Source organism: Nocardia sp. NPDC003693 (assembly GCF_053981095.1).
In genome coordinates, this window is sequence record NZ_JBSFNO010000056.1 from 1 (window position 1) to 46,461 (window position 46,461).

Consider the following 46,461-nt stretch of genomic DNA (forward strand, 5'->3'; position numbering starts at 1 on the left):
GACCTTGGCCTGTTCGCACAGCCCGCGCACGGTCAGCGCCGAAAGCCCTTGCGTCCCCACGATTTCCAGCGCGGCGTCGAGTAGCCGCCGCCTGCCGACTACATCAAGAACATGATCACCGGTGCCGCCCAGATGGACGGCGCGATCCTGGTCGTGGCCGCCACCGACGGCCCGATGCCCCAGACCCGTGAGCACGTGCTGCTCGCCCGTCAGGTCGGCGTGCCCTACATCCTGGTCGCGCTGAACAAGGCCGACATGGTCGACGACGACGAGATCCTCGAGCTGGTCGAGATGGAGGTCCGCGAGCTGCTGGCCTCGCAGGAGTTCGACGAGGATGCCCCCGTCGTGCGCGTCTCCGGCCTGAAGGCCCTCGAGGGCGACCCGAAGTGGGCCGCTTCGGTTCTCGAGCTCATGAACGCCGTCGACGAGTCGATCCCGGACCCGGTCCGTGAGACCGACAAGCCCTTCCTGATGCCGATCGAGGACGTCTTCACGATCACCGGTCGTGGCACCGTCGTCACCGGTCGCATCGAGCGCGGTGTGATCAACGTGAACGAGGAAGTCGAGATCGTCGGCATCCGCGAGAAGTCGCAGAAGACCACCATCACCGGTGTCGAGATGTTCCGCAAGCTGCTGGACCAGGGCCAGGCGGGCGACAACGTCGGTCTGCTGGTTCGTGGTCTGAAGCGTGACGACGTCGAGCGTGGTCAGGTCGTCGTGAAGCCGGGCACCACCACCCCGCACACCGAGTTCGAGGGCCAGGCGTACATCCTGTCGAAGGACGAGGGCGGCCGCCACACCCCGTTCTTCAACAACTACCGCCCGCAGTTCTACTTCCGTACCACGGACGTGACCGGCGTCGTTACCCTCCCCGAGGGCACCGAGATGGTCATGCCCGGCGACAACACCGAGATGAGCGTCAAGCTGATCCAGCCGGTCGCCATGGACGAGGGCCTGCGTTTCGCGATCCGTGAGGGTGGCCGCACCGTCGGTGCCGGTCGCGTCACCAAGATCGTCAAGTGATTTGATTTCCTGAATCACTGATCAGGGCCGTTCCCTTCGGGGAGCGGCCCTTTTCGCTTGTCCGGGGCCGGTTTTCGCGCCGTTCGGCGGCTATTCGCGCGGGCGCCGCTCGTGTTCGCCCGCGGTGTGGCTGTCGAATTTCGGCCGCCCCCGCTCGTCGAGCCAATCGTGTACGGCGGTGCCCGCGATCATGCCGTCGCTGCCCGGCAGCACGGTGTGCGGGCGGGCGTCCTCGTAGGACTCGGCCATCCGCCGGGCCTGTTCGCGGTGCTCGGGGAGCACCTCGGGCTCGGGGATCGCGGCGGTGTCGGGTGGCTGCTGGGCCGCGGGTCGGCCGGTGGCCTCGCTCGTGGGGGCGGCCGGCGGTTCGGGTTCCGAATCTCGGTGCGCTGGTTCGTCGAATGCGGTCATGATGTCGGCCTGCCCGGATCGGCCCCGGGAAAACCGCTGGCGGGCGGGTGTTGCCCGACCGTGTCAATCGCGCAGAATTTGCTCGGGTGGTGGAAATCCGTCCGGCTTGTCGTCGGTGTGGGAGTAGTACTCCAGGCAGGACAGTCGTCCGTCCGTGGCGAACAGCAGCAGTCCACCCTGCGGGGCGCCCGCTTCGGCGATCGGATTCGGTCCGGGCGGAGCGCTCGGTGCGTCCGGATCCACCGCGAGATCGATTGTGGGACAACCGCATCGGCAGCTGCCGGTGACGCGGGCGGTGGCGGCCTGCGCGCGGAACTCCCGGACGCCGGGGACATCGTCGCCGAGCATCGCGTCCAGGGCGACGCGTTCGTTCTCGGTGAGTTCGCGGTCCACGCGCGGCGTCTCAGGGCGCGGGGACGACGCGGAACTCTCCGGTCCCGGTCGCGCCCAATAGTCGGCCGGAGTCGAAAGCGGCTGCGGCGGAGGGTAATTCGGCGGCGCGGCCGCTGGCCAGGACGCGGACCGTGCCGGCGCCCGCGGCGGGTCTGCCGAGCGCGTCGATGCGGCGCAGGGTCTGGGCCGCGACGGCCTCGGCGCTGTCGAAGACGCGGATGCCGGCCGGTAGCGCGGCCAGGATGTCGGCCAGGACCAGCGGGTAGTGCGTGCAGCCCAGGACGATGCCCTCGGTGTCGGGCGGGGTGCGCTCGGCGGCGCCGGCGATGGCCTCGGCGATGGCGGGCAGGTCGCCGCGGTCGATGGCGTCGGCGAGGCCGTGGCAGGCGACGCCGGTGACATCGGCGCCGCCGCCGAAGCGGGCGATCAGGTCGGCCTGGTAGGCGCTGGCGGTGGTGGCGGCGGTCGCCCAGACGGCGACCTTGCGGCAGGCGGCGGCGGCCGGTTTGATGGCCGGCACGGTGCCGATGACCGGGATGTCCGGGCCGACGGCCGCGCGCACCGGTTCCAGGGCCGTGACGCTCGCGGTATTGCACGGCAGCACAATGACTTCCGCGCCTTCCCGCAGCGAGGTGCGCGCGGTGTCCAGGACGCGGTCGATGACCCACCGCTCGGGCTTGGGTCCCCACGGCGCACCGTCGGGATCCATTTGCAGCAGCAGGTCGATATCGGGCCGCAGCTTCCGCAACCACGCCCCGGTGGGCAGCAGCCCCAGTCCGGAATCAATGAGCGCGACGATCACACCCGCAACGGTAGTGAACACCCCGCCCGATTCGCGAACCGTGGTCCCGGGACCCGCCGCCGCACCCGCGGTGACCTGGTCCGATCTCCGGCCGGGGCGGTCGCGCGGCCGGTGCGCCCGTGCCGGTCGGTTCAGGAGACGGGCTGCGCGGCCTCGGCGAGCTGTCCGCGCATCTTCATGACCTTGCCGGTCATGCCGGCGCCGACCACCGCGACGAGCGTGCCCGCCCGGAACAGGTGGGCCAGGAACTTGCGTCCCTTGTCCTCCACGATCTGGACGTCGTCGGCGAGCGCGGGCACGCCCAGCACCTGGATCTTGGTGTCGTACTGGTCGCTCCACACGTAGGGAACCCGCACGGCGGCAGGCGCTTCCGTGCCGAGCATGGCGGCGACGAGCAGTTGCGCCTGTTCCCCGGCGTTGGTCCAGTGCTCGACCCGCTTGGTGCGCCCGTCGTCCAGCAGCCAGGCCGCGACGTCGCCGGCGGCCCAGACGTCCGGGGTGGCGGTGCGCCCGGTGGCGTCGGTGCGGACGCCGCCGCCGTCGGCGGGATCCAGCAGGTCGATGCCGGAGTCGGCGAGCCATTCGGTGACCGGGGTCGAGCCCACGCCCACCACGACCAGGTCGGCGTCGATCTGGGTGCCGTCGGTCAGGCGCACGCCGCGCACGGCGTCGTCGGCGGTGAGCAGTTCGCTCACGCCCGCCCCGCAGCGCACGTCCACGCCCTCCTCGCGGTGCATCCGGGCCACGAGTTCCCCGATCTGTTCGCCGAGCGCGGCGTACAGGGGAGTGGGCTGCGGTTCGACGAGCACCGTCTCCACCCCTTGCGCCCGGAAGCTCGCCGCGAGTTCGCAGCCGATGAATCCGGCGCCGATGATGACGGCGCGCCGCGCGCTGCCCAGGTGCGCGCGGAGGCCGGCGGCGTCGTCGTGGCTGCGCAGCACGTGGACCCCGCGCGCGTCGGGGAAGCTCGGAATGCGCCGGGGCCGCAGGCCGGTGGCGATGACGAGCCGGTCGTAGCCGATGTCGGTGCCGTCGTCGAGCCGCACGCGCCGCGCCGCGGTGTCGACGCCGGTGGCGGTGACCCCGAGTCGCAGGTCGATGCGCTTTTCCGTGAAGAATTCGGCGGGTCGCAGTGCGGTGTCGTCGATCTCGCCGCGAATGAACTGTTTGGACAGCGGCGGCCGGTCGTACGGCGCGTGTTCCTCCGCCCCGATCAGGGTCAGTTGACCCTCGTAACCTGCGCGGCGCAGTTCTTCGGCGGTGCGGAGACCCGCCAGCCCGGCGCCGACAATTAGAACGTGTTCTACCGACAACGACATAGGGCAACCTTAGTCGTTCGGTGGGTCCCGCGCCGCTGTGTCACGCACCACATTCAACTAGCCGCTGAATCGTAGCCGAGACTTTATTGATCGGGCGGTCAGTCAGCGTAGAACGGAAATCAGAACATAATCTCAGCCCTAGGAGGCACCATGTTCACCGAGAGCCGCGTTCAGGACGTTGTGGCTGTCGTACTCGGCGTCATCGCCGCGTTGTCACCGCTCTGGGTCGCTCATAGCGACAATGCCCGGTGGTCCCTTATCGTTGGAGGCGTGCTCATCGCCCTGATCGGTCTGGGTCACGCCGCCAAGAGGATCGGCGCCGTCGCCGACTACGCCTTGGTTCTGGTCGGCGCCCTGCTGTTCGTTTCGCCGTGGGTGCTGGACTTCGATTCCTACAGCGGTGCCACCTGGACCGCGTGGGTCGCCGGCGGTGTGACCGCGGTGCTCGCGCTGGTCGCGCTGCCCGCGGTGTCGGATCGACTGGGTGCGGTGACGCGCCGCTGATGCAGATGCACCGGCCCCAGGGAGCGGGGCGTCGCCGGAGTAAGAAAATCGACGGCGACGCTCGTCAGCTCATCCTGGACGCCGCGGAATCCCTTTTCGCGGCACAGGGTTTCGATGCGACCCCCACGGCCGCCATCGCGGCTGGGGCCGGTGTTCCCAAGGGACTCGTCTTCTACTATTTCCCGACCAAGGATGCGATTCTGTCGGCCCTGATGGCCGAGCGCGTGCCGCCGCAGCCCATCGACGACATCGAATCCGTGGTCGCCCCCGGTGATCCGGCGAAGAGTCTGGTGAATCTCGATGCCGCGCTGAATCTGCGCGATCATCATTCCTCGGTGTTGCGCGTCATCATGTGGCGTGAGGCCGACACCCATCCCGATGTGCGAAAGCAGTTGCGCCATATGCGCGATCAGTTGCTGGAGATCACCGCGCGGGTGTTGCAGGCCAGTGCGCCGGCCCCGGTGCGGCCCGGTACGCTGCGCGCCTGCGCCTCGGCGTGGGTGTCGGCGATGCTCGCGATCGCCAGCACCGATCGGTTGCGGACGCTGGACGGTCTGCAGAACGGCGACGAGATGCTCGATGTGGCCCAGGTGGTGGCCGCGGGGATGACACAGATGGGTTGACGCAGGTCAGACCTGCATTTCGGATCTGGGCGGCGTGTCTTCCACATTTCCGTGCGATCGCTAGCAGACTCGTGGGGTTCGTAATAGCTGAGTGTTCGCTATACGCCCTGGAGGACCGATGAAGGCTGGCCGAATACTCGGCGTGCTCGGTATCGCGAGCACGCTGATCCTGGGCTGCACCATCACCACGGCCGCAGCCGAACCCGCTTATCCCGCACCGGATCCCGATCCGTTCTACGCCGCACCGGCGAACATCGCCGACTACGAGCCCGGCGACGTGCTCGCGGTCCGCGTCATGCCGCCGCTGCCGCTGTTCCCCGCGACGACCTTCACCCTGGTCAAGTTCCGTTCGACCAATTCGCAGGGCGGTCCGATCGCGGCGACCACCACGGTGCTGACCCCGCACGAGCACCGGGCCGGCGGTCCGCTGCTGTCCTATCAGCACATCATCAACGGGCTGGGCGCGGAGTGCGCGGTGTCCCGGGTGCTGTGGACCGCGGATCCGAATCTCGCGGTGCGTGAGGCGCCGGTGCTCAATGTCGCGCTGCGGCGTGGCTGGTCGGTGGCGCTGCCGGACCATCTGGGTCCGCAATTCGCCTATGGCGCGGCGCGTTTGGGCGGGCAGATCACCCTGGACGGGATTCGCGCGGCGCAGCGGGTGGACGAGCTGGGGCTGGCGCAGAGCCCGGTGGTGATGGCCGGATACTCCGGTGGCGGTATGGCCACCGCGTGGGCGGCCGCGCTGGCGCCGACCTACGCACCGGATCTGGAGCTGGCCGGGGCGGCGTACGGCGGTGTCCCGATGAACATGCTGACCATGGTGCGCGCGCTGGGCACGTCCGCGCATCCGGCGTTCGGTCTGGCCATGGCCGCGGCCATCGGGCTCGAGCGCGAGTATCCGGATCGGCTGCCGTTGAGTACGCAGTTGAACGCGCGGGGGCTGGCGCTGCGCGACGCGATGGCCAACGGCTGCACCAACGAGATCATGGCGCTCGGCGCGGGGAAGAGCGCGCCGGAGCTGGCGGCGAGCATGTCGCTGCTGGAGAGCCCGGATGCCTGGTCGGTGGTGGAGGCGAACAGCCTGCAACTGTACGGCGGGGTGCCGGAAATTCCGGTGTTCGAATGGCATTCGCCCACCGACCCGTTGATTCCGGTGGACGCCATAGTCGATACGAATCGCCGGTATTGCGCCGCGGGTGCGCGATTGCAGATGGATCAGAACATTTCGCCCGAGCATCTGTCGGCCGCCGTGCTGGGGTTGCCCGCCGCGCTGGCCTGGGTCGATGCGCGTTTCCGGGGTGAACCCGCGCCGTCGAATTGCCATTCGGTGTAAATGCCCCAATACCGTTGCTCGTGAGTCGCTTTCAGGTGGTCGCGCCCCGGCGTGCCGGGGCGCGCCGGGGCCGCGCGGACGGGTGTGCCGTGCCCGCCGAACTGTGCGACCCGAGTCGCACGGCAGGGTGCGGAGCGGTAAGAATGGCGGCCATGGATGCCGAATTCACCACCGGTTTGGGCTCGTCCCTGAACTCGCGTCAGGACAGCTACCGTTTGACCAATCCGGAGACCTCGGGTTCGGGCCCGTCCTCGAGCCGTGCGCTGACCGGTGACACCGGTTCGCACGCCGCCCTCGGCCGCACCAGCTTGGATCAGCCGGAGCAACCGGTGCAGTGGTCCGCGCCGCCGGTGCGCCGCAGCGTGCCGGAGGTATCGGAGGGCAAACCCGCCGGCATCAACGGCCTGCCCAATCGCACTCCGGGCGAGCCGGATTCCCGCTTCGAGGCGCCGCCCCGCATCACCTCGGAAACCGGTGGTTACGGCACCACCACCGGTTCCGCGTCGCTCCGCGCCGCCTCCGAGGCGCGGTTCGATCCCTATCGGACCACCGCCGATCCGGAGATGAACGGCTATCGCCCGGGCACCGATTCGGCGGTGAACGGGTACGGACCCGGCACCGATGCGGAGCCGAACGGCTATCGCCTCGGCGCTGATTCGGAGTCGAACGGCTATCGCCCCGGGGCCGATGCGGATCTGAGCGGCTATCGCCTCGGCGCCGATCCGGTAGCGAATTCCTATCGCACGACGTCGGATTCCGATGTCGATGCCTACCGTCCCGCCTCCGATCCCGCGCCCGCCCCGCTCGGAACGACCGCCGATGCCCCCGCGTCCCTCCGCTGGACAACCCCCGGCGCGGACGCGAATGCGTATGCCACAAGCCCCGATCCGTCCCCGGGTTCGTACCGCACGACGTCGGATCCCGGCGCGGGTTCGTATGGATCGACCTCTGGTTCGGGTGCCGGCTCGTACGGAACGACTTCCGGCCCCGGAATGAGCTCGTACGCGCCGACTTCCGAGCCGGGCGTGGGTTCGTACGGCACGTCCGGGGACTCGGGCGCGAACTCGTACGGAACGACTACCGGTCCCGGGATGAGTTCGTACGGGACAACTTCCGAGCCGGGCGTAAATTCGTTCGGAACTTCTTCGGAGCCGGTCGTGAGTTCTCCCGTGGCGAATTCCGATTCCCGGCAGGACTTGTACGGAGCGCCGTCGGAGTCGGATGTGAGTTCGTACGGAACAACTTCCGATTCTCGGGTGAACCCGTACGGCTCGGCCTCGGAACCGGGTGCCAGCTCGTACGGAACGACTTCCGAGCCGAGTTCGTACGGCGCAACCTCGAGTGATGGGGTGAACCCTTACGGCGCTACTTCCGATCCCGCCGTGAATTCATACGGGACGTCCTCGGAGCCGGGCGCCAATTCGCGCCGGTCGATGTCCGGGTCGGCCGCTGGTTCGTACGGCACGACGTCCGACGGGGGCGTGAATTCCTACCGTTCGACGTCCGACCCGGACGCCAACGCCTACCGGTCGCCTGGCGAGCCCGGCGTGAGTTCGTATCGCACGACGTCGGAGCCGGGCGCGAGTTCCTACCAGCCCACCCCCGACCCGGTGTCGAATCCCTACCGGCCGACGCCGGATCAGGAGGTCGACACCTACCGCATCAAGCCCGATCCGGTGGCCGGCGCGTTCCGTTCCCCCACGGGCTCGGATCTCGCGGCGCGTCGCCCAGCCGCGGAGCCCGCGGTCAATGGTCACCGCCTGCCCGCGGATCCAGGCGCGTCGGAGAGCCGCCCCGTGTCGGATTTCGCCGCCGTCACCGTCCAACCGGCGCCCACGGTGAGCACGGGCCGCCGTTCCGCCCCGGAGCCCCCGGCCCGCCTCCCCGAGCCCCCCGCCCCGGAGTCCGTCCCCGCCCGCCTGCCCGCGCCGTCAGCCCCGGACACCGCCTCCCTCTCGGCATCGCGCCTGTCCGCCCCCGAGCCCGAGGCCCCCCTCGCCCCGCAGTCCCGCCGCGCCGCCCCCGAGCCCGCCCCGTCCACGCTCTCCCGGACGACATCGGACCGCGAGCCCGCCCCCGCCGTTGCCCCCGCGAATGCCGTGGCGGCCCCCGAGCCGGCCCCGCTGTCGCGCCACACCGTCACGGGTTCCGATGTCCTACCCGCCGCGACGACGAGTCGCCCCGACCAGGATTCCGAGTCCGCACCGCCGCAGACCACCCGCCGGGCCGCTCAGGGTTCGGATGCAGCCCCGGTCGCCCCTTCTCGTCGCGCCACCCCGGATTACGATGCCGAACCCGCGTTGTCGCCCCTGTACTCGGAAGGGGGATCCGATTCGGCGTCTGCGGTGACCTCGCGCCGCGCTGCTGTGGATGCCGCTGATCCGGTGCCGTCTCGCCGTGCAGCTGTGGACGCCGCCGACGCCGTCCCTGCGGTGCCGTCGCGTCGCGCGGCCGAAGACGCCGACGCCGTAGCCGCCGTGACCTCGGGTCCCGAGGCCGCGAATGCCGATGCCGTGTCCGAGGTGCCGTCGCGCCGTGCAGCTGTGGACGCTGACGCCGTGCCCGCCGCGACCTCACGTCGCGCCGCAGCGGATGCCGATGTCGCACCCGGCCGCCGAGCGGCTCGTGTCCCGGATGCCGACCCCGAGGCGACATCCACCGAAGCGCCCCTGGATTCCGTCGCCCCTCCCGCCCCCCGTTCTCGCCGCGCGGCCCCGGAACCCGCAGCGGCCCAGCCAATCCGCCCCGCCACACGCGTGACCGACGTACGTGCCGAGGACGCCCCGAACCTGGACCTGCACAGCATCATGCGCCTCCTGCTGGCCAGCCACGACCTGGATGTCGCGGCCGCGCAGGCCGAAGCGGGCGAGATCTCGGTCGCCGACTTCGCCGAGGTGGCCCGCCGAACCCGCTCTGCCGCCGTGGATCTGGTGGCGTCCTGGTACGGCGGCCCCGACCACATGCGCCGCTTCGGCGAGGTGCTGTTACAGGCCGCGGCCGAAACCGCGCGCTAGTCGCCCAGCCCCGCAAGTGCACTACGACCGAACCGGTTCTGCCGAAATGGCTTTCCGCGCGCCGGTCCGAACGCGGCTTTGATGAACCACAGAAGGTTTGCACCATGATCAGCTACGAGCAGGCACGAGAGAACGTCCTGGACTATTACCGGAACGGTTGGCCCGATGGCTACGGCACCTTCTGTCTGGATGACCGCAAGATCGTAGAGAACGACGAGTTCTTCGTCTTCAACGTCGGTTGCCGGGAGTACCTGGTCGACGGCGACCACTCCTACGCCATCGCGGGCGGTGTGACGGTGGTCTACAAGCAGGACGGGCGGGTGGGTAGCCTCCCGTCCCCCGAGGTCGCGATGGACGATACCGTTCGCATACGGCCGAATCCGGAACCGATCCTGATTCTCTAGATCGGACGTGAGGCCGGGCAGGGTCGAAACACTGTGCGGCTCAATCCAACCCGATCACCTGCTGACCTTCCTCGAACTGGTCCTTACGAACCCCGTTCAGTAGCAACCCGATCGAGTCGTACCGCCGGCGCGACGGTTCCACGCCCACCTGGCAGACGAGGTCTATCGCGCGCACGGTCGTGTCGAAGGTGCCGTTCGGGCCGGTGACCCGGACGGACTGGCCGGGGCGGAAGTCGCCGGACTCGATCGTGCCGGCCAGGACCACGCCGCGGCCGGTGATGTCGAAGGCCGCGCCTACGGTGAAGCGGGCGGTCGCGGGGAGCGGCGGGGGTTCGGGTGGGGAATTGGCGGGCACTACCGGATTCTCGCGGGGGAATGTGCCGGGGGAAAGGGGATTTCGGCGTGGCCCCGGGATCGTGTCGGTGCGATCGTCGATTATGGGGCGGTGACCGAGCCCCAGTTGACGGCAGCGGCCGTGCAGGCCGAATTGGCGGGGGTCGCCGACGCCGGCGACGCCGTGCATTTGCAGCGCTTCTTCAAGACCGGCCCGGGGGAGTACGGCGCGGGTGACGTATTCATCGGCGTCCGGGTGCCGCAGACCCGCAAGGTGGCCAAACGTTTCGCGGAACTGCCGCTCGACCAGATCGCGATATTGCTGGACAGCTCCGTGCACGAGCATCGGCTGGCGGGTCTGGTGATTCTGAACTCCTGGATGGCGCGCGCGGTCTCGCTGCGGCGGCGCGATATCGCGACGCAGGAACGAATCGTGAAGTTCTATCTGGACGCGGTGCGGCGCGGGCGGGTGAACAACTGGGATCTGGTGGACGCCTCGGCGGAATACACCCTCGGCCCGTGGTTCGCCGAGCGCCCGCGCGATCCGCTCTTTCGGCTCGCCGAACAGGAATCGCTGTGGGAGCGCCGGGTGGCGTTGCTCACGACGTTCCATTTCATCAAGTCCGGGGATCCGAGCACGACACTCGAACTCTGCACGGTGCTGCTGTCCGACAAACGGGACCTCATCCAGAAGGCCGTGGGCTGGATGCTGCGCGAGATCGGCAAGCGCGTGGACGAGCGCGTGCTGCTCGATTTCCTGGCCGCGCACGCCGCGGAGATGGGCCGTACGGCCCTGAGTTACGCCACCGAGCATCTTTCTTCGGAGCAGCGCGCGCACTATCGATCCCTGCGCTGACCTTGCTATAAGACGTGTTCCAGGGGGTGCGGGCGCACGGCCCGCACCATCTGTTCATCTTCCGTTAAGTTTACGTTCACATGGCGCAATCATTCTGTGACTTGCCAAGAACAGACCGTGTGTCCGGTTATAGCCCGGATGACTCGACCTCCATGCGGAATTCTCCTCCGAGGCGAGGCGGTGTTCACCACACAAGTCAGCAGGTCATCCTTTGCGAAAACTGTTCCCCCTCGTCGTCCTGGCCGCGGTCGCCGCGGCCCCCGCCGTGACCGCGCACGCCGACGTCGCCGGCGTCCCGCAGGAACTGCAGCAGCCCGTCGAGCAGGCGCAGCAGTTCGCTCGCACGCTCCCGGAGCCGCAGCAGGACCAGGTGCAGCAGTTCGTCCGCACGCTGCCCGCCCCCTATAACGACCTGCTCCCGCCGGTTTTCGAGGACAACCTCGACGGCTGGATCAAGAACGCCCTGCACGTGATGGCCCAGCACGGCATCCCGGGCGACTACGACAGCATCCACCGCAACATCATTCGCGAGTCCGGCGGCAATCCGCGCGCGATCAACCTGTGGGATTCCAATGCCGCCATGGGCATTCCGTCCAAGGGCCTGCTGCAGGTGATCGATCCGACGTTCCAGGCGTACCACGTGGAGGGCACCTCCTGGGATATCTACGATCCGGTCGCCAATATCGCCGCCGCCTGCAACTACGCCGCGCACCGCTACGGCACCATCGCGAACGTCTTCGGCGCGTACTGATTTCACCCGCCGCCGGTAGCCGGCGTCCGGTGACCCGAACTCCCGCAACGGTATAGGTCACCCGCTCCAACGCCGATCGGCCGCCGCGACAATGTCACGACGGCCGATTACCGATGAACCGGTTCTAGAACTGGATCTTCAGACGGTCCGTGACCGGCCGCGCCTGGCAGCCGAGAATGTAGCCGTTGGCGATGTCCTCGGGGTCGAGGATTTCGGCGTTCTCCATTTCGACCGAGCCCTCCACGACGGTGCAGGCGCAGGAGCCGCATTCGCCCTCGAGGCAGGAGTACGGCACGTCCAATCCCTTGGACAGCATGATGTCCACCAGGGTTTGGCTACGCGGCCAGGTCATTTCGTGGGTCTGCCCGTCGAGTTCGACCTCGACGGTGGCCGCGTCGGCGGCTTCCTCGTCGCTGATCTCGGCGGGTGCGACATCGGCGAACGGGTCGCCCGAGAGCGAGTTGAAGACCTCGGCGTGGGTGCGGTTGCGCGGCACCTCGAGCTGGGCGAGCGCGTCGTGGACGCGATCCATGAACGGCTTGGGCCCGCACATGAACGCCTCGTAGCCGGCGTAGGGCGCGGTCAGGGTGGCCAGCGCCTCGACGGTCGGCAGCCCCTGTAGCGGTTCGAGCCAGTGCAGCACCACCAGGCGCTGGGGGTGCTTGTCGGCGAGTTCGCGCAGTTCTGCGGCGAAGATGACCGATTCCAGATCGCGGTTGGCGTACACCACCACGATGCGGCCGTTCCCGCGCGCGAGCGCCGATTTGGCGATGGACATGATCGGGGTGATGCCCGAGCCCGCCGCGAACAGCAGCAGATCGGTGTCGAGGTTCTTGGGGGTGAAGACGCCGGACGGCGGCAGCACCTCGATCTCGGACCCCGCGATGAGGTTGTCGCACACCCAGTTCGAGCCGTAGCCGTCGACGGTGCGCTTGACGGTCACCTTGAGCTTGTCGTCGACGTGCGGTGAACTGGCCAGCGAATAGCAGCGTGCCACGGACCCGGTGAGCTCGCTGGGGATGCGCAGGGTCAGGAATTGGCCCGGCTGGTAGGTGAAGCGCTCCCGGAGTTCCTCGGGAATGTCGAATACCAGCGAGCAGGCGTCGGCCGTCTCATTGATGACCGCGGAGACCCGCAGCACGGCTGACCGCGAGCTGTGCGGTACGTCGACGGTGGTCATAGTGTCCTCTCGAACCGACAAACTAGAACGTGTTCTAGTTTGACTATACGTGGCTGTCGCGCTGCCGGACAAGCTGAGCCTCGAGTCCGGCGATCAGCACGTCCATGGAGAAGTCGTAGGAGTATTTCCCACGCAGGTCGCCCATATGCTTCATGGCCCGTTCGACGGCCTCGGGCAGCACCCGATCCGCGAGTGCGCCGTGATCGCGCGGGTTCACCTTCCCGCGGCCGAACAGGTAGGTGTGGATGGTCGCATACGAGGACAGCACATTGCGCTCGTCGAATCCGGCGTCGAACAGGATTTCCATCACGGCCGCGATGAGGTCGAGCTGTTTGCCGAGCATCTGCTCGATGAGCACATCGCCGAGCCCCGGGTGCCTGCGCAATTTCTCGTCGATCTGGTCGATGAGGTCACGCAGGCGCATTTGCCAGGTGCCGAATTCCGGTGGGGGCTTGCGTACTCCGGTGAGCGCGGCGGTCGCGACGAGATCGAGTAGCTCGCGTTTGTCGGCGACGTAGTAATAGGGGGCCATCGGGGAGACACCGAGTTCGCGGGAGAGCCGCCGCATGGAGAGTTTCTCCACCCCGTCCTGTCGAACCACGCGCAACGCGGCTTCGACGATCTCCGATTCCGAGAGGGTGTTGCCGCCCCCGCCTGTCTGCATGCGCCCGACTCCCATACCACCTCGACCACCGTGGGCCCGGAATTTCCGACCCTGCCTGTTACCTGCCGCTTTTCCTGTTTTTCGCAGGCGCGTCAGCCATCCCGCAGTCTAGAGCGCCGTCCGGCGCGGTGGTCCGGCCCCGGGAGACGCGATGAGGAAAACGGACTATCCGGAGAGCGGCGGCGCGCCAATCATGATTGCCAACTGTGTGCTGGCCTAGCATTCTTGGAATGCGCCATGATCGTCTTCCCGATGGTTTCGGGGTGCGGATCGATCCCAGGGTGCGCACTTACTCCGGTGGACGGTTCCTGGTCGGTGGCTCACCGACCCGAATGCTCCGCCTCGCACCGGAGGCTGCGGCCATGATCGGTGACGGGTACCTCGAGGTGACAGACCCTACGTCCGCTCGAGTTGCCAGACGTCTGCTCGATTCCGGGGTGGCGAATCCGCGTCCGCGCCTGCTGCCTTCGCTCGAGGACGTCACCGTCATCGTGCCCGTGCACAACGATCCGGAGGGACTCGCGCGCCTGCTCACGGCGCTGCGCGGCTACACCGTGATCGTGGTGGACGACGGTTCCGACAAACCCGTGCGCATTCCGGTCAACCGGGCCCATCGCTGCCGGGTGACCGTGCTGCGCCGGGACCGACGACGCGGCCTCGCGGCCGCTCGCAACTTCGGATTACGCTCGGCCGCCACCGAATTCGTGGCCTTCCTGGATCCGGACGTGGTACCGCGCACCGGCTGGCTGGAGGTCATGCTCGGTCATTTCAGCGATCCCAAGGTGGCCCTGGTCGCCCCGCGGATCCTGGCCATGGATCCCGATTCCACGCTGCTGGCCCGCTACGAGCACACCCGCGGTTCGGTGCACCGGGGCCGTCGTGAGTCCGCGGTGCAGGCGCACGGCGCGGTGCCGTACGTGCCGAGCACCGCGTTGCTGGTGCGCAGGCTGGCGCTGTTGTCCGAGGGCGGATTCGACGAATCCATGGCGGCCGGCGGCGATATCGACCTGTGCTGGCGGCTGGACAGCGCGGGCTGGCGCCTGCGGTACGAACCCGCCGCCCGTGTCGCGCACAGCAATCCGGTGTCCCTGCGAAAGTGGTTCGCTCACAAAGTCACCCATGGCACCGGGGTGGCGCCGCTGGGCCGGCGGCACGCGGGAATGGCCGCGCCGCTGTCGATTCCCATCTGGACCGCGGTGGCCGCGCTGCTGTTCGGGACGATGACCCGCTGGGGTGTGCTGGGCGGGGCGCTGACCCTGGTCGCCACGCTGTTCCGACTACGCAGAGTATTCGCGGATCTCGACAATCCGACCCGGGTGGCGGCCATATATATGGCGCGCGGCTTCTCCGGCGGTCTCTGGCGTTTGGCTTCCTCCCTGTGCCGGCACTATTGGCCGGTCACCCTGCTCGGCATGCTCTGCTCGCGCCGTATCCGGCATCTCGCGATCACCATCGCGGTGGCCGACGGATTGGCCGACTGGTTCATTCACCGCGAGTCCGGCAGCCTCGATCCCGCCCGCTACGTGGCCTGCAAGACCCTGGACGACGTCGCCTACGGCACCGGTCTGTGGTGGGGTGCGGCGCGTTTGCGCAGCGCCGCGGTCCTGCGGCCCACCCTGCCGCCCAACTGAATTCCCACCCCGTACCCGCGCCCGGCCGGCCGTGCCGCCAGGCGCCGGACGCGGGTGCGGATCCCCGCCGCGCACCGCGCGGCGGTCCCGGACAGCGCGCGTGCGCGTCCCTTCCCGTACCGCCCGCAAACGGCCCGTTCCCGTAGTTCGAGCACCGCGCCGGCCTCTGCGCCCGCGCGCCGAAATCCTCGCAGAGCCTGCGCTTACACCGTGAGGTGTGCGCCCGACGGGCATACCCGACTTGGCGAGGGTCACATTTCGCGAGGCTCGGATTCGGGTGTGACCTGCGGGACAAACGAACGGCTTCGTACTTCGGTTCGGATCGCCGTCGGTACTCTTTGGTTCGGGAAAGAAAGGCAAATGGTTAGCAATCTCGCAGGTGGGAGCAGTCCGCAGCACGGCGCCGAGCCGGGCACTCAGTTGGGTGCGCTCGAGGCCTATGCCGCGCAAGCCCACGGATACCTCAGTGTGGGCGGCGACCAGCTCGGTCAGCTACCGGGTCTGTTGCGACCCATGGTGCTGGAGTCGTGGTTGCGCAGCCTGCGCGGCGGGGTCGATCCACTCGATGAAAACGACGGCCGCGGACTGCGCGGAGCCGATCTCGAACGCTATCGCGACGCGCATCCGATCGCGGCGGTCATGCCGCTGGTCGACAAGCTGCTGCTGCGCGATGCCACCAGCACGGGCCTGATCGTGGTGGTGGCCGACCAGTTCGGCCGGGTGCTGTCGGTGCACGGCAATCCCGACCGGGTGCAGGCGGCGTCCGAGGCGGGTGTGCGCGAGGGCAACGATCTGAGCGAGCGCCGGGTCGGCACCAACGCGGTGGGTCTGGTGGTGCGCACCGGGCGCGCGGCCTGGATTCACGGCCCGGAGCATTTCCTGCATCGCATGCATCAGATCACCGGAGCCGCTGCGCCCGTGCATGATCCGGACGGCCGGTTGGTCGGCGTGCTGATGATCGCGGGCGGCGTCCGGGTGGCGCGGCCGGAGATTCTGGCGCTGGTGAAGGCTGCGGCCACGGCCATGGAGATGGATCTGCTGCTGGCCGCGGTGCGATCGGGCCAGGATCGCCGTGCCGGGGAGGCGCCGGTGCCCGAGCGTCTCGGACTCGAGGTGCTGGGGCTGGGACAGCCGCAGTTGACCGTGGCCGGTGAGCGAGTTCCGCTGTCGCAGCGGCACGCCGAGATTTTGCTGCTGCTGGGCGAGCATCCCGAGGGCCTGTCCGCGGATCATCTGGCGCTGCTGCTCGACGACGCGGATCTGGACAACGCCACGATTCGCGCGGCCATGTCCCGGTTGCGCTCGGTGGTCGGTCCCAATGTCTTCGGCTCGCGCCCCTACCGGCTCCGGGTGCCGATCGCCACGGACGTGGAGGCGCTGCGCGCCGCACTCGATTCCGGGGACGTGGACTCGGCGGTGCGGCTGTATTCGGGCCCGGCGCTGCCGCGGTCGAACGCTCCTGGAGTTATAGACATTCGCGATGAATTGCGCGTGCGGTTGCGGACCGCCGTGCTGCGTTCGGGTGAAACCTCGGTGCTGAGCCGATGGACCGCGTGTGCCGAGGGACGCGACGATGCGGCCGCGTGGGCGGCCTATCGGGCCACCGTGGACCGCGATTCACCTCTGTATGCGCAGATCGAGGCGAAGATTCGCGTGCTCGATCGCCGCCTCGGTGCGGATGCAACGCAGATGCAACGTTTCGACTCATAGTCTTCGCATTCGAAAGTGCCCTCGGTCACACCTGGGCCTTGTCATGTGGTTGCACCCACATTTATCGCGGTCGCCGCGTAATCTCCGGAACCAACTAGACGCTCGTCCAACTTTTTTCGGGCAAAAAGTTCCGTTTTATTCACGTACCGCCTAGTCTTCGCAATGCATGGACGGCAAGTGTGATGCAGGCGACAACGCGAGGTTCGCGACAGGTCGCGGTACGCATCGCTCGGCGGTGAGTTGGAGGAGATCGGCAAGCAGTACACCCACGATGTGAACGGCCGTCTCGCCGTCACATCCCGAGCGCGGATCGCGGGGACCGCGATCGGTTCGAGCGCTAGTTGAAGCACGCGCGTACACGTCGGGAAAGACGTCGCGCATTCGTCGAATCACCCAGGAGCAGTGCGAATTTCGCGGCTTCGGGCATCGGATCCTCCGGTACCCCAGGCCTATTTCGTGCTGCCCGGAAACCCGTTCGGCCGCATGGCGGGCAAGTTTGAAGAAGGAGGCTCTGGTGCAGGGTACGGAGTTGGGGAGTATCGGTGGAGACAACGCGTCGCGAGGCGATGCGGTGACCACCGGCGGTGTTCCGAACACGGACGCCACGCACCTCCCGCCGGGCGCCTCGGAGCCCTTCCCGCTCGGTCCCGCCCAGGTCGGCCTCTGGTACGCCCAGCTGCTCGAACCCGACGTGCCGGTGAACATGGCCCAGTACGTGGATATCCAGGGCGATCTCGACGTCGACCTGCTGCTGCGCGTCGGTGACGAGGGTGTCGCGATCTGGCGCACCTCGCAGCTGCGTTTCGCCGAGATCGACGGTGAACCCCAGCAGTACCTGGACCTGACGGCGGTGGATTCCCCGCAGGTCTACATGGATCTGCGCGGCGAGGCCGACCCCATCGCCACGGCGCACGCGTGGATGCGCGCCGACCTGGTCCGCCCGCTGGATCTGCTGACCGATCAGCTGTTCGCGCCGACCCTGATCCACGTCGCCGACCAGCGGTATTTCTGGTACGTCCGCGCCCACCACATCGTCGGCGACGGCTACGCCGCCATGAGCGTCATGCAGTGGACCGCCAAGCGTTTCACCGCGCATCAGCTCGGGACCGAACCCGAGGTGGTCAAGGTCGGCACCCCGCAGGAGATCGTGGCCGGCGAGCTCGCCTACCGCGAGAGCACCCGCTTCGCGGTCGATCGCGCGCACTGGGCCGAGCGCACCCGCGGGCTGGAGGGCGCGACCACCCTGAACAGCCGGACCGCCCCGCGCAACGCGGGCAACCGGGTCTTCGGCGCGGCCCTGCCCGCGCAGCTGCAGGAGCGCATCGAAGAGGTTGGCGCGCAGAGTGATTCGGGTCTGCCCGTCGTGGTGCTCGCGGCGTTCGCGGCCTACCTGGGCCTGATGACCGGCAAGCCGGAAGTGGTGATCAGCCTGCCGGTGACTGCGCGCACCACCGCGGTCATGCGCCGCTCGGTCGGCATGCTGTCCAACATCGTGCCGCTGCGCATCGGTCTCGGCGACGAGGCCACCTGGGGTGATCTGCTGACCGCCACCCGGGTCGAGGTCTCGGGCGCGCTGCGGCATCAGCGCTACCGGCACGAGGACATTCGCCGCGACGCCGAGCACGAGGACCGCCCGGCCACCCGCGCGCTGTTCGGCCCGATGGTCAACATCATGCTGTTCCACAACCGCCTGGACTTCGGCGAGTTGAGCGGGCGGCTGCACATCATGTCGACCGGCCCCATCGAGGACATGAGCCTCAATGTCTTCTACGGCGACAACGACCGGGTCCACCTCGACTTCGAGGTGAATCCGAATCTATACTCCGACAGCGAGATCGCCCGCCACCACTCGCGGTTCCTGCGCCTGCTCGAGCGCCTGGTCGACACCGATCCGGCCACCCCGATCGCGGCGCTGGACGTGAGTACCGAGCTGGAACGCGAAGTGGTGCTGCGGCTGTGGAACAGCACCGAGCGCCCGGTCGAGGCCGGCGCGACCCTGGTGTCGATGTTCGCCGAGCAGGCCGTGCGTACCCCGGCCGCTCCGGCGCTGCGTTTCGCGAACGAGCCCGCGCGCGATCTCGACTACGCGGGTTTCGCCGACCGCGTCAACAAGCTCGCCCGGCACCTGATCGCGGCGGGAGTCGGTCCCGAGGACCGGGTCGCGCTGCACATGCGCCGCTCGCCCGAGCTGGTCATCGCGATGTACGCGGTGCAGGCTGCGGGCGCGGCGTACGTGCCGCTGGATCCGGACAACCCGGCCGACCGCATCGCGTACATTCTCGAAACAGCCGCTCCCGCACTGGTTTTGACCAAGGTCGCGGATCGTCCGGCGGAGTCGATCGCCGCCGTGTGCGTGGACGAGCTGGACCTGGACGCCGTGTCCGGCGCGCCGATCGCCGACGCCGAGCGCCGGTCCGCGCTGCGGCCCGCGAACACCGCCTACGTCATCTTCACCTCCGGTTCGACCGGCCGCCCCAAGGGCGTCGCGGTCACCCACGCGGCCATCGTGAATCGCCTGGTCTGGATGCAGAGCGCGTACGAGCTCGGCGCCGCCGACGTGGTGCTGCAGAAGACCCCCGCCACCTTCGACGTCTCGGTGTGGGAGTTCTTCTGGCCGTTGCAGACCGGCGCGACGCTGGTGCTCGCGCAGCCCGACGGCCACCGCGATCCGGCCTACCTGCGCGCGGTCATCGCCGACTACGGCGTGAGCGTGGCGCACTTCGTCCCGTCCATGCTGGACGCGTTCCTGGCCGGGCTCGTGGACGAGCAGGTCACGGGCCTGGCCGGCCTGCGGCACGTGTTCGCCTCCGGCGAGGCGCTGCCCGCGCGCACGGCCCAGCGGCTGCGCGCGGTGCTGCGCCGCGCGGGCGCGAGCGCCGCGCTGCACAATCTCTACGGTCCCACCGAAGCCGCGGTCGATGTCACCTTTCACGAGGTCACGGCCGCGGACACCGAGTCCGTGCCGATCGGCGCGCCGGTGTCCAATACCCGGCTGTACGTGCTCGACGCACGTCTGCGGCCGGTTCCCGTAGGAACTCCGGGTGAGCTGTATCTGTCGGGGGTTCAGCTCGCCCGGGGCTACGTGGGCAATGCCGCGCTGACGGCGGAGCGTTTCGTCGCCGATCCGTTCGCGGGCGGCGCGGGGCACGGCGGCGCCGGCGAATCGATGTACCGCACCGGCGATCTGGTGAGCTGGACCGAGGACGGCGAGCTGGAGTACCTGGGCCGCACCGACTTCCAGGTCAAGCTGCGCGGGTTGCGTATCGAGCTGGGCGAGATCGAAGCGGTGCTCGCGGCCGTGCCCGGCGTCGAGCGCGCGGTGGTGCTGGTGCGCGAGGAGCAGCTGGTCGCCTACGTGGTGTCCGAGCTCGCGATCGAGGAGACCCGGCTGCGCGCCGCGGTGGCCCGCGCGCTGCCCGCGTACATGGTGCCCGCCGCCTACATGGTCCTGAAGGCGTTGCCGGTCAACGCTTCCGGGAAGCTGGATCGGGCGGGTCTGCCCGCCCCGGTGCGCGTGGCCGCCAGTTACGAGGCGCCGATCTCGGTGGTGGAGCAGGCCGTGGCCCGCGTGTTCGCCGAGACCCTGGCGGCCGAGCGGGTCGGGCGCACCGACGACTTCTTCGCCCTGGGCGGCAACAGCCTCAATGCCACCCAGGTCGCCGCGCGGCTGAACGCCGAGCTGGGCTGCCGCCTGACGGTGCGCGAGATGTTCGCCGCCACCAACGTGGCCGAGCTGGGCGCGCTCATCGACGCGCAGTTCCTCGACGAGGACGCGAACAACGGTGCGGCCCTGCGGCTCACGGCGCGGCGCGGCGACGAGCGGCCGGAGAACGTGCCGCTGTCCCCGGCCCAGCAGCGCATCTGGTTCCTGAACCATTTCGACACCTCGGCCGCGAACTACAACATGCCGTTCGTGGTGCGGCTGCAGGGCACCGCGGATCTCGCGGCCCTGCGCGCCGCGGTCGCCGACGTGCTGGCCAGGCACGAGGCGCTGCGCACGCTCTTCCCGGTCGTCGCCGACGGTCAGGCCTGCCAGCGGGTGCTGCCGGTCGATCGGCTGCCCGAACTCGTCGCGCACGAGGTGGTGACCGACGGCGCCGAACTCGAGGCCGCGCTGTCCGCCATCGCCGCGCGCGGATTCGATCTCGAACACGAGATTCCTTTCCGTGCCCGCGTTTTTACAGTGCTTGACACCGTCGCGGCGGACGCCGCGGCCGGCGATCCGGTCGCGGAGATCGAGGCCGCCGCCGCGTCCGGGCGCTACGCGCTGGCGATGGTGCTGCATCACGTCGCCGCGGACGGGCTGTCGCTGCCGATCCTGGCCCGCGACCTCATGCTGGCCTACGCCGCGCGCTCGTCCGGTCAGCGGCCGGGCTGGGCGGAACTGCCGGTGCAGTACGCGGACTACACCCTCTGGCAGCGGGATCGCCTCGGCGCCGCGGACGACGAGAACTCGCTGCTGGCAACGCAATTGGCATTCTGGCGGCAGACCCTCGCGGGAGCTCCCGATCTGCTGGAGCTGCCGGGCGATCGCCCGCGCCCGGTGCAGGCGAGCGGTCGCGGCGGTAAGCGTTCGGTGGAGCTTCCCGGCGAGCTGCACGCGCGGATCGTGGAAACTGCGCGGGCCGAGAGCGTTTCGACCTTCATGCTGGTGCACGCCGCACTGGCGGTGTTGCTGTCCCGTTTGTCCGGTGAGTCCGACATCGTGATCGGCACGCCGGTCGGCGGCCGCGGTGAGCGCGAACTCGACGATCTCATCGGCATGTTCGTCAACACACTGCCGCTGCGCACCGAGATCGACGACGCCCTGGAATTCCGCGCGCTGCTGCGGCGGGTGCGCGACGCCGACCTCGCGGCCTTCGCCCACGCGGACGTGCCCTTCGAGCAACTCGTCGAAGCGCTGAATCCGGCGCGCTCGCAGTCGCGCCATCCGCTGTTCCAGGTGGCGCTGTCCTTCACCGCCTCGGGTGATATCAGTGTCGAACTGCCCGGATTGCTTGCCACGGCGGGTACGCTGGAGACGGGAGTGACCAAATTCGACCTGTCGGTCGCGGTCACCGAAAGCTTCGTCGGTGCCGGTCCCGGGGAAGGTCCGGCACCGACGGGGATCACCGCGGAGTTCGAGTTCGCGGCAGATCTGTTCGACGCCACCACTATTGACGTCTTCGCTGCCCGTTTTGTCCAGTTGTTGACGGCTATCACCGCGAATCCGGCCACGATCGTCGCCGCGCTGCCGTTGCTGTCCGAAGCCGAATACGCCGATCTCACCGATCGTTCCGGCGGTCCCGTACAGACCGGTCGCGTTATTCCGGACCTGCTGGCGGCGGCCGTCGCGGCCAATCCGGACGGCGTCGCCCTGGTCGACGGCCCGCGCGAGCTCACCTACCGCGAACTCGACGCGGCCTCGAATCGGCTGGCGCGCCTGCTGATCGGCCGCGGGGTCGGCCCGGGTGACCTGGTGTCCCTCGGTATGCCGCGTTCGCTGGAATCTGTGCTGGCGACCTGGGCGATCAGCAAGACCGGCGCGGGCTGGGCCCCCGTCGACCCGGCCTATCCGGCCGAGCGCATCGCGCGCATGGTGGCCGACGCCGGCGCCGAGTTCGGCCTCACGCTCTCCGGCGCCCGGGCCGGGCTCCCGGACACGGTGTCCTGGCTGGCGCTGGACGACGAGCTGTTCCGCGCCGCGGTGGCGGCCTACTCCGACGACGCGGTCACCGACCGGGATCGGCTGCGCCCCTTGCGCACCGCCGATGTCGCCTATGTCATCTACACCTCCGGTTCGAGCGGTGTGCCCAAGGGCGTCATGGTCACCCACGAGGGTGTGCCGTCCTTCGCCGCGGGCGAGGTCGAGCGTTTCCTGGTGCAACGGTCCTCGCGCGTGCTGCACGTCGCCTCCCCGGCCTTCGACATCTCGGTCGGCGAACTCGCCATGGCCATCGAGGCCGCGGCCACCCTGGTGGTCGCGCCGCCCGACGCCGTCATGGGCGCCGAACTCACCGAGGTGCTGCGCGCGCACCGGGTCACGCACGCGTTCATGACCCCGTCGGCCCTGGGCACCGTGGATCCGCTCGAGGCGCCGGACACCGCGGTCGTGGTGGTCGGTGGCGAGCCCTGCCCGCCGGAGCTTGCGCGCCGCTGGGCCGAGGCCGGGCGCTCGTTCGTCAACTGCTACGGTCCGACCGAAACCACCTGTGTCACACAGGGTTCGGTGCCGCTGGCGGCCACCGACGAACTGCACATCGGCCCGCCCTTCGCGGGCGTGTACGAATGGGTGCTCGACGAGCGCCTGCGGCCGGTGCCGATCGGCATGGTCGGCGAGCTGTACGTGGGCGGACCGCAGCTGGCCCGCGGTTACCGCGGCCAGGCCGCGCTGACCGCCGGCCGTTTCGTGGCGTGCCCCTGGGCGCCGGGCGAGCGCATGTACCGCACCGGCGATCTCATGCGCTGGACCCCGACCGGTTCCATGCAGTGCCTGGGCCGCAACGATTCCCAGGTCAAGCTGCGCGGCTACCGTATCGAACTGGGTGAGATCGAGTCGGTGCTGGCCGAGCACCCGCAGGTGCGCCGGGCGGTGGCGGTCAAGCACGCGCACGCCACCCGCGGCGATCAGCTGGTCGCCTACCTGGTCTCCGATGTGGCCGAGCTGGATGTCGCGGCGGTCAAGGCCGGGCTGACCGGACGGCTCGCGCCCTACATGGTGCCGTCCGCGTTCGTGGTGCTCGACGAGATCCCGTTCACCGTCAACGGCAAACTGGACTACCGCTCGCTGCCCGAGCCGGTGTTCGAGAGCGCGGTCTACCGCCGCCCGGGCACCGTCACCGAAGAGCTGGTCGCGGGCGTTTTCGCGGAGCTGCTCGATGTCGAGCAGGTCGGCGCCGACGACGATTTCTTCACCCTGGGTGGCAGCTCGCTGCTGGCGGCCAAGGCCGCCGCGCGCCTGGGCACGGTGCTGAACACCACCGTCGGCGTGCGCGTGCTCTTCGAGGATTCCACCGTGGCCGGGCTGGCCGCGCGGGTGGACGCCGGTCTCGGCGAGGCCCAGCGCCCGGCGCTGGTCGCGGGCGAGCGCCCCGAGCAGCTGCCGCTGTCGCCCGCGCAGCAGCGCATGTGGTTCATCAACCGCTTCGATCGCGAGTCCATCGCCTACAACCTGCCGATCGCGCTGCGCCTGACCGGCGCGCTGGACGCGGCCGCGCTGTCGAGTGCCTTCGGCGACGTGCTGGCCCGGCACGAGACGCTGCGCACCTACTACCCCGAGACCGAGGCCGGCGCGGTGCAGGTGATCGCGCCGGTGGCGCAGACCTTCTCGGGCCTGAGCACCACCTCGCTCACCGAAGCCGAACTGGCGGTGCGGGTTCCGGAGATCCTGACCACCACATTCGACGTCACCGCCGAGGTCCCGATCCGCGTCGAGCTGCTGCGGGTGCTGGACGAGGCCGGCGAGTTCACCGGTGAGCACGTGCTCGCCGGTGTGCTGCACCATATTTCGGCCGACGGCTCCTCGGTCGTGCCGTTCGTGCGCGATCTCATGGTGGCCTACGGCGCGCGCCTGAGCGGGACCGAGCCCGCGTGGGCCCCGCTCGCGGTCCAGTACGCCGATTACGCGCTGTGGCAGCACGCGCTGCTCGGCGCCGAGGACGACGCCGACTCGGTGGCCGCCCAGCAGCTCGCCTACTGGAAGCAGGCCCTGGCCGGGCTGCCCGATCAGCTGGATCTGCCCGCCGATCACCCGCGCCCCGCGCGGCAGACGTTGCGCGGCAAGCAGATTCATCTCGAACTCGACGCCGCGCTGCACGCCCGCCTCACCGAGGTCGGCCGCGCGCAGGGCGCGACCCTGTTCATGGTGGTGCACGCCGCGTTCAGCGCCCTGCTGGCCCGCCTGTCCGGGACCGAGGACATCGCGGTCGGGACCCCGATCGCGGGTCGCGGCGACAGCGCGCTGGACGACGTGATCGGCATGTTCGTCAACACCCTCGCGCTGCGCACCCGGGTGGCGCCGGCCGAGCCGTTCACCGAGCTGCTGGCTCGGGTCCGGACCGGTGACATCGCCGCCTTCGCCCACGCCGACGTGCCGTTCGAGCGCCTGGTCGAGGTCCTGAACCCGGTCCGCTCGCAGGCCCGGCACCCGCTGTTCCAGGTGGGCCTGTCCTTCCAGAACTACGAGCACGCCGAACTGCGCCTGCCCGATCTGACCGTGACCGAGCTCGAATTCGAGAACCACATCGCGCAGTTCGACCTGCACCTGTTCGCCACCGATCGCTACGCGGCGGCCGGCGCGCCCGACGGCGTGGCCCTGACCCTGGGCTACGCCACCGATCTGTTCACCGAGGGCACGGCGCGGCACATCCTCGCCGCGCTGGCCCGCGTGCTCGAAACCGTCTCGGCCGCACCGGAAACCGTGGTCGGCGACATCGATCTGCTGGGCGCGGACCTGCGTGCCCGGGTGCTGGGGGAGTGGAACGACACCGCGCGCCCGCTGGCCCCGGCCACCCTGGCCGATCTGGTCGACGCGCAGGCGGCGCGCACCCCGGACGCGGTGGCGCTGCTGTCCGCGGACGGCGAGATCACGCTCTCCTACGCGGAATTCGACGCACGGGTGAACCGCCTGGCCCGGCATCTGATCGCCGCGGGCGTCGGCCCGGAGACCGGCGTGGTGCTGGCCATGCGCCGCGGCGTCGAGCTGGTGATCGCCATGTACGCGGTGGTCAAGGCGGGAGGCGCGTACGTGCCGATCGACCCCGATCACCCGGCCGACCGCATCGCCTACATCGTCGACACCGCCGCCGCGGCGGTCGTGCTCACCACCGTCGCGGACGGCCTGCCGTTCACCGCCCGGGTTCCGGTGTTCGAGGTCGACGCCCTCGACCTCGCCGGGGTGTCCGCCGCGCCGGTGACCGACGCCGAGCGCGTGCGCCCGCTGCGCGAGCAGCATCCGGCCTACGTCATCTTCACCTCGGGCTCGACCGGCCGCCCCAAGGGCGTGACCATCCCGCACGCCGCCATCGTCAACCAGTTGCACTGGCTGCGCGAGACTTTCGAGTTGAGCGCCGCCGATCGCGCGCTGCTGAAGACGCCCGCGACCTTCGACCTTTCGGTCTGGGAGTTCTGGTCGCAGCCGACCAGCGGCGGCAGCCTGGTGGTGACCGCGGCCGGTGACGAGCGCGATCCCGATCGCCTGCGCGCGGTCATCGACGCGCACGGGGTCACCGTGCTGCATCCGGTCCCGTCGCTGCTCGGGATGCTGCTCGCCGGCGGCCCGCTGCCGTCCTCGGTGCGCGCGGTGCTCGCCATCGGCGAGGCCCTGCCCGCCGCGACCGCCGCGGACTTCCTGGACGGCGGCGTGGGATCGCTGTACAACCTGTACGGCCCCACCGAGGCCGCGGTGTCGATCACCTCGTTCCCGGTCCGCGCCCGGCATCAGCAGGCCGTTCCGATCGGCGCCCCCGCCTGGAACAGCCGGGTCTACGTGCTGGACGCCCGGCTCTCGCCGGTCCCGATCGGCGTTCCCGGTGAGCTGTACCTGTCCGGCGCGCAGCTGGCGCGCGGCTACCACGGCCGCCCGGCCCTGACCGCGGGCAGCTTCGTGGCCGATCCGTTCGGTCCGGGCCGCATGTACCGCACCGGCGACATCGTGCGCTGGCGGGCCGACGGCACCCTCGAGTACGTCGAGCGCGCCGACTTCCAGGTCAAGATCGGCGGCTTCCGCATCGAACTCGGCGAGGTCGAGACCGCGCTGCGCAGGCAGCCCGGCGTCGCCGCGGCGGTCGCCGTGGCGCATCAGGGCGCCGCGGGTGCGCGCCTGGTCGCCTACGCGGCGGTCCCCGGCGCGGACGAGCCGGGGCGCGACGCGCTGTCGGCCACCCTGCGGTCCGCGCTGGCCGCGGCGCTCCCGAAGTACATGGTCCCGGCCGTGGTCACCGTCCTGGACGCGTTGCCGCTCAACGCCAACGGCAAGGTCGACCGGGCCCGCCTGCCCGAACCGGTGTTCGCCACCGCGGTGTACCGCGAGCCCGTCACCGAACTCGAGCGACTGGTCGCGGCGGGCTTCGCCGAGGTCGTCGGCGGCGTCGCCGCGGAGCGGGCCGACCTGGTCGGCCTGGACACCGATTTCTTCGCTCTCGGCGGCAACTCGCTGATGGCGACCCGGCTGGCGGCCCGTCTGGGCTCGGATCTGGGTGTGCGGGTTCCGGTTTCGGCGCTCTTCGAGGCTCCGACCGTGGGTGAGCTGGCCGCCTGGCTGGCCACCGCGGACCGCGCCGAACTGCGTCCGGCACTGACCCGGCGCGCGGACTCCGGGCACGCGCCGCTGTCGCTGGCCCAGCAGCGCATGTGGGTGCTCAACCGCCTGCATCCCGAGTCCGGCGCCTACAACATCCCGGCCGCGATCCGGCTGACCGGTGCGCTCGACGTGCCCGCGCTGGCCGCGGCGCTGCGGGATGTGCTGTCCCGGCACGAGATTCTGCGCACCCGCTATCCCGAGAAGGACGGCGAGCCGGTGCAGCTGGTCCTGGGCATCGACGAGCTGAACGCCGACCTCGACCCGATCCGGGTGTCCGAGACCGAGATCCAGCTGCGCCTGATCGAGATCGCCACCGCCGGTTTCGATGTCACCGCGGCCCCGCCGCTGCGCATCCGGCTGTTCGAGTTGTCGCCGGCCGAACACGTGCTGATCGTGGTGCTGCACCACATCAGCGCGGACGGGTACTCGGTGCTGCCGATGACCCGGGATCTGGTGCAGGCGTACCTGGCCCGCTCCGAGCAGCGCGAGCCCGGGTGGTCGCCGCTGGAGATCCAGTACGGCGATTTCGCCGCCTGGCAGCGCGCGGTGCTCGGCGCGGACACCGATCCCGAGAGCCTGCTGTCGCGGCAGCTGGCCTTCTGGGTGGACGAGCTGTCCACCGCGCCCGCCCAGCTGGAACTGCCCACCGATCGCCCGCGTCCCACGCGCCGCGACATGCTGGGCGCCGAGTTCGATTTCCAGATCTCCGACGAGATCACCGGCCGCCTCGGCGAGCTGGCGAGCGCCCAGGGCGCCACCCTGTTCGGGGTCGTGCACGCCGCGTTCGCGGTGCTGCTGGCCAAGATCTCGGGCCAGCGCGACATCTCGATCGGCGTGCCGGTCGCGGGCCGCGGTGAGCGCGCGCTCGACGACCTGATCGGCATGTTCGTCAACACCGTGGTGCTGCGCACCGAGGTGGACGCCAAGCTCTCGTTCACCGAGCTGCTGCGCCAGGTGCGCGATCGGGATCTGGCGGCGTTCGCGCAGGCCGACGCGCCCTTCGAGCGCGTGGTGGAGGCGGTGCTCGCGGCCACCGGCCGTCCGCGTTCCAGCGCGGTGAATCCGCTGTTCCAGGTCGCGCTGTCGTTCCAGAACATCGCGGCCGGGCCGGTCTCGCTGCCCGGTCTCGCGCTCGAGGCGATCGAGCCCGAGCTCACCGAGGCCAAGTTCGACCTGCAGCTCACCGGCATGGAGCGCCGGGACGAGCTGGGCCGCGTGGTCGGGCTCGACATGCGATTCGGTTACGCCACGGACATTTTCGAGGCGGACACCGTGCGCCTGCTGGCCCAGCGCCTGCTGCTGGTGCTGCGCGCGATCGTGGCCGATCCGGCGGCGCCGGTGCGCGCCATCGACATCCGGACCGCGGCCGAGCGTAACCGCCGCCCCGGCGCGCCGGCCGCGGCCACCGAAGCGGCTCGGCCGCAGCGTGTTTCGGACGACCGGCCGACCGCCGATCTGCCGACCCTGATCGCGGCGGCCGCCGCGATCGACCCCGATTCGATCGCGCTCACCCACGGCGATCACACCGTCACCTACCGGGCGCTGGCCGACAAGATCGGCCTCACCGCCCGGGCCATGGGTGCCGCGGCGAAACCGGAAGCCCTGGTCAACGTCGCACTCGCCGGGCTGGTGCCCGGCATCCTCACCGCGCTCGGCGGTGCGGGTCTCGGTCAAGTCCTGGGCGACCTCGCAACACAGGCCCAGGCAGTGGTTCTTCGCTCGGAAAGCTCGTCGGAAGGAAACCTCTGATGCACTACGCAGAGTCGATCGCTACCAGCCGAACCGGCCGCTCGGCCCTGCGAAGGGCCTACGGTGTCGGTGATCTGCCCACCTTGATTCCCCTGGTGGCCGAGCTGGACGCCGATCGGATCGCGCTGCGCTACGCCGAGCAGACCATCGCCTACGGCGCGCTCGCCGCCGAGGTCGCGATGCTGAGCGAGGCCATGGGCGGTGCGCTCGAGCCCGAGGCGCTGGTGCAGGTCGTGGTGTCCGGGCAGCTGCCCGCGCTCATGGACGGCCCCGAGGGCGAGCTGACCGCGGTGCTCGAGGCGCTGGTCGACGACGCCGTGCTGGCGGCCTCCGGTCTGCTCGAGCCCAAGCTGGCCCCGATCGAGACGCTGACCTCGAAGTTCCGAGCCCAGGTGCGCCGCACCCCGGACGCGGTGGCCATGGAGTTCGAGGGCGCCGAGCTCACCTACGCCGAATTCGCCGACCGGGTCACGGTATTGGCCCGGCACCTGCGTGAGCTGGGCGTCGGCCCGGACGTGCTGGTGGGCATCGCCGCCCGCCGTTCCTTCGAACTGCTCGTCGGCATGTACGCGATCCTCGAGGCGGGCGGGGCGTACCTGCCGCTGGACCCCGACCACCCGGCCGAGCGCATCGCCTACGTGCTCGAGGTGTCCGCACCGGCGCTGGTGCTGACCACCACGGCCGATGCGGCGGCGCTGGAGACCGGCGTCCCGGTGCTGCGCATCGACGAATTCGAGCGCGCGGCAGCGGAATCGGGCACGCCCGCGCCGCTCTCGCCCGTCGAGGATCCGGAGCTGGTGCAGGCCGGCGCGGACAACCTCGCCTTCGTGCTGTTCACCTCCGGCTCCACCGGCCGGCCCAAGGGCGTCGCGATCTCGCATCGCGCGGTGCTGGCCCTGTTCCGTTCGCAGCAGCGTCAGCTCCAGCTCTCGGGTTCGGACGCGATGCTGTTCAAGACCCCGATCACCTTCGACGCCTCGGTGTGGGAGATCTTCTGGACCCTGCAGACCGGCGCCCGGCTGGTCATCGCCGCGCCCGAGGGACATCGCGACACCGCGTACCTGATCCGGTTCATGCGCGAAACCCAGGTCACCGCCGCGTTCTTCGTGCCGTCCATGCTCTCGGTGCTGATCGCCGAGGCGGAGCAGGACCCCGAGGGCCTGACCGACTCCCTGCGCTTCGTGCACGTCGGCGGTGAGGCGCTGCCGCCCGCCACCGCCGCCGGCTTCCGCGGCGTCAGCGGCGCGACCCTGTACAACATCTACGGGCCCACCGAGGCCATCGTCATGGTGACCTCGCACGAGGTCACGGCCCTGGACATCGACTCGGTGCCGCTGGGCGAGCCCTGCGACGAGGTCGAGCTGCTGGTGCTCGACGAGGACTTGCGCCCGGTGCCGCACGGTGTGGTCGGTGAGCTCTACCTGGTCGGAATGCAGTTGGCGCGCGGCTATTTCGGCCGCCCGGCGCTGACCGCGGACCGTTTCGTCGCCAATCCCGAGGGCCCGGCCGGCGACCGCATGTACCGCACCGGTGACCTGGTGCGCTGGGCGAGCGGCGTCGACGGTGGTCCGGACGAGCTGCAATACCTGGGCCGCACCGACTTCCAGGTCAAGCTGCGCGGCCAGCGCATCGAGCTGGGCGAGGTGGAGTCGGCGCTGCTGCGCGACGACACGGTGGCCCAGGCCGCGGTGCTGCTGCACACCGGCGCCAACGGCGAGCAGTCCCTGGTCGGCTACGTGGTCCCGGCGCGTGGCGCCGTGATCGACACCGCCGCCGTACTGTCCGGCGCCCGCGCGCACGTGCCGGCCTACATGGTGCCGTCCGCGCTCGTCGTCCTGGCCGAGTTCCCAATCACCGTGCACGGCAAGCTGGATCGGCGCGCGCTGCCCGAACCGGTCTTCGCCGACGCGAGCGCCGCCTACCGCGCGCCCTCGACCGAGGCCGAGGCCGCGGTCGCCGCGATCTTCGCCGAGCTGCTCGAGCGCGAGCGGGTCGGGGCGGACGACGACTTCTTCGCCCTCGGCGGCAATTCGCTCGTCGCCACCCGCGCCATCGCCAGGATCCGGGACACCCTGGGCGCGGCGGTGGACGTGCGCGACTTCTTCGACAACCCGACCGTGGCCGCGCTGGCGGCGGCCGCCGGGCAGAGCGCGGCCGCCGGTGCGCCGGCGGTGCCGCTGGTGGCCGGTCCGCGGCCGGAGGCGATTCCGCTCTCGCCCGCGCAGCAGCGCATGTGGTTCCTCAATCGGCTCGCCCACACCGAATCCGACGGCGCGACCGCCGGTTTCGACGCCGCCGCGGTCGACAACGTGGTGGCCGCGCTGCGGCTGCGCGGTGAGCTGGACCTCGCGGCGCTGACCGCGGCCGTGACCGACCTGGTCACCCGGCACGAGATCCTGCGCACCTACTACCCGCAGACGCCCGCCGGACCGGTCCAGGTGGTTCTCCCGGCCGCCGATTTCGACGCGGCCGCCGCACTCGACCTGACGCCCGCCGAGGTCACCGAACAGGAACTGCCGCAGGCGGTCTACGCGGCCGCGGGGCGCGGTTTCGATGTGGCCGAGGGTGTTCCGCTGCGGCTGCGGCTGCTGCGCCTGGGCGCGGACGATCACGCGCTGGTGCTCGTCGTGCACCACATCGCCGCCGACGGCTTCTCGCTCGGCCCGCTGGTGCGCGACCTGGTGCTGGCCTACGCCACCCGCCAGGCGGGCTTCGTGCCGGTCTGGGAGCCGCTGGCCGTGCAGTACGCCGACTACGCGCTGTGGCAGCGCGAGGTGCTCGGCGACGAGTCCGACCCGGAATCGCTCGCCGCCCGTCAGCTCGCCTTCTGGACGAACGAACTCGCGGAGCTGCCCGCGCAGCTCGACCTGCCCGCCGACCGGCCCCGCCCGGCCGATTCGAGCTACCGGGGCGCGACGTTCGACGTCGAGCTCTCCGCCGAACTCCGCGCCGCCGTCGACGCGATCGCCGCCCGCGGCCAGGCGACCCCGTTCATGGTGCTGCACGCGGCGCTGGCGGCCCTGCTGGCCCGGCTGTCCGGCACCACCGACATCGCCATCGGCACCCCGGTCGCCGGTCGCGGCGAGGCCGCGCTGGACGATCTGATCGGCATGTTCGTCAATACCCTGGTGCTGCGCACCGAGGTGCGCGGGGACCGCTCCTTCGCCGAGCTGGTATCGCATGCCCGCGAACGGGATCTGCGCGCCTTCTCCCATCGCGACGTCCCGTTCGAGCGCCTGGTCGAGGTGCTCAACCCGGTGCGCGCCCGCAACCGGCACCCGCTGTTCCAGGTGGCGCTGTTCATGCAGAACCAGGGCGTCACGACGCCCGAACTGCCCGGCATGCGTGCCGAGCTGATCGACTTCGAACTCGCCTTCGCCAAGTTCGACCTGAATCTCAATGTGGTGGAGCGTGATTCGGGCTACAACGTCGAATTCACCTACGCCACCGATCTGTTCGACGAAGCCACCGTTCGCGAGTTCGCGGCCAAGTTCGTGCGCCTGCTGACCGCGGCGACCGCCGACGCCGACCGCGCCGTCGGTGACATCGCGCTGCTGGACGGCAGCGAGCTGGACTACGTGCTCGAGAGCTGGAACGCCACCGGCGCGAAGGTCCAGGACACGCTGCTGCACGCCGGATTCGACGCCCAGGCCCAGCGCACCCCGGACGCGGTCGCGCTGATCTCGGGATCGGAGTCGCTCACCTACCGGGAGCTGTCCGAGCGCGCCAACCGCCTGGCCCGGCTGCTCGTGGCCGAGGGCGTGGGCCCGGAGTCCCTGGTCGTGCTGGCCATGGCGCGGTCGGTGGATCTGGTCGCGGGCATGTACGCCGTGCTGCGCGCCGGCGCCGCCTACGTGCCGGTCGACCCGAGCCATCCGGCCGAGCGCATCGCCACCGTATTGACCACGGCCGCACCGGCCCTGGTGCTCACCACCGCCGCCGACGCGTTCGAGACCACCGCGGCCCCGCTGCTGCGGGTCGACGAGCTCGACCTGTCCGGGTTCTCGGCCGCCAAGCTGACCGACCGGGACCGCCGCGCCGCGCTGCACCCGGAGCACCCGGCGTACGTGCTGTTCACCTCCGGCTCGACCGGTACGCCCAAGGGCGTCGCGGTGAGCCACCGGTCCATCGCCAATCAGATGGCGTGGATGCAGGCCGAGTACGGCATCTCGCGCTCCGATGTCTACCTGCAGAAGACGCCGAGCACCTTCGACGTCTCGCTGTGGGGCTACTTCCTGCCGCTGCGGGTCGGCGCGGTCCTGGTGCTCGCGACCCCGGACGGTCATCGCGACGCCCGCTACCTCGCCGAGACCATCGCCGAGCGCGGGGTCACCCTCACCGACTTCGTGCCCTCCATGCTCGCGGTGTTCACCGCGCACGCCGCAGCGAGCGAACTCGCGTCGCTGCGTGACGTTTTCGTCGCCGGCGAGGCCTTCCCGGTGGAGACGGTCACCGCCTGGCGCGCGCTCTCGGACGCCACCCTGCACAACCTGTACGGCCCGACCGAGGCCGCGGTCACCGTCACCTACCGCGAGGCCGACGAGCGCACCCCCGCGGTGCCCATGGGCGAGCCCGAGTGGAACACCCAGGTGTACGTACTGGATTCGCGCCTGCGCCCCGCGCCGATCGGCGTTCCGGGCGAGCTCTACCTGGCCGGTGTGCAGCTCGCGCGCGGCTACTACCGGCGCGCCGACCTCACCTCGGATCGCTTCGTGGCCAACCCCTTCGGCGCCGCGGGCGGGCGCATGTACCGCACCGGCGACCTGGTGAAGTGGACGGCGGACGGCGAGCTGGCCTACCTGGGCCGCATCGACTTCCAGATCAAGTTCCGGGGCCAGCGCATCGAACTCGCCGAGATCGAGAGCGCGCTGCTCGCCCAGCCCGAGGTCGGTCAGGCGGCCGTCCGGCTCGTCACCGCCGACACCGGGGATTACCTGGCGGGCTACGTGATTCGCGCGGAGGACACGGGCATCGACACCGCGGATCTGCGCGAGCGGCTCACCCGGTTGCTGCCGTCCTACATGGTGCCGACCGTCGTGCTCGAGCTCGCCGAGTTCCCCATGGGCACCAGCGGCAAGCTCGATCGCGGTGCCCTGCCGGTTCCGGTGCTGGCCGCCAAGCGTTTCCGCGCGCCGGTCGACGCCGCCCAGCGCGTCGTCGCGCGCGTCTTCGGCGAGGTCCTCGGCCTGCCCCGGGTCGGGCTCGACGACGACTTCTTCGCCCTCGGCGGCAGCTCGCTGCTCGCCACCCAGGTGACCGCGCGCGCGGGCGCCGAACTGGGCGTGCGGATTCCGGTCCGCGTGCTGTTCGAGGCGGGCACGGTGGCCGGCTTCGCCGCGGCCGTCGGCCTGCTGTCCGATGCCGCACCGCGCCCGGCGCTGACCGCGCGCCCGCGCCCGGACCGGGTACCGCTGTCCCCGGCCCAGCAGCGGCTGTGGTTCCTGAACCGCCTGGAGAACGAGCAGGACGGGCCCAGCCTCTACAACCTGCCCGTGGTGCTGCGCCTGACCGGCGAGCTCGACGTGACCGCGCTGGAGCAGGCGGTGCTGGACGTGCTCGCCCGGCACGAGTCGCTGCGCACCAGTTTCCCGTCCGACGCCGAGGGTCCCTTCCAGCAGTTGCTCGCGGCGACCGACGTCGGGCTGAGCCTGACCCCGGTGCCGGTGCGCCCGCAGGACGTGACCGGCACGGTTACCGCGCTGGCCCAGGCCCCGTTCGACGTCAGCGCCGAATTGCCCTCGCGCATAGCGCTGCTGGTGCTCGATCACGGCGCCGAGGAGGCGCCGGCCGCCGACGAGTACGTGCTGGTCGTGGTCGTGCACCACATCACCGCCGACGCGCTGTCGCTGCGCCCGCTGATCACCGACCTCATGACCGCCTATCACGCGCGGCACTCCGGCGCGGCCCCCGGCTGGGAGCCGCTGCCGGTGCAGTACGCGGACTACGCGCTGTGGCAGCGCGAGGTGCTCGGATCCGCCGGCACCCCGGGCGATCTCGCGCACCAGCAGCTGGAGTTCTGGCGTGACACCCTGGCCGGCGCCCCGGCGCGGCTCGCGCTGCCGACCGACCGCCCGCGCCCGGCGCAGCCCCGCAACATCGGCGACGCCGTCGACTTCGCGGTGCCCGCCGAGGTCGCCGCCGGACTGCGCGCCCTCGCCCGGGAACAGGGCGCGACCCTGTTCATGGTCGTGCACGCGGCCTTCGCCGCCGCCCTGGCCCGCGTCAGCGGCACCGGCGACATCGTCATCGGCACGCCGGTCGGCGGTCGCGGCGAACGCGAATTGGACGGTCTCATCGGCATGTTCGTCAACACCGCGGTGCTGCGCACCGCGGTGGACGGCGCCGCCGGCTTCGCCGAGTTCGTGAACTCGGTGCGCGACACCGACCTGGCGGCCTTCGCCAACGCGGACCTGCCGTTCGAGCAGATCGTCGACGACATCGTCACCGATCGCACCACCGGCGCCCACCCGCTGTTCCAGGTCATGATCAGCTTCGGTGACAACGGCAACACCGCCGTGGAACTGGAGCTGCCCGGCCTGACCGTGCGCCCGGTGCCGCTGGCCGACCCGACCGCCAAATTCGATCTGCAGCTGGTGATCGAGGACGGCACCGACGGCGCCCTGGGCGGAGCTCTGCGCTTCGCCGCCGAGCTCTTCGATCGAGCGTCGATCGAGACGCTGCTGGCCCGCTGGCAGCGCGTGCTGGCGGCCGTCGCGGCCGACTCCTCGATCCGGCTCGGCGACATCGATCTGTTCGACGACGCCGAACGCGAACGCGTGCTGCGTGTCTGGAACGACACCACCGCCGCGGTGGACACGGAGCAGACCCTGCTCGCGCTGTTCGAGGACCGCGCGCGCACCGCGCCCGACGCGATCGCCCTCGCCTTCGAGGGCGAGAGCCTGACCTACGGCGAACTCGCCGCCCGCGTGCACCGCCTGGCGCGCTACCTCGTCGAGCAGGGCGTCGGCCCCGACGTCCCGGTGGCGCTGGGCATGCGCCGCTCGCTGGACCTGGTGATCGGCATGTACGCGGTCATCGCCGCGGGCGGCGCGTACGTGCCGCTGGATCTGGATCACCCGATCGAGCGCACCCGCTACGTCGTCGACACCGCCGCCCCGGTCTGCGTGCTCACCTCCGGCGCGGATCTGGAACCGCTCGGCGTGCGCCAGATCCGCCTGGACGAGCTGACCGCCGACGCGGCGACGCTCGCCGGGTACGCGACCGCGCCGCTGACCGACGCCGATCGCCGTGCCGCGCTGCGCCCGTCGCACACCGCGTACATCATCTTCACCTCCGGCTCGACCGGCCGCCCGAAGGGCGTGGCCGTCTCGCACGCGGCCATCGTGAACCGCCTGGCCTGGATGCAGGCCGAGTACGCGCTGACCCCCGCCGACGCCGTCCTGCAGAAGACCCCCGCCACCTTCGACGTCTCGGTGTGGGAGTTCTTCTGGCCCTTGCAGATCGGCGCCCGGCTGGTCCTGGCCCGGCCCGAGGGCCACCGCGATCCCGCCTACCTGGCGACGACCATCGCCGACGAGCGGATCACGGTCGCGCACTTCGTCCCGTCGATGCTCGAGCTCTACGTGACGGAACTGGAAACCCGATCCGCGAACGCGCCGGAGCGGAGCGAAGACCGGGGACTCGCCATGGTGTTCGCTTCCGGGGAGGCGCTGCCCGCGCCGCCCGCGCAGCGCCTGCGCGCCCTCACCGGTGCGGACGTGCACAACCTCTACGGCCCCACCGAAGCCGCGGTCGACGTCACCTACCACCGGGTGACCGACGCCGACACCCGTACCGTGCCGATCGGCCGCCCGGTCTTCAATACCCGCGTCTACGTGCTGGATTCGCATCTCGCGCCGGTGCCCGCCGGTGTGCCCGGCGAGCTCTACCTGGCCGGCGCCCAGCTGGCCGTGGGCTACGTCGCGCGACCCGATCTGTCCGCGGATCGCTTCGTGGCCAACCCCTTCGGCGCCGGCGAGCGCATGTACCGCACCGGCGACCTGGTCAAGTGGACCGCCGACGGTGAGCTGGAATACTTGGGCCGCACCGACTTCCAGGTCAAGCTGCGCGGTCTGCGCATCGAGCTCGGCGAGATCGAGGCCGCCCTGGCCGCGCACGAGTCCGTCGCCCAGGCCGCGGTGCTGGTCCACGCCGCCGAGCACACCGGTGAGCTGCTGGTCGGCTACCTCGTGCCCGCCGTGCCCGGCGCGAGTATCGACACCGGCGCGCTACGCGGGGAACTGGCCGAACGACTACCGGCCTACATGGTGCCCGCGGTGTTCGTGGAGCTGGCGGCCCTGCCGCTGTCCGCGAACGGCAAGCTGGATCGCCGGGCGCTGCCCGCCCCGAGCTTCGCCGCCGCCGAATTCGTCGATCCCGCCGGGGATTCCGAACTGCTCGTGGCCTCGGTCATGGGCGAGCTGCTCGGCCTGGAGCGGGTCGGGGCCGGGGACGACTTCTTCGCCCGCGGCGGCAACTCGCTCATCGCCACCCAGCTGGTGTCCCGGCTGTCGCAGGCGACCGGCCTCGCGGTGCCGCTGAGCACCGTCTTCGACGCCTCCACCGTGCGCGAGCTGGCCGCGCGGCTCATCGCGCTGGCCGACGCCGGCGAGGTGAACGCCGCACTGCCGCCGGTGGTTCCGCAGCAGCGCGGGGACACCGTGCCGCTGTCGATCTCCCAGCAGCGCATGTGGTTCCTGAACCGCTTCGACACCGCGGGCGGCGGGTACAACCTGCCGTTCGCGCTGCGCCTGACCGGCTCGCTCAACATCGAGGCGCTGCGGGCCGCGGTCGGCGATCTGATCGACCGGCACGAAACCCTGCGCACCCTGTACCCGGAACAGGACGGGGTGGCGCGTCAGGTGGTGCTGCCCGCGGGCACCCGCCTGGTCGACCTCGAACCCCGCGAGGTCACCGCCGCCGAACTGCCCGCGCTCGCGGAAGGCTTGGCGCGCACCGTCTTCGACGTCACCGCCGAGGTGCCGCTGCGCGTGCGGCTGCTCCAGGTGGCCGACGAGCCCAACGCCTACGTGCTGCTGATCGTGGTGCACCACATCGCCGCCGACGGCTGGTCGCTGGCCCCGCTGACCCGGGATCTGGCGCACGCCTACGTGGCCCGCTGCGCGGGCAGCACCCCCACCTGGCAGCCGCTGCCGGTGCAGTACGCCGACTACGCCATCTGGCAGCGCGAGGCCCTCGGCTCGCCGGAGGAACTGAACTCGGTGCTCGCGCGCCAGGTGCGGTTCTGGACCCGGCAGCTGGCCGGCGCCCCGGATCTGCTGGCCCTGCCCACCGATCGCCCGCGCCCGGCGGTGCACTCCAACCGCGCGGACGTGCGCACCGCCGTCCTGGACGCCGAATTGCACACCGCCGTCGTGGAATTCGCGGCCGCGCACCGCGTGACCCCGTTCATGGTGCTGCACACCGCGCTGGCGGTGCTGCTGGCGCGGGTGTCGGGGACCGAGGACATCGTGGTCGGCACCCCCGTGGCCGGTCGCGGCGATCAGGCGCTGGACGAGCTGGTCGGCATGTTCGTCAACACGCTGGCGCTGCGCACCGCGGTGCCCGCGAGCGCCCGCCTCTCGGAGGTGCTCGCGGGGGTCCGCGACGCCGACCTGGCGGCGTTCGATCACTCCGCGGTGCCGTTCGAGACCCTGGTGGACGCGCTCAATCCGGTGCGCTCGCAGGCGCATTCGCCGATCTACCAGGTCGGCTTCACCATGCAGAACATGGCGCAGCCGGAGTTCCAGCTGCGCGGGCTCGGCATCAAGAGCCTGGACGCGGGCGTGCTGCCCATCCAGTTCGATCAGGACTGGACGCTCAGCGATCGCCACGCGGACGGCGCGCCCGCCGGCATCGACGTGCACCTGCACTACGCCACCGACCTGTTCGATCCGGAGACCATCGCCGACTTCCTGGCCTGGTACGAACGCGTGCTGCGCGCGCTCGTCGCCGACCCGCGCCTCGTCGTGGGGGAGGTGCCGCTGCTGTCGGTGGCCGAGCGCGGCGGGCTGCTGTCCGACCGCAACGCCACCGCGCGGGACCTGCCCGAGGAGACCCTGGCCGATCTGCTGGACCTGCGCGCGCGGGCCGACGGCGACGCGATCGCGGTCTCGCTCGACGGCGAGTCCATGACCTGGTCCGAACTGGCCGCCAAGTCGAATCGCCTGGCGCGCTGGCTCATTCGCGAGGGCATCGGCCCGGACGACATCGTCGGCATCACCGCCGAGCGCAGCCTGGACATGATGGTCGCGCTCTACGCCGTCGTGCACGCGGGCGCGGCCTACGTGCCGGTGGACCCGGCGCACCCGGCCGACCGCATCGCCCACGTGCTGACCACCTCGGACACCTGGCTGGTGCTCGCGGTCGGCGGGGCCACCGTGCCCGAGCTGTACGGGGTGTCCACCGTCGCGATCGCCGGCCTGGACACCGCCGAGTTCTCGGCCGAGCCCATCGCCCCGAGCGAGCGCGTGGCCCGGCTGCGGCCGGACAACCTGGCCTACGTCCTGTTCACCTCGGGTTCGACCGGTCAGCCCAAGGGCGTCGGCACCAGCCATCGCGCCATCATGAATCAGCTGCGCTGGCTCGAGCACCGCTACGAGGTGACCGGCGCCGACCGGATCATGCAGCGCGCTCCGCTGGCCTTCGACGTCTCGGTGTGGGAGTGCTTCCTGCCCGCACTGACCGGTGCGCCGCTGGCGCTGCTCAAGCCCGGCGGGCACCAGGATCTGGACTACCTGGCCGCGCGGATGCGCGAGCACGGCGTCACCATCGCCGAGCACGTGCCGTCCGTGCTGGCGGCGCTGGTGGCCGAGGGCCATGGCGAGGCGCTGCGCTCGTTCCGGCATCTGCACACCGGCGGCGAGGCGCTGCCCGCCGAGCTGCTCGGCGCGCTGCGCGCGCAGGTGAGCGGCGCGGTGCACAACGCCTACGGGCCGACCGAGGCCGCCATCTCGGCGATCTATCACGAATTCACCGACGCCGACCCGGAGTACGAGGTCGCCATCGGCCTGCCCAACTGGAACACCCGGGCCTACGTGCTGGACGCGCGACTGCAGCCGGTGCCCACCGGCGTGGTCGGCGAGCTCTACCTGGCCGGTGAACAGCTGGCCCGCGGCTACCAGGATCGGGGCGGGCTCACCTCCGAGCGCTTCATCGCCGATCCGTTCGGGGTGCCCGGCGCCCGGATGTACCGCACCGGCGACCTGGTGCGCTGGAACCGGGCCGGTGATCTGGTCTACTTGGGCCGCAACGACTTCCAGGTGAAGTTGCGCGGTCAGCGCATCGAGCTCGGCGAGATCGAGGCGGCGCTGCTGGCCGGCGGCGGGGTCGCCAACGCCGCGGTCCTGCTCGATCGCGACAGCGCCGGAACCGAATGCCTGATCGGCTACGTCTCGGGCACCGAGATCTCCGCCGAGGCGCTGCTGGCGCACGCGCGCTCCGCGCTGCCGGCGTACATGGTGCCCGCGCACCTGGTGGTGCTGGCGGACATGCCGCGCACCAGCGTCGGCAAGCTCGATCGCAAGGCGCTGCCGAAGGTCGAGTTCACCGCTGCGGCAACCGCTTACCGCGCGCCCCGCGACGGCGCGGAGTCCGTGCTGGCCGGGTTGGTCGGCGAGCTGCTCGGCGGCGCTCCGATCGGAGCGGACGACGACTTCTTCGAGCGCGGCGGCAACTCGCTGCTGGCCATGCGGCTGGTGGCCCGGATCAACGCCGCCTTCGGCCGCGACATCGGCGTGCGCGCGGTCTTCGAAGCCCCGACCGTGGCCGAACTCGCGCGCCACATCACCGGCGCGGCCGGCCGCACCCTGCCGCCGCTGCTCGCGCTGGAACGCCCGGAGCGCATTCCGCTGTCCGCCGCCCAGACCCGCATCTGGCTGCTGAACCGCCTGGACCCGGCCTCGCCCGCCTACAACATCCCGTTCGCGGTGCGCCTGATCGGCGATCTCGACGCGGACATCCTGCGCGCCGCCATGGCCGATGTCATGGCCCGGCACGAGGTGCTGCGCACCATCTACCCGATGGACGCCGACGGCGAAGGCCACCAGGTGATCCTGCCGCCCGAGACCGTCATCGACCTGCCCGTCGAGACCGTCACCGGTTCGGTGGTCGAACGGTTCTACCGCTTCGCCGCCACCGGTTTCGACGTCACCGCCGAACTGCCGCTGCGGGCCATGCTGCTGCGCGAATCCGATTCCAGCCACGTACTGGTCGCGGTGCTGCACCACATCGCCGGTGACGGCGCGTCGACCGATCCGCTGCTGCGCGACGTGATCACGGCGTACCTGTCCCGCGCCGCGGGCAGCGCGCCGCTGTGGGAGCCGCTGCCGGTCCAGTACGCGGACTACGCGCTGTGGCGTACCCGGGTGCTCGACGAGGTCGGGCCCGCCGAGCTGGACTACTGGCGCGAGACGCTCACCGGTCTGCCGGACGAGCTGACCCTGCCCGTCGACCGGGTGCGCCCGCCGGCGCCCTCCTTCCGCGGCGCGGTGGTGCGCGGCCGGATCGGCGGCGGCGTGGGCGAGCGCGTGCGCGAGGTGGCCAAGCGGCATCACGCGACGCCGTTCATGGTGCTGCACGCCGCGCTGTCCACACTGCTGGCGCGGCTCTCGGGCACCGACGACATCGCGATCGGCACCCCGGTGGTCGGGCGCGACGAACCGGTGCTGGACAACCTGGTCGGCATGTTCGTCAATACCCTTGCCCTGCGCACCAATCCGGCGCAGGACCGCACGTTCGCCGAACTGCTCGCCGAGAGCCGCGCGGTGGACCTGGCCGCGTTCGCGCACGCCACCGTGCCGTTCGAGCAGGTGGTGACCGCGCTCGGGGTGACCGCCGATCAGTCCAGGCATCCGCTGTTCACGGTGACGCTGAACTACCTCGACCTGGACTCGGGCACGCACGCGGTCCCGGGCCTGGTGCTCGAGCCCGTCGAGTTCGACGACACCGTGGCGAAGTTCGACCTGACCTTCTCGGTCGGCGAGGAACTCGACGCCGACGGCAACCTCATGGTCGAAATCGTCTACGCCACCGACCTGTACGACGAGTCCACCGCCCGGGACCTGCTGCGCCGCTTCGCCCGGGTGCTCGGCACGGTCACCGCGGATCCGAGCCGCACCATCGGCAGCGTCGAGGTGCTGTCCGAGGGCGAGCAGGCCGCCATCCTGGCCCGGCGCGGCCCGGCGGCGCTGGCGCCGCGGAGCCTGGCCGAGATCCTGCACGCGGCAGTGGATCTCGATCCCGAGGCCACCGCGCTCATCTACCGGGGCGCGCACGTGAGCTACCGGGAGCTGGACGAGCGCTCCTCGCGCCTGGCCCGGCTGCTCATCGAATGCGGTGTCGGGGCGGAGGAATTCGTGGCGCTGTCGGTGCCGCGGTCGGTGGAGTCGGTGGTCGCGCTGTTCGCGGTCGCCAAGACCGGCGCGGCCTTCCTGCCCGTCGACCCCACCTACCCGGCCGAGCGCATCGGCTTCATGCTGTCCGATTCCGGTGCGGCCGTCGGCATCACCCTGCGCGAGTACGTCGACCGGTTGCCCGGCGACACCTGGATCGTGCTCGACGATCCGATGATCGAGGAGCATCTGGCCGGGCTGTCCGGCGCCCGCCTGACCGCCGCTGAGCTGGTGCGCCCGGTGCACACCGACAACGCCGCCTGGATGGTCTACACCTCCGGTTCGACCGGCCGCCCCAAGGGCGTGGTCGTCGGCAACGCGGGCATCATCGGCATCGCGGCGGTGCACCACTCGCACTCGCCGACCGACGCGAACTCCCGTGTGCTGCATCGCACCTCGCCCAGCTTCGACGCCAACATCCTGGAGCTGCTGATGGCGCTCCCGGTCGGCGCGGCGCTGGTCGTCTCGCCGGTGGAGATCATCGGCGGCGCGGAGCTGCGCGAGCTCATCGAATCCGAGGGCGTCACGCACGGCGTGTTCACCCCCGCGGTGATCAACACCCTCGATCCCGAGACCCTGCGGGGCATGCCGTACCTGATCGTCGGCGGCGAGGGCTTCGGCGCGGACCTGGTCGATCGCTGGGGCGGCACCCGCGAGCTGTACAACGGCTACGGACCGACCGAGATCACCATCATCAGCCACCAGAGCTCCCCGCTGCGCCCCGGCGAACGCGTGGTGCTCGGCGATCTGGTCGACGGCCAGTCCGCGGTGGTGCTGGATCCGCGGCTGCGCCCGGTGCCGGACGGCTCGGCGGGCGAGCTCTACCTGCGCGGACCCGGTCTGGCCCGCGGCTATCACGGCCGTGCGGGCCTGAGCTCGGACCGCTTCGTCGCCGACCCGTACGGCGCGCCCGGCGGCCGGCTCTACCGCACCGGCGACCTCGTGCGCTGGGTCGAGCGCGCCGGCGAGATGACGATCGAATACCTGGGCCGCACCGACGACCAGGTCAAGGTGCGCGGTCTGCGCATCGAGCTCGGGGAGATCGACTCCGCGCTGCTCGCCCACGAGAGCGTCGATTTCGCGGTCACCATCGGCCACACCGGCCGCAGCGGCGACGTGTCGCTGGTCTCCTACGTCGTGCCCGCGGCCGGGCACGTGGTGGATCCCGACGAGCTGCGCGCCTTCGCGGGCCGCTCGCTGATCTCCTACATGGTGCCCGCCGTGATCATGGTGATCGACGCGATCCCGCTCACCCCGATGGCCAAGCTGGATCGAAAGGCCCTGCCGGAACCGGTGTTCCGGACCGCGGAGTTCCGCGCGCCGGAGTCCGAGGTGGAATCGGTCGTGGCCGAGGTCATCGCCGAACTGCTCGGCGCCGAGCGGGTCGGTCTCGACGACGACTTCTTCGCCCTCGGCGGCAATTCGCTGAGCGCGGTGAAGCTCTCGGCCCGGCTCTCGGCCCGGCTCGGGGTCGAGGTGGCCATGCGCACGGTCTTCGAGCATCCGACGGTCGCGGCCCTGGCGGCCACCGTCGACGCCGAATCGGTGGCGCTGTGGGCGATTCCGCCGCTGGTGCCGCGCACCGGCAACGATCCGGTCCCGCTGTCGCTGTCGCAGCAGCGCATGTGGTTCCTGAACCGGTTCGACGGCGAATCCTCCGCCTACAACATGCCGATGGCCATTCGCCTGACCGGCGCCCTGGACATCCCCGCGCTCGAAGCCGCCATGGCCGACCTGGTGGAGCGGCACGAGGTGCTGCGGACGGTGTACCCGCTGACCCACGCCGGGCCGGTGCAGGTGATCAAGCCCGCCGATGAGGTGGACCTGCCCGCGCTCACCCCGGTCGCCGTCGCCCCCGACGAATTGTTCGGTGTCATCACCGAATTCGTCTCGACGGGCTTCGACGTCACCACCACCGTGCCGATCCGCGGGCGGCTGTTCGCCCCCGCGGGCACCACGGACGAGTACGTGCTCGTCGTGGTCGTGCACCACATCGCGGCCGACGGCGCGTCGATGGCCCCGCTGGCGCGGGACGTCATGACCGCCTACGCCGCCCGGCAGGCCGGGCAGGAACCGGGCTGGGCGCCGCTGGCGGTGCAGTACGCCGACTACGCGGTCTGGCAGCGCGCCCGCCTCGGCACCGAGGACGATCCGCGTTCGCTGCTGGCGCGCCAGCTGAAGTTCTGGACCGAGACCCTGGCCGGTCTGCCCGATCAGCTGGAGCTGCCCGCCGATCGGCCCCGGCCGCCGGTGCTGTCCACGGCGGGCGGCGCGGTCGAGTTCGACCTGGACGCCGATCTGCACGATCGTCTGGTCAAGCTCGGGCGTGCCAACGGCGCAACGCTTTTCATGGTGATGCACGCGGCGTGGGCGCTGCTGCTCGCGCGGCTGTCCGGCACCTCCGACATCGCGGTCGGCACGCCGGTCGCGGGCCGGGGCGAGGACGCGCTGGACGATCTGGTGGGCATGTTCGTCAACACCCTGGTGCTGCGCACCCGGGTCGACACCGGCGCCGGTTTCACCGGGCTGCTCGCCGGGGTGCGCGAGGCCGACCTGGCCGCGCTCTCGAACGCGGACGTGCCCTTCGAACGCCTGGTGGAGGCCCTGGACCCGGTCCGCTCCACCGCGCGGCACGCGCTGTTCCAGGTCGGCTTCTCGTTCAACAACACCGAGGCGCCGGAACTGGAACTGGCCGGATTGCGCATCGGCGCTGCCGATTTCGAGACCACCATCTCGCAGTTCGACCTGCACCTGGTGATCGTGGACCGGTACACCGCCGAGGGCGCGCCGGACGGTCTGACCGCCCAGCTCACCTACTCCACGGCGCTGTACGACGAGAGCACCGCGGCCGCGATCGTCGGCCGGCTGCGCACCCTGCTCAACATCGCGGCGCTGACCCCGGACCTGCCGGTCGGCGACTACGACCTGCTCGCGGTCCCCGAGCGCAAGCGAATCCTGCGCTCCTGGAACGACACCGCGCACGTGGTGGACGCCACGGCCACGCTGCCCGCGCTGCTGGCGCGGACGGTGGCCGCCGCACCCGCCCGCATCGCGCTGGTCGGCGACGGCGCGGACGGCGTCCGCACCGAGGTCACCTACGGCGAGCTCGACGGCCGGGTGAACCGCCTGGCGCGGCACCTCATCGCCATGGGCGTCGGCCCGGAGGTCCGGGTCGGCCTGGCGCTGCGGCGCTCGGCCGATCTGGTGGTGGCGATGTACGCGGTGGCGGTCGCGGGCGGTGTGTACCTGCCCATCGATCCGGATCAGCCCGCCGACCGCATCGAATACATCCTGGACACCGCCGATCCGGTGACGGTGCTGACCTCCGGCGACGATCTGCCGATCGACACCGCGCAGGTCCGCATCGACCTGCTGGAGTCCTACGGTGAGCTCGCGGTGTACCCGGGGACCCCGGTCACCGACGCGGAGCGGCGCGCGCCGCTGCGTCCCGAGCACGCCGCGTACGTGATCTTCACGTCCGGTTCGACCGGCCGGCCCAAGGGCGTGACCGTCACGCACGCCGCCATCGCCAACCAGTTGCAGTGGAAGACAGCCGAATTCGGGCTGGGTCTGCAGGACGCCGTACTGCTCAAGACCCCGGCCACCTTCGACCTGTCGGTCTGGGAGTTCTGGTCCGCCGCCGTCGCGGGCGGCCGCCTGATCATCGCGGCCCCGGACGGGCACCGCGATCCGGACTACCTCAACGACCTCATGGTCCGCGAGAACGTCACCACCCTGCACGCGGTGCCGTCCATGCTGGACGCGCTGCTGATCGCCGGGACCGGCCGGGCGGCCGCGCCGCTGCGCCGGGTGCTGGCGATCGGCGAGGCGCTGCCGGCCGCGGTGGCCCAGCGCTTCCGGCGGACCTATCCGCGCGCGGCGCTGTTCAACCTCTACGGTCCGACCGAGGCCGCGGTCTCGATCACCAATCACCATGTGACCGGCGCGGATCGGGTCTCGGTGCCGATCGGCGCACCCGAGTGGAACAGCCGGGTGTACGTGCTGGACGCGCGTCTGCGTCCGGTGCCGGTGGGTGTGTCGGGTGAGTTGTATCTGTCGGGTGCGCAGTTGGCGCGCGGGTACTTCGGTCG

The 46,461-nt window shown here is 70.7% G+C and carries 18 protein-coding genes and 1 pseudogene; 12 read left to right on the forward strand and 7 right to left on the reverse strand.

Annotated elements, in window-relative coordinates; all coding sequences use genetic code 11:
• Positions 1-84: 84 nt before the first annotated feature.
• Positions 85-1,023: pseudogene (gene tuf / locus ACWDOP_RS36140) on the forward strand (elongation factor Tu); the annotation flags it as partial.
• 90 nt (positions 1,024-1,113) lie between these two features.
• Here the strand turns inward: tuf and ACWDOP_RS36145 are convergent.
• The 4 genes from ACWDOP_RS36145 to ACWDOP_RS36160 all read right to left on the reverse strand — a co-directional run bounded on the left by ACWDOP_RS36145 (position 1,114) and on the right by ACWDOP_RS36160 (position 3,948).
• Positions 1,114-1,434 carry a hypothetical protein gene (locus ACWDOP_RS36145; protein ID WP_456348674.1) on the reverse strand — a complete coding sequence of 107 codons (321 nt, stop codon included), beginning with the start codon at positions 1,432-1,434 and terminating at the stop codon, positions 1,114-1,116.
• Positions 1,435-1,497: 63 nt separating this feature from the next.
• The gene (locus ACWDOP_RS36150) at positions 1,498-1,827 is read right to left on the reverse strand and encodes a hypothetical protein (RefSeq protein WP_456348675.1); all 330 of its coding nucleotides are present in this window, start codon (positions 1,825-1,827) and stop codon (positions 1,498-1,500) included.
• A gap of 10 nt (positions 1,828-1,837) precedes the next feature.
• Complete coding sequence (locus ACWDOP_RS36155) at positions 1,838-2,629, reverse strand: glutamate racemase (RefSeq protein WP_454201655.1); 792 nt, start codon at positions 2,627-2,629, stop codon at positions 1,838-1,840.
• A gap of 131 nt (positions 2,630-2,760) precedes the next feature.
• Positions 2,761-3,948 (reverse strand): NAD(P)/FAD-dependent oxidoreductase, encoded by a 1,188-nt coding sequence (locus ACWDOP_RS36160; RefSeq protein ID WP_456348676.1) that lies wholly within the window; start codon positions 3,946-3,948, stop codon positions 2,761-2,763.
• 150 nt (positions 3,949-4,098) lie between these two features.
• Between ACWDOP_RS36160 and ACWDOP_RS36165 the strand changes: the two genes are divergently transcribed.
• The 5 genes from ACWDOP_RS36165 (at position 4,099) to ACWDOP_RS36185 (ending at position 9,826) form a co-directional block, all read left to right on the forward strand.
• On the forward strand, positions 4,099-4,452 hold the full coding sequence (locus tag ACWDOP_RS36165) for an SPW repeat protein (protein WP_454201657.1): 354 nt from the start codon (positions 4,099-4,101) through the stop codon (positions 4,450-4,452).
• A 5-nt stretch (positions 4,453-4,457) separates the two neighbouring features.
• On the forward strand, positions 4,458-5,075 hold the full coding sequence (locus tag ACWDOP_RS36170) for a TetR/AcrR family transcriptional regulator (RefSeq protein WP_456348677.1): 618 nt from the start codon (positions 4,458-4,460) through the stop codon (positions 5,073-5,075).
• Between the two features lie 118 nt (positions 5,076-5,193).
• Positions 5,194-6,408, forward strand: a complete 1,215-nt coding sequence (locus tag ACWDOP_RS36175) for a lipase family protein (protein ID WP_456348678.1) — start codon at positions 5,194-5,196, stop codon at positions 6,406-6,408.
• Between the two features lie 89 nt (positions 6,409-6,497).
• Positions 6,498-9,422, forward strand: a complete 2,925-nt coding sequence (locus ACWDOP_RS36180; RefSeq protein ID WP_456348679.1) for a hypothetical protein — start codon at positions 6,498-6,500, stop codon at positions 9,420-9,422.
• Positions 9,423-9,526: 104 nt separating this feature from the next.
• Positions 9,527-9,826: a hypothetical protein gene (locus ACWDOP_RS36185; protein ID WP_456348680.1), complete on the forward strand. Its 300-nt coding sequence runs from the start codon at positions 9,527-9,529 to the stop codon at positions 9,824-9,826.
• 40 nt (positions 9,827-9,866) lie between these two features.
• Here ACWDOP_RS36185 and ACWDOP_RS36190 read toward each other — a convergent pair whose 3' ends face one another.
• The gene (locus ACWDOP_RS36190; protein ID WP_456348681.1) at positions 9,867-10,181 is read right to left on the reverse strand and encodes a hypothetical protein; all 315 of its coding nucleotides are present in this window, start codon (positions 10,179-10,181) and stop codon (positions 9,867-9,869) included.
• A gap of 90 nt (positions 10,182-10,271) precedes the next feature.
• On the opposite strand from ACWDOP_RS36190, the gene ACWDOP_RS36195 reads away from it, so the two are divergent.
• Complete coding sequence (locus ACWDOP_RS36195) at positions 10,272-11,015, forward strand: DNA alkylation repair protein (RefSeq protein ID WP_456348682.1); 744 nt, start codon at positions 10,272-10,274, stop codon at positions 11,013-11,015.
• A 211-nt stretch (positions 11,016-11,226) separates the two neighbouring features.
• Entirely contained in the window at positions 11,227-11,766 is a 540-nt protein-coding gene (locus ACWDOP_RS36200) for a transglycosylase SLT domain-containing protein (RefSeq protein ID WP_454201663.1), read from the forward strand.
• Positions 11,767-11,890: 124 nt separating this feature from the next.
• On the opposite strand, the gene ACWDOP_RS36205 is transcribed toward ACWDOP_RS36200, so the two are convergent.
• Positions 11,891-12,946, reverse strand: coding sequence for a 2Fe-2S iron-sulfur cluster-binding protein (locus ACWDOP_RS36205; RefSeq protein ID WP_456348683.1), 1,056 nt, complete (start codon positions 12,944-12,946; stop codon positions 11,891-11,893).
• 43 nt (positions 12,947-12,989) lie between these two features.
• Entirely contained in the window at positions 12,990-13,610 is a 621-nt protein-coding gene (gene mftR2 / locus ACWDOP_RS36210) for a mycofactocin system transcriptional regulator MftR2 (RefSeq protein WP_454201665.1), read from the reverse strand.
• Positions 13,611-13,840: 230 nt separating this feature from the next.
• On the opposite strand from mftR2, the gene mftF reads away from it, so the two are divergent.
• The 4 genes from mftF to ACWDOP_RS36230 all read left to right on the forward strand — a co-directional run.
• The gene (gene mftF, locus ACWDOP_RS36215) at positions 13,841-15,241 is read left to right on the forward strand and encodes a mycofactocin biosynthesis glycosyltransferase MftF (protein WP_454201666.1); all 1,401 of its coding nucleotides are present in this window, start codon (positions 13,841-13,843) and stop codon (positions 15,239-15,241) included.
• Between the two features lie 360 nt (positions 15,242-15,601).
• Positions 15,602-16,951 (forward strand): GAF domain-containing protein, encoded by a 1,350-nt coding sequence (locus ACWDOP_RS36220; RefSeq protein ID WP_454201667.1) that lies wholly within the window; start codon positions 15,602-15,604, stop codon positions 16,949-16,951.
• Positions 16,952-17,522: 571 nt separating this feature from the next.
• Positions 17,523-28,979 (forward strand): amino acid adenylation domain-containing protein, encoded by an 11,457-nt coding sequence (locus ACWDOP_RS36225; protein WP_456348684.1) that lies wholly within the window; start codon positions 17,523-17,525, stop codon positions 28,977-28,979.
• The coding region (locus ACWDOP_RS36230; RefSeq protein WP_456348685.1) for a non-ribosomal peptide synthase/polyketide synthase at positions 28,979-46,461 on the forward strand (17,483 nt) is incomplete at its 3' end. The genes ACWDOP_RS36225 and ACWDOP_RS36230, both read left to right, overlap by 1 nt.

Excerpts from the sequence above, each read along its gene's own strand:
- ACWDOP_RS36145 (WP_456348674.1), bottom strand. The coding sequence starts at position 1,434 with ATGACCGCATTCGACGAACCAGCGCACCGAGATTCGGAACCCGAACCG.
- ACWDOP_RS36160 (WP_456348676.1), bottom strand. The coding sequence starts at position 3,948 with ATGTCGTTGTCGGTAGAACACGTTCTAATTGTCGGCGCCGGGCTGGCG.
- ACWDOP_RS36165 (WP_454201657.1), top strand. The coding sequence starts at position 4,099 with ATGTTCACCGAGAGCCGCGTTCAGGACGTTGTGGCTGTCGTACTCGGC.
- ACWDOP_RS36170 (WP_456348677.1), top strand. The coding sequence starts at position 4,458 with ATGCACCGGCCCCAGGGAGCGGGGCGTCGCCGGAGTAAGAAAATCGAC.
- ACWDOP_RS36175 (WP_456348678.1), top strand. The coding sequence starts at position 5,194 with ATGAAGGCTGGCCGAATACTCGGCGTGCTCGGTATCGCGAGCACGCTG.
- ACWDOP_RS36185 (WP_456348680.1), top strand. The coding sequence starts at position 9,527 with ATGATCAGCTACGAGCAGGCACGAGAGAACGTCCTGGACTATTACCGG.
- ACWDOP_RS36205 (WP_456348683.1), bottom strand. The coding sequence starts at position 12,946 with ATGACCACCGTCGACGTACCGCACAGCTCGCGGTCAGCCGTGCTGCGG.
- mftR2 (WP_454201665.1), bottom strand. The coding sequence starts at position 13,610 with ATGCAGACAGGCGGGGGCGGCAACACCCTCTCGGAATCGGAGATCGTC.
- mftF (WP_454201666.1), top strand. The coding sequence starts at position 13,841 with ATGCGCCATGATCGTCTTCCCGATGGTTTCGGGGTGCGGATCGATCCC.
- ACWDOP_RS36220 (WP_454201667.1), top strand. The coding sequence starts at position 15,602 with ATGGTTAGCAATCTCGCAGGTGGGAGCAGTCCGCAGCACGGCGCCGAG.